Raw genomic sequence first — 57,671 nt, forward strand, 5'->3', positions numbered from 1 at the left:
TGCAATGCCTAATCCGGGAAATGAAAAAGCTGTTTCTCAAATGGTTGATTTACTATCTCGTACAGGTGCTAACGTTATTTATGGAAAAAATAAGAAAATTCATGTTTCTGGTCATGCCAATCAAGAAGAATTAAAAATGATGCTTAATCTCGTTAAACCTCAGCATTTTATCCCAATAAGTGGTGAATTTCGGATGCAATATGCTCACAGGCACTTAGCGCGATCTGTTGGTATGGATGATAGTCGTATTTTTCTCTTAGAAAAAGGAGAGTTAGTTGAATTTACGAAAAGAAAAGGAAAACGGGGCAATAAAATTCCTTCAGGACATGTGTTAATAGACGGGCTAGGCGTTGGAGATGTAGGGAATATTGTGTTAAGAGATAGACGCCTCCTTTCCAAAGACGGTATACTTGTTGTGGTTGTAACGCTCAATAAAAAACATAGTGCTATATTATCAGGCCCTGACATTATTTCCAGAGGGTTTGTGTACGTGAGGGAGTCAGAGGCCCTTATTAATCAAGCAGAAAAACTTGTAACTGAAACGCTTCAACATGCCATGGAACAAAATCAGACAGAGTGGTCGCAATTGAAAACACAGGTTCGTGATCAATTAAGTCGCTTTTTATACGAAAAAACGAAGCGCCGCCCGATGATTATGCCTATTATAATGGAAGCTTAAACAGTTAGAACCGCTATGGTCTTATTATAAGATTATAGCGGTTTTTTGTGAGGAGCTTCGTTTTATAGATTAAGTATGAAAGAAGCCGTCTCCTTCCATACTAAGCAAAAAAGGGAGGAGATTATGAATTATGAGCAATCAGCAGGATCAACCACAACGTGAACAAGAAAGTCCAGGAACCGAAAAGGCGAGCGGGATTGTTGATAAAATTCAACAACTAGGTCAAACAAATATTCCTCAAATGGAAGCAAGCAATATCCATGTCTTGACGATAATCGGTCAAATTGAAGGTCATATGCAGTTGCCACCACAAAATAAAACGACTAAGTATGAGCACGTTATTCCTCAACTAGTAGCAGCAGAACAAAACCAAAAAATTGAGGGGCTTTTGCTCATTTTAAATACAGTTGGAGGAGATGTAGAGGCAGGTTTAGCATTGGCAGAAATGATTGCCTCCATGTCTAAACCAACCGTGACACTCGTGCTCGGTGGTGGTCATAGTATTGGGGTGCCGATTGCTGTGGCAGGAAAACACTCCTTTATAGCTGAAAGTGCTACGATGACCATTCATCCAGTACGACTTACTGGGCTTGTTATCGGTGTTCCACAATCATTTGAATATCTAGATAAGATGCAAGACAGAGTGATTCGCTTCGTAACGAATCATTCGTCCATCTCGGAAGAAGATTTTAAAGACCTTATGTTATCTAAAGGAAATCTAACGAGAGATATTGGAACAAATGTAATCGGAAATGATGCCGTAAAATACGGATTGATTCATGAAGTAGGCGGTTTAGGAGAAGCAATAAAAAAACTAAATGAACTTATTGAAGCTAATAGACCACTAGATGATTCGAAGGAAGTGATCCAATGATACTGTATACATACCAGCAACTAGATATGGTTTTTCCGCCTGCTCAAAACAGCTATACATCCTATAAAATGGTACAAATCCCTGGAGGACATCTCATTTTAGAAAAAGAAGATGAAGGAGAAGGGTACAGGATTAGCCGCCTAATAGCAACTGATCCTAATATGTACCTAAACCCGCACTATACTCCTGGTCGCTCTATTAATTCAAATTAGTGGATGATACCTGTAGTCACACTTCTGTTCTCTATGATATAATAGTTGAAACAAACGTTCGTTAATCCGGGAAAAGCAGCCGACAGAATCTCGGCTGCTTCTTCAATTTGTAAAAGTGATATGGGGTGGTTGTAATGGCACGAAAACGGAAGAAAAGGACGCCTAAATGGCGAAAACAACTAACATTTGAGTTGACGGGATTATTTCTATTCATCGTGTCTATTGTCACATTTGCAAGGCTTGGTATTGTTGGTGAAGGCTTAATAGAACTGTTTCGTTTCTTTTTAGGCAGCTGGCACATTTTATTAACGATTAGCTTATTCCTCTTCTCCATTTACATCATGTTGAAACGGGAGCTTCCTGTTATGTGGAATCGTCGTTTTATTGGCTGTTATCTATTTGTCTTTTCGTTAACACTTTTAAGTCACGTCCAATTATTTAGGGAGATGAGTGAGAAAGTAGAATTTCTTGACCACTCTGTGATACGAAATACGTGGGACCTATATTGGCAGCAGCTGCAAGGAACTGCGCCTGTAGATAACCTAGGTGGTGGGATGATAGGAGCAATTGCTTTTTCAGTTAGTCACGTTTTATTTTCTTCAGGAGGGACGATTGTATTTGCTATTGGTCTTATGATTGCAGCACTCGTTTTAGTAACGGGAAAGTCGTTTATCGACGTGATTAAAAAAAATGGACGAGGACCTGCAGGACTAGTTATAGCTGCTAAAAATAAAATAAGTACGTCCTTTCAATCTTTAGTAACAGCGATAAAAGAAAGAATTTCAGCGAAATCAAAACAGCGAGAAGTTAACAAAGAAGCTTCAGAGCAATTTGCTCCAGACGTTGACACTTATCATGTGAAAGAGGGAGAAACCGAGGAACCAATTATTTATGATTTCACAAAAACAGCGTATGACGATTCGTCTCACAATGAACCAGAATATCTTGACGTTATACCGATTGAAAATACGGAGAGAGACAAGACTAATGATGGCATAACAACTGAGACAACTGGTCTTACCTATCGCCCTAAGCAAAACGAGAGAACAAAAGAGACAGATCATCCTGTCTCTACTTCCCTTGTCGTCTCAGAAGCTGAGAACGCATCTTACGAATTACCGTCGTTTGATTTATTGCAAAACCCTGCTAAAGCCAGTCAAGCAAAAGAACATTCAATGCTCTCAAAAAACGCCCGAAAGCTCGAACGAACATTAGAGAGCTTTGGTGTAAGTGCAAAAGTAACAAAAGTGCATTTAGGTCCGTCTGTCACAAAGTATGAAGTGTACCCAAGCACTGGCGTTAAAGTGAGTAAGATTGTGAATTTAACAGATGACTTAGCTTTAGCTTTGGCGGCTAAAGATATTCGGATGGAAGCGCCTATCCCTGGAAAGTCAGCCATCGGCATTGAAGTTCCTAATCAGGAAGTATCGCTCGTAACGTTAAGAGAAGTGCTTGATTCATCGGTAATGAAGGAAAAGAGTAACCACTTGGCAATTGCACTTGGGCGAGATATTTCAGGTGAAGCTGTTATTGCAGAATTAAACAAAATGCCACATTTACTTGTAGCAGGAGCTACTGGTAGTGGTAAAAGTGTGTGTATTAACGGCATTATTATCAGCTTATTAATTCGCAGTAAACCTCATGAAGTAAAGCTGATGATGATTGATCCAAAAATGGTTGAACTTAATGTCTATAATGGAATTCCTCACCTTTTATCACCGGTGGTCACCGAACCTAAAAAAGCGGCACAAGCGTTGAAGAAAGTCGTAAACGAAATGGAGCGACGATATGAACTATTTGCTGCATCCGGTACGCGGAATATTGAAGGTTATAATTCGTACATAGAAAAAGAGAATAAGAAAAGAGATACAGAAGATGCCTATTCACCTTTACCGTTTATTGTAGTAATTGTGGACGAGCTAGCAGACTTAATGATGGTTGCTTCCTCAGAAGTGGAAGATGCTATTACACGTTTAGCGCAAATGGCAAGAGCTGCAGGTATTCATCTAATTATTGCGACGCAACGACCTTCAGTCGATGTGATTACTGGGGTAATAAAAGCTAATATACCTTCTCGAATTGCTTTTGGGGTTTCAAGTTCTACGGATTCACGTACAATTTTAGATGGTAACGGGGCTGAGAAGTTGTTAGGAAAAGGAGATATGCTATTTTTGCCGGTAGGGGCGTCAAAAGCGACACGTATACAAGGTGCCTTTTTATCGGATGATGAGGTTGAAAGAGTTGTTAGACATTGCATTGAACAACAAAAAGCCCAATACTCAGAGGAAATGATGCCTAAAGAAGGAGAGCAGGAAGAAATAAGCGAGGAAGTGACAGACGAGCTCTATTATGATGCAGTACAACTTATTCTTGATATGCAAACGGCTTCCGTCTCTATGCTTCAACGACGCTTTAGAATTGGATATGCTAGAGCTGCTCGTTTAATTGATGAAATGGAAGTGAGAGGTGTCGTGGGTCCTTATGAAGGGAGTAAGCCGAGAGAAGTCCTAATAGGAAAAGATGATGATAATATCGTCTCACGTGATTCCTTGTAGGATCATGATATGGTGAGCATAAAAATGATAGTCCAAACTGGGAATTCGTGTTACATTTACTATATAGAAATTCGCAACGACTTGGTCAGCAGGAGGAGTATAAAAGATGATAAAATCGGATCAGCGCCCGTTATACTTGCAAGTCATTGATAGAATTAAACAAGATATTGAAGATGGAGCTTACGAGACAGGTGAACGCCTGCCGTCGGAATTCCAACTGTCAAAGCAATTAGGTGTAAGCAGGGCTACATTACGTGAAGCATTACGAATGTTAGAAGATGAGAGTATCATTATAAGACGCCATGGTGTTGGGACTTTTATTAACTCTAAACCGTTATTTTCATCAGGGATAGAAGAGCTCTTTAGTGTCACAGATATGATTAAACGTGGGAACAAAGAGCCTGGTACAAACTTTTTGTCCTCCTCCATTGAAAAGCCATCAGAGGATGATCAACGACGCTTTTATGACGAGCAGATAGATGACATGATTGTGCTAGAACGGGTTAGGACAGCAGATGGGGAGCCTGTCGTCTACTGTTTAGATAAAATTCCAAAACATCATTTACCTGATTATGTCTCCCATGAAGAACAATCGATGTTTGATCAGTTGGAGAAAAACGGTAACACGATTACCTATGCTATGACACAGATTGAACCGCTTGGTTATCATGAAAGAGTATCGGAAATACTAGCCTGTGATCCAGAAACAGCGCTTCTCGTACTGAAGCAAATGCATTATAACGAGCAAGAGGAGCCTGTTCTTTACTCTTTAAATTACTTCAGAGCTGATAAGTTTAAATTCCATGTATTACGAAAAAGAGTGTATTAGAATTTCTTCAAGAGCTCTTCTTGAGGAAATTTTTATTGTGCTTTTTCAGTTGATTGCCAGAGCATTTTATGAACATGAAAATAATTCTTCTGTTAAAATCAGTACTAAGTAGAAATTAACAATAGATTAACGACATATTCATTCGGATTTAAGGTATATTATGACTAATAAGAGGAGGGAATAATATGGAACCAGATCGCATGATTCAGTTTCAGTCTGGATCACTTAACGTACACATCATTCCATCAAAAACATTTAAAACAACCACATTTAACATTCAATTAAATGCGCCCTTAACAAAAGAAACAGCAACAAAACGGGCGCTGCTATCACATATTTTGCAAAACAGTACTGCCGATTATCCATCACGACAGCAATTGAGAAGTGCTCTTGAAGAACTCTATGGAGCGTCTTTAACATCTGATGTGACAAAGAAAGGCGAGCATCATATTGTGTCTATTAGAATGGATATAGCAAATGAGAAATTTCTAAAAGATCAAACACCACTCATGGAGGAAGGGATTAAACTCTTATCCTCAGTGTTGTTAAATCCAAATGAAGAGAATGGAAAATTCAACGATAAAGTCGTCGAAGAAGAAAAACGTACCCTTGCTCAAAAAATATCGTCCGTATACGATGACAAAATGCGATATGCTAATAAACGGCTAACTGAAGAGATGTGTCAAGATGAACCATTCGGGGTGCATGTTCTCGGATATGAAGAAGATTTGCAAGCCATTACAAGTCACGCTTTATATGACTACTATCACGAGGTATTAAAGAAAGACAAAATAGATTTATACATCATGGGTGATGTAGAGGAAAAAGAAATAAGATCTTTCATTACGCGCTATTTCCCTACCGATCAAACCGATAAAGGAGAGAATCATCAGTTAATTGAGAGATCACCTATCAAGTTAAAAGATACTCCGAATGAGGTAGTGGAAGAACAGTCAGTCCAGCAAGGAAAACTCCATATAGGTTATCGAACAGATGTGTTATATGGGGACGATGATTATTTTGCCATGCAGCTGTTTAACGGTATCTTTGGTGGCTTCTCACATTCAAAATTATTTATTAATGTCCGAGAAAAGGCGAGTTTAGCCTATTACGCAGCATCAAGAGTTGAAAGCTTTAAAGGCTTGTTAATTGTTATGTCAGGCATTCAATCGAGTCATTATAAAAAAGCCTCAGACATTATTTTTAAGCAAATGGAAGAAATGAAACACGGGAATTTTACTGAAGAAGATATTGTACAAACAAAAGCCGTCTATAAGAATCAAATCCTAGAAACAATGGATGTACCTAGAGGCCGAATTGAATTAGAATATCAAAATGAGTTAACAGAGAATCCTATCCCTCTTAATGAGTGGATTGAACGTACAGATAGTGTGACGAAAGAGGATATCGTGAATGTAGCTAAAAAAATCACGTTGGACACCGTCTATTTCCTTAAAGGGAAGGAGGAAGTAACAAAATGACGAAACAGACATTTGATCAACTTCAAGAGACATTACATTTTGATAAATTACCGAATGGTTTACACGTCTATGTCTTACCTAAAAAAGGGTTTAATAAAACGTTTGCTACGTTCACAACGAAATATGGGTCTATAGACAATCATTTTGTTCCCCTTGGAGAAGAGGAACCATTACGGGTGCCTGATGGGATCGCTCATTTCCTCGAACATAAGCTTTTTGAAGATGAAGAAGGCGATGTTTTTCAAGAGTTTAGTAAGAAGGGGGCTTCCGCGAATGCTTTTACAAGCTTTAACAGAACAGCATATTTATTTTCAAGCACAATGAATATTGAAGACAATTTAGAAACCTTAATGAATTTTGTGCAGAAGCCCTATTTCACAGATGAGTCAGTTGACAAGGAGAAGGGGATTATTGAACAAGAAATTAAGATGTATGAAGATAATCCAGATTGGCAAAATTTCTTTGGTCTTTTAAAAGCGATGTTTAAAGAGCATCCGGTGGGTATTGATATAGCTGGGACGGTAGAATCCATCAATCAAACAACAAAAGACTTACTTTATACGTGTTACAAAACATTTTACCATCCAGGGAATATGGTGCTTTTCATCGTCGGGAATGTTGAGCCTGAAAAAATTCTCCAACAAGTGAGACAAAACCAAGAAAATAAAACGTTTCCAGAGCCAGAGGATATTCAACGTGTGACGGTGAAAGAACCAACAGAAGTCGATGAGAAAAAAGTTGTTATTCCGATGGCTGTGAATACAGGTAAATGCTTAGTAGGTATAAAAGAACACCGTCATGACAAGCAAGGGGAGGACTTACTAAAGCAAGAATTATCTATACAACTTTTATTAGAAATGATGTTTGGTCAAAGCTCTGAAAATTACCAAGCATTGTATGAGCAAGGGTTGATAGATGATACGTTCAGTTTTGATTATACAGGTGAATATGGTTTTGGCTTTTCTGTTATTGGCGGAGACTCAAAAAATCCAGAAGCCTTAGGAAATACGATAAAAACAATGATTTCTGACTTTTTACAACAGCCGATAAATAAGGACGTAGTGGAGCGTATACGTAAAAAGAAAATTGGTTACTTCCTCAAAGCGATGAATTCTCCAGAATTTATTGCGAATCAGTTTACGCGATATCGGTTTAATGATATGGATTTATTTCATGTCATACCTATGTTGGAAGCATTAACAACAGAAAGTTTACAGGAAACCCTCAATGATCATTTTAATGTTGACACACAAATGAGCCAATGTTTAATCGTACCAGACGGTGAAGCGCAGCGTGGATAAGAGGCGCCCACTTGCACTAGTCACTGGCGCTTCAGGAGAGATTGGCCGCGCAATCAGTTTAAAACTGGCAGCCAGCGGCCACGACCTCATCCTTCACTATTGTCAAAATAAAGTAAGGGCAGAAGAGCTGAAAATGTTAGTTGAATCTACTTTTGATTGCAAATGTTCTCTCCTCCAAGTTGATTTTAGTGACTATGAGCATACAAAGGAAAAGATCGGTACGTTAAAAGATGTAGTGATAGATGTTATCATCCATAATGCAGGGGAGCCATCTATCGGCTTGTATCAAGAGGAAACCGAAGAGGACATGAAAAGACAATTGGCAATTAGTCTTATGGCTCCTTCGTTCATTACAAAAACTTTTTTGCCTAAGATGATAGCTCAGAAAAAAGGCAAAATTGTTGTTATAACGTCAATTTGGGGTTTAAGTGGTGCTGCATGCGAAGTGACCTATTCAATGGTTAAAGGCGGTCAAAATGCTTACGTAAAAGCGTTAGCTAAAGAAGTAGCACCAAGCGGGATTAATGTGAATGGGGTGGCGCCCGGTGCGATTCAAACACGTATGCTCTCAGAGTATTCCGAAGAAGAAAAAAAGGCTTTATGTGAGGAGATTCCGGCTGGCCGACTAGGTGAGTCGGAAGAAGTTGCAGAACTGGTCACTTTTTTAGTATCAGAAAAAGCCAACTACATAAATGGCCAAATCATGTCTGTTAATGGTGCATGGCATTGTTAATACCGATGTTTACATGCATATTATTCCTTGATTGTGAAAAGCTAGAGAAGAAAGATATCACAAGGAGGAATGACTTATGTCAGTTCTTGATAACTGGGAGCAGTGGAAAAATTTTTTAGGCGACAAACTTGATCAAGGCCAACATGAAGGTATGGATCAAAAGACTGTGTCAGAAGTAGCTTACCAAGTAGGGGAATATTTATCTGAAGAAGTTACCCCAAAGAATGAGCAAGAAAAAGTGTTAGCAGACCTTTGGCATGTAGCAAGTGAGGAAGAGCAGCATGCCATTGCTAATATGATGGTCAAACTCGTTCAGCAAAGGTAATGCTAAAAAGTATCGTCGTTAAGACGATGCTTTTTATCTTTCTTATTAATTGCACTTATTTTATCTATGTTAAAACTCAGTATTTTTGTGATTTTATATACGACTTTGATAGAAAAATAACGAAAATTGTAGTGTTTTGAATAATAATGATATAAATCTCTTTTAATGAAGAGAAAAATCCATTATGATGTTATCAGGAAGGCGATTGTACATTCAACATAAGAATACATAAATAAGCGACAATGGGACGTTTGTGGAGCGGCTATTTTAGGGAAATAACGTAAAAGATGAAGTATAAACATGAATGAATGTCATATTATTCAAAACAAGACGTCAAAATGCTAATAATGGCTGTGACCTTCACTTCAGACGGACTAATGTCCTGATTGAAGGTTCGTTTTATCATCTGCATATTAAATGAAATTTATTGAATATTAGTCGTGCTATTGCTTTAAAAACATCATTATGAAGTTGGCTCACATATAAATGATAAACGAGGCAGATGATGACTTTTTAATGAGAACATATAAGACATCATTTTATTACTATCGGCATCCTTATAATTTCATAGGTCATTTGTTCTCCATAAAGTTTGATACTTTCACATTAAGTCGTTACTCAAAGGGAAGAAAGGAGTTGTCAAGTGAAACAAAAAGAGTGGTATATGGAATATCAAATTAATGAGAATCGCCCAGGATTATTGGGTGAAATATCATCACTCCTAGGTATGCTACGAATTAATATCTTAACCATCAACGGTGTGGAGCATAGACGGCGAGGGATGCTGATTAAAAGTGTCAGTGATGAAGCGATTATGCGACTTCGTTATATCATGGAAACGATGGATGTGATAACATTAAGGAAAATCCGAGAACCGAAGCTACGAGATAGACTGGCAGTAAGACACGGACGCTATATCGAACGAGATGAAGATGAAAAGAAAACGTTTCGCTTTGTACGTGATGAGTTAGGTCTTCTCGTTGACTTTATGGCAGAGCTGTTTATGAAGAGCGGACATCGACTTATCGGTATTCGTGGTATGCCAAGGGTAGGAAAAACAGAATCTGTTGTTGCGGCAAGTGTTTGTGCCAATAAACGCTGGTCGTTTCTCTCTTCCACGTTATTGAGACAGACGATAAGGAGTCAGTTGGCTGACGATGAAATGTCAGAAGACCATATTTACATTATTGATGGTATCGTGTCAACGATGAGAGCGTCAGAGCGACATCAGGCACTTATTTCAAAAATGATGCGACTTCCAGCTACTAAAGTCGTGGAGCATCCTGATATTTTTGTAAGAGAGACAGAATATTCTTTAGATGATTTTGATTATATCATTGAGCTTCGAAGTGATGAGAGTGAAGAAATTACATATGATTCTATTGAATCAGGATTCTCATCCTTTGATATCAGTTAGGTGGTAGGTGTTGAGTGTGTCTGAATTAGGAATTAGATTAAAAAATGCAAGAGAAGAAAAAGGGTATTCTCTAGATGAACTTCAACGAGTAACTAAAATACAAAAACGGTATTTAATTGCTATTGAAGACGGGGATTTTTCTAAAATGCCTGGCGATTTTTATGGCAGAGCATTTGTAAAAAGCTATGCAGAAGCCGTTGAGTTAGACCCAGACATGATTTTTGAGGAACATAAAAATGAGCTCCCTCAAACCAAAAAAGAGCCTGTCGATCTTCCGCCAAGAGTGAATAGGTCCAAACCAAAGACCGTTAGGAAAAAATCTAAAATTGCTTCACTTCTTCCTACGTTAGTTGTGATTCTATTTATACTAGCCATAGGACTAGCTTTTTGGATATTCCGACAAGGAGATACAGATGATTCTGGGGGTGTCCCACGAGACAATCAAGAAGCCCCTTCTATCGAAATAACCGATAATGATGTGGAAGAAGATAATAACGTAGAGAATAACAATGAAGGTGCCAATGACAATAACGCTAGTAACAATGAAGAAAATGAAGAGAATGAGGAAGAACAGGAACAATCCCTTTCCTTTGAAGAAAGTGAAGGAAATCGCTATACGTATACGTTAACTGGAATAGATGATCTCGATGTCAGTCTCTCGTTTTCTGGAGACAGCTGGCTGCAGATTTTAGATTCGAATGGTGACGAAGTTCATCAAAGTAGTCATGGTGATGGCGACGAAATTGATTTTGACTTGTCAGGAGAATCTGAGATTACATTTAATATGGGTAATATAAGAACAGCTGATATTTACATTAATGATGAATTGCTGGATTATGAGAGTGACGATCACCGCCAGTATGTCATTATTCGAGTAGAAGACTGACAAAATAGTTATTCTTTCTTTCACAACAGCTCCCCTTCTTAGAGGAGCTGTTGTTCTTTTCCTTAATAGGCTTAATTATAGATATGCTAGTGCTATGGCGCTACTAATTATACATACTTTTAGTCGGTACAATTAGCAATATAGTTGCCTTTTTGATAAAATTGAAGAGGCTTCATCAATACGGTATGAGTGTAGACAAAAGACAGGAGGATCATTCGTGAATATTCCAAACCAGATTACCATTTCCAGAATAGTATTAATTCCATTATTTATGGTATTTCTTCTCGTGCCATTTAATTGGGGCGAATTAGCTCTTCTTGGTGCCACTATTCCGGTTCATCATTTTGTGGCAGCCATTATTTTTATTTTCGCAGCATCGACCGATTGGCTAGATGGTTACTATGCTAGAAAATATAACCTTGTCACAAACATGGGGAAGTTCCTAGATCCCTTGGCGGATAAATTATTGATTACTGCGGCGTTTGTGTCTTTGACAGGGCTTGATATGTTTCCTGCATGGGCAGCTGTGGTCATTTTAAGCCGAGAATTTGCTGTTACAGGCTTAAGGCTCGTAGCTTCCGGTGAAGGGGATGTGATTGCAGCAAGTATTTGGGGTAAATGGAAAACAGTCAGTCAAATTGTGGCGGCTTCATCCGTTTTATTACATAATATTATTTTTGAAATGTTCGCCATACCATTTCACACCATTATGATTTATGTAGCTGTCATATTGACTATTTTCTCAGGTGTTGATTATTTTGTGAAAAATAAACATGTGCTTAATAAATCCATGTAGGTTTTTGGAAGGGTGTCTTGTTCATGAATGCTGAAATTATTGCTGTTGGTTCTGAGCTCTTATTAGGCCAAATACAAAACTCAAATGCGACTTATTTATCTAGAGAGTTATCAAAAGTGGGTATTGATGTCTATCATCATACAGTTGTAGGTGATAACCAAGAACGATTAATGGACGTGGTTAAGAAAGCTCTTGAACGGGCTGATGTGTTAATTTTCACAGGAGGATTAGGACCAACTAAAGATGACCTTACAAAAGAGACTGTTGGAGAAGTAACTGGGACGCCGCTGGACTATGATCCAGAGACGGAAGCGCGAATAAGGGATTTTTTTGCTACTCGTAAACGTAACATGACTGAGAATAATCGTAAACAAGCGCTTGTGTTAAAAGGAGCACACATTTTTCCAAATGACCATGGGCTTGCCTGTGGGATGGCATTAGAAATAGCAAGTAAACAGCTCATTTTACTTCCTGGCCCTCCAAGCGAATTGATTCCAATGTTTGAGACATATGCGTTGCCTTTTTTATTAAAGAATGTTCATCAAAAAGAAGAAATTCAATCAAAGGTTCTCCGTTTTTTTAATATTGGTGAATCTCAGCTTGTAGAAAAAATAGATGACTTAATTGAACAACAGTCAAACCCTACTATTGCACCTCTTGCTTCTGATGGAGAAGTCACGCTGCGACTCACTGTTAAGGGCTCGGATGATAAGGAGAATGAACGCCTACTAAATCATGTGAAACAGCAAGTATTGGGGCGGGTAGGAGACTTCTTCTACGGTGAAGGGGAGGAAAACTTAGCAACATTATTAGTAAAAGAACTGTCAGAGAGGAGCCTGACGTTAGGGGCTGCCGAAAGTCTCACAGGTGGTCAGTTTTCTGCTGCCCTTACAGAAGTTCCTGCAGTTTCAAATGTGTTTAATGGGGCTATAGTATGTTATAGTAATGCAGTAAAGGAAACGATTCTGTCTGTCTCACCTCGGCTTTTAAGTGAGGAGGGAGCAGTTAGTGCTGCTTGTGCTAAACAGTTAGCCGAAAATGTTAAAAAAGCGTTACATAGTGATGTAGGTGTGAGTTTTACAGGAGTAGCTGGCCCCGGTGAACTTGAAGGACATGCTCCTGGGATCGTATATATCGGTATTGCTACACAACATACCACAGAAGCTTATAAGTTACATTTGGCGGGGAGCAGAGAAAATATCCGTGACCGCTCAGTTAAATATGGACTTTATTATTTATTGAAAGATTTACGTTAAGAAAAGGTGGATGAATAGACATGATGAAATTTGAAGATTTCCAAATCTCTGATGACCTGAAAAGGGCGATTAAAGATATGGGGTTTGAAGCCCCCTCTCCAATTCAAGAAAAGGTCATTCCAGAAATTTTAAAAAAGCAAGATGTGATTGGCCAAGCACAAACTGGTACAGGTAAAACGGCCGCTTTTGGTATTCCACTCCTAGAGCATATTTCAGCAAGCAACCATATTCAATCTCTTATTTTAACACCTACTAGGGAATTGGCTATTCAAGTAGCTGGTGAGCTTCAAAAGCTGTCAAAATTCAAAAAAGTGACGACATTACCTGTTTACGGTGGTCAGTCAATTGGTCAACAAATTAAATCGTTAAAGCGAGGTGTGGATGTTGTCGTTGGGACACCAGGTAGAATCCTTGACCACCTCAATCGAAAAACACTTAAATTGCAACACGTACACACCCTTATTTTAGATGAAGCTGATGAAATGCTTGATATGGGTTTCATTGAAGATATTGAAAAAATCTTGCAACAAGTGAATCGTGAACGGCAAACTTTGCTTTTTTCTGCTACGATGCCCCCGCCGATTCGCAAGCTCTCTAATAAATACATGAAGCAGCCTAAACAAGTGACGATCAGTAAAGGGGAAGTAACGGCCCCATCCATCAATCAAGTTTATTATAAAGTACTAGAAAGAAATAAACTTGATTCTCTCTGTCGCGTTATAGACAGCGAAACGATCGATTTAGGCATCATCTTTTGTAGAACGAAAAAAGGGGTTGCTGAGTTAACGGAGGCACTCCAAGCGAGAGGCTATCAAGCAGATGGTTTGCATGGGGATTTAACACAATCTCAGCGAGATATGGTTATGAAGAAGTTCCGTGACTCTTCTATTGAGTTTCTCATCGCCACTGATGTTGCGGCACGTGGTATAGACGTTCAAAATGTTAGTCATGTCATAAATTATGATATCCCGCAAGATCCAGAAAGCTACGTGCACCGAATTGGTCGAACGGGTCGTGCTGGACGAGATGGTATAGCATTAACACTTGTTACGCCAAGGGAAATGAAGCATCTTCGCTCGATAGAAGCCGAAATTAAAATGACGATCCCATCTCAAAACCTTCCTTCAGTTGAAGAAGTTGTGGAGAAACAGCAGCATGTATGGAAAGGACAAATCATCGACTTAATTGAAAACGATGATGAGGGAGCCAATTTGTACGATGCCCTCGTAACGGATTTACTTGATCGGTATCCAGCAGAAAAAGTCGTCACATCACTTATGAAGCTGGCATTTTACAGCCGTGATAATTTAAATGATGATGGCTATGATTTTGGGGAAACTGGTGCACAAAAAGGCATGACCCGCTTTTTCATTAATGTAGGGAGAAATGTCGACTTAACTCCGAAAAAACTCGTAGATGAAGTTGCAAGACTCATTGGAATTAACCCTAAATCAGTAGGGAAAGTCGATATATTTGAAAATTTCACCTTTATGGAAGTACCTGAAGAAGTGGCGCCGTTTGTCTATGAAGGGTTAAAATACGCCCGAGTGAGTGGCGCAAGGATTAACCTAGAACCGGCAAAACCTCGCCCGAAACGAAAGTAATGCTATACATCCGTCTTAGCAGCTAAAAGTGCCTTTTATCAATACATCGGTGATGGTCTTACCTTAAGCGATGTTCTCTGTCATTAAAAGGTTATCACTTTTCTTTGACAAGGCGGATGTTTCCGTTTATAATAAAAAGCGAACGGATGTTTGTAGTTTTTAAATAAAGAAGATAATAAATGAGATATCGTCCTGTGCGAGATCATTTAATGTATAAAGGAGAGTTGAGAATGTCAGATCGAAAGCAAGCATTAGATATGGCTTTGAAACAAATTGAGAAACAATTCGGAAAAGGTTCTATTATGAAATTAGGTGAGCAAGCAGAGCGTCGTGTGTCCACGATATCAAGTGGTGCCTTAGCACTTGATATTGCCTTAGGAGTAGGTGGATATCCCCGAGGAAGAGTAATTGAGATTTATGGACCTGAATCATCTGGTAAGACAACTGTTGCTCTTCATGCTATTGCTGAAGTTCAGCGCAATGGTGGTCAAGCAGCTTTTATAGACGCTGAGCATGCTTTGGATCCTGTTTATGCACAAAATTTAGGTGTTAATATTGATGAATTATTATTATCTCAACCAGATACAGGAGAGCAAGCTTTAGAAATTGCTGAAGCTCTTGTACGAAGTGGCGCTGTTGATATTCTCATTATTGACTCTGTGGCTGCGCTCGTTCCAAAAGCGGAAATAGAAGGGGAGATGGGCGATAGCCATGTAGGTTTGCAGGCTCGTCTTATGTCTCAAGCACTTCGGAAACTGTCAGGAGCTGTTAGTAAATCCAATACAATTGCCGTTTTCATCAACCAAATTCGTGAAAAAGTGGGCGTCATGTTCGGAAATCCGGAAACGACCCCTGGTGGGCGTGCACTTAAATTCTATTCCTCTGTACGACTGGAAGTTCGGCGTGCAGAAACATTGAAACAAGGAAACGATATGATTGGAAATAAAACAAAATTAAAAGTTGTTAAGAATAAAGTAGCCCCTCCATTTAGAACGGCGGAAGTTGATATTATGTATGGGGAAGGGATTTCACGTGAAGGATCTATTTTGGATATTGCATCAGATCTAGACATCGTCCAGAAAAGCGGGGCGTGGTACTCATACAATAATGATCGTATGGGTCAAGGACGAGAAAACGCTAAACAATTCCTTAAGGAAAATGAGGACGTGACGAAAGAAATAGAGAATCGCATTAGGGAATACCATGGATTGCTTGGAACACAAGAAGTACCTGCAGAAGAGTCTTCTGACGAAGGAGAAGACCTCAGTTTAGATTTGAAGTAAACGTGTATTAGTCTCGTATAAAATCGTTTATTTAAGATTCCGATTATCGTCAGATGATCGGAATCTTTTTCGTAGTTACTTTTAAAAAAACTTCTATGTCTATGTGACTTCCTAAGTTCACCGCCGTGGCATGAATCTATATTTTAATATTCTTATCGTTTCTCCTCATAATCTTTTCATCTCCATTAACAGCATTCACTACACTAGATCATTGACGTTATATAGCTTTTCTCTTTGAAAGAAGCTTAATAACAAGCAACTGACAAGGTTCTATTGGATCATAACAATTACAGAATTACTAAGTAGTATCTGTTTTTAAATCTTTTATATAGTCGTCTAGCTTTTTGACAGACTTTGAATCGCTTTTTGCTTGAAAGACATCTTTTGAAAGTTGAAAAAAATGATGGGCCTCATCAAGGTTATTTTGCTTTATATGAGCAACGGCACTCTGAAAATAGAGTTCACCTAATAAATAAAACGATTCAATTTCTAATGAGAAAGACACGCCTTTATTGCAATAGAAAAGTGACTCCTTATTGTCATCCAGTTCGTAGAGTGATTTTGCTAAATTGTAGTAGACTCGAACAATAATCCGAGGATTTATTTCCATGAAAGATTGATCTTTTATCTTTAAAATATTTTTGAAGATTGCTATGCCGCCATCTAGTTTGTTTGCCTCGCAGTAAATGATGGCTTTACTGTTTAAGATTTCGATATCTTGAGGTGTTAAGTGATTGGTAGGGCTCATAGCTAATGAGGTATCCAGATGGAGAATGGCATGTTCAAAATGATCATTTAGGTAGTAGTGCAGTATACCTTCGTGCCACTTGATAAATTGTTGCTCATGGACATGTTTAAAGCTAGGATGGTTCTTCAGTTTGTTTACTAGCCGTCTCACTTCTTTATAGTTTTTTTGACGAATTTCTTTACGAATGGCTTTTCTACTCTCTTGAATAAATGCATATTGTGGCTTTATAAGAATGTCTATTAGAAATCCTGGTTCGACACCTAGCTTTAAAGCCATTTGTACTAATGTATGAACATAAGGGCTGATTTCACCATTTTCAATTTTACTAATTTGAGACTGACTACAAATATCTTTGGCAAATTCTTTTTGGGTATAACCTAATGATTGCCTTAACTCTTTAATCGTCTTTCCTAAATGATTTAACATAGCTTTTCTCCTTATAAATATTCCTAAAAGAATACTGATTGGAAAAAATTAAGGGATATGCCTCGTTTTTTTGACGCTACCTTCTCATATCGTTAATTATTGTAAAATCATTCACTGTTAATTTCTATTATACTCATATTAGTTAAGTGTTTAAATATTAAATCTATTTAAAAGTGAGGGCGAGAAGTGATTAAACTATTCACTAGTATTCTATTAGCTTCGTCATTATTGTTTAGTTCTTCTACTGAAGTAGTTAGTTCTTCATATGAGATATCACCTAAGATTTTTGACTATGAACATTAATTTTACAAGGAGGTGATTCATATGAAAAAACAAGAATGGTTAGTTGTTAAAGCAGAATGGTTAGTGGTTTAATTACGACAGAAAAAGTGTGAAGGGCTATCCTCACACTTTTTCTCATTAAAAAACGAGGTGATGAGATGAAACAGATTCCTTATAATGAAATTCCTCAGTTATGGAACTTTTTTTATCCGATTGCAGGTGCTGTTAATCAATCACAAGAAATCGCTGAAAATATAACTAAAATGCAGCTCTCACGCACCGCGGATAATAATGACGGGTTAAATAGCCTTTACTTACACATTCCGTTTTGTGATACTATCTGTACATTTTGCCCATTTATAAAAACGACAAACTATGCTGATACGCTAGAGCCGTATTTAGATGCATTAATTGAAGAAATCAAGATGGTTTCATCGATGCCTAGAATAAAAAGTAAAAAGATTGATGCGATTTATATCGGGGGAGGGACCCCATCAGTTTTAAAGCCTGATCAAATTAAACGACTAGGTGAAGCGATAACACATTCCTTTGTATTAGCAAATGATTATGAGTGGACATTTGAATGTGCGGCACTTACAGCCACTGAAGATCGTATAAAAGCAATGGCTGAGATCGGTGTAAATCGTGGTAGCTTTGGTGTACAAACCTTTAATCAAAAGTATAAAAAAATGTTCAACTTACAGTGGACGATGGACCACATTCAGTCCGCAAGAGATTTAATGATGAGCTACTTTAACGCCTGTAACATGGATTTACTTTATCATCTTCCTGGTCAAACACATGAAGAATTAATGGAAGACGTCGATCACGCCATCGCTTTAGGAACATCAAGTATTGATGTGTATCCATTAGAATATTTAGCAACCTCCAATTCTTTTCTAAGAAAGATAATAAATAAACAGTTAGAAAATCCTCCTACTCCTATTGAAAAAATCAAACAAAATAAACTAATCTATAACAAATTAAACGACTCAGGTTATTTTCAAAATTATGTTTACACGTTCACAAAAAAAGAGGCTAAATATAAACGCTTTAAATTTAGTGAAACAATATATGGAACTTATGAGGATGAATTTATTGCTCTAGGGGTTGGAGGGAGATCAACGATAAAAGGCTTAGCTTACGATAATATAGCTGATATCAAAACATATATTGCAACTGTTAATCAAGGGAAGCAACCTGTTGCAAGGGCAATAGACTATCATGCATACGAGCGAGGCTTAATCTTCTTTCCTAAAAAAATGCGGATTTCTCGTCAAGACCTTCGTAAATATGGACTCGACAAGACATATAAGCAAAAATTTGAGGAATTAGAAGAGAAACAACTTATTATACAAGATGAGGATCAAATAGTGTTAACAGATGAAGGGAAAATATGGTTTGCAAATATTATGGTTGATCTTTTTCCAGAAGATCAAAGAAAAAAATTGAATCAAGTCATAGGAAATATTCAAGAGGCAAAGGAATGGTACGAAGAATCAAAAGTACTCGAAACGACAAATTAATCATAACAAGGTTTAATGGGGGAGGTTTTGTGAACTCCCTCTTAACAATTAAGGGGGACATAGACATTGTCGATTTGGAAAAATAAAAATTTTAATTACTTATATTTTGGCCAATTGTTTTCCGTTTTCGGTGATTGGATCAAGACGGTTACACTCATTACCTTTATTTATTATTTGACGGGTGATGCGAAAATGACCGGTGTTTTATTTATATTAGCTATTCTTCCTCAAATAGTTGTCTCATTCTTCTCAGGTCCAATTATAGATAAAAATAATAAAAAGAAACTCATTATCTTCTTAGATATTGTTCGGTTTCTGTTAGGTATTGTGCTTGTTTATGCAGCTTATATCGAAAGTTTGGGGCTGTTACTAAGTGTCATTTTTATTACGAATATTTTCTCGGCTATTTTTGTACCAACTCGTTCGTCCTTTATCCCTCAAATTATTAAAAAGGAGCAGATTGTCAGTGCAACTAGTGCCATTTTGATTAGTTTTAATGTGATGATGGTTGTGGCCACCGCTATGGGTGGCATTTTATCAGAATGGCTAGGTGTGATTCCAATCTTGATAATAGCTGCGGGGACGTATTTAATTGCTGGATTATGTATTCTCCCTATTACCTATGAGCATAAAAAAGATAGTGATAGTGAACGTGACAGTTCTAGTTATTGGAATGATTTAAAGGTTGGATATGAAGCAACAATTTCTTCACCACAACTTAGAAGTACATTTATATTAAATGGGACGAGGGATTTCGTTTTAGGTGCGGTTAATGTCATGTTTAATGCGATTATATTAAGTACATTCCTTGCTGGAGAGACAGGTATTGGATTTGGCTATACAGCTACAGCTTTAGCGTACATTGTTGTTGGCTTTTACGTAAAAAAACAAATAAAAGTGAAAACAATGGAAAATGTTCGACTATTTTCTAAAATGTCGCTGTTCTTAACGATTGCCTACGGTATATTGTTGGCAGTTGGTTTTTCTACGAATTCCTTATATTTATTCCTTATATTTGTATTTTTAATGAATATACCTCAAGGAACGATGAATATATTATTTGAATCCAGTGTTATGTACAATGCTAAGGATGATCAGAAAGGAAGGATTTTTTCTCTACTAATAACGTTTACGAGATTAGGCTATTTGTTTGGGCTACTTTTCTATATGGCACTAGGAGATTATTTGTCTTTGATAAGCGTTGGCTGGATATTATGTTTATTGTTAAGTGTAGTTGGCTTAACAAATTACATGGTTTATCGTACACATGGTCACTCAGTCACAAATGAAAAACAAATTGTAAGTTAGGAGAGATATTATGGAAATAGAAACGTTTATAGGTAGTTGGGAAAATGCTAGAAAGCGTACAATGAGATATGTAGAGAATTTTCCTTCTGATTTAATAAACTTTCAGCCAAGTAAGGAGACATTTAGTTTCTGTAAGCAGATTTTGCATATTATTAGTTGGGAACAAATTATGTTTTCTCGATTATTAGATGAGATACCTGTTGAAGATGAATTTCGGGAGGATGAAGTAAAAGATAAATCAGAGTTACAGAATTTATTAGTCATGGTAACTAATGAAACACAAGAAAAAATACAACAAATGAAAAAAAGTGAATGGAAAAAAACGATTCCGATCGATGGAAATATGATCCCTTTTAAAGATGTATTTTTAGACCTGATTGAGCATGAAGCCCACCATAGAGGCCAATTAGCTGTTTACTACCGGCTGTCAGGTCTCCAACCACCAAGTTATTTAGAGGAAGAATTTGATATTAATAAGACACATTTATTAACACGACCACATGTTGAGGTGTTTATATCAAGTATGATTATATAGGAAATGAGTGTTGTCTGTCCCCACTGCCTAGGAGAGTAGATGGGGTCTTTTTCTGCTAAAAAATGTGTTTGTTGGTAGAGAATAGTGAGGAGTGTGTTATATATTTTTTCTAGTCAAATGGTTTACAGCGATCAATTGATCAACGTAAACTACCATGGCTACCGTAAAAGGCTCTTAATTTTGATGTCACCATGTCAGACAGATACTATAATATATGTGCAAACTAATGGCTCTGAAAAAGCGACTATTGAAGTGGTCATCTGTAGCGGGAAGTATTAATTATTATCCATTTATATAGTTTGAGTTAACTCATAGATGATAATCGAAATTAAGAAGGATTTTTCCAGTTTGAGCATCCCATGAAATGGTCTTTTTTGCGAGCTCTAATTTTATCGCAAATAACCGTCCTAAAGAGAGCAAAGATAAATCTATAGAGGCGAGAGACAATGGACGCTAATGTCTTGATTTACTCAACGCCAATCAGTAGGAGAAGAACGAAAACGTCCAGTGATTGAAGGTTCGTTTTATAAAAATGACATTATTCATGTATCATTAGGGGAAAACACTCATTTCATTCAGAAAACGGTCTTTTTTAAACGACATGTTCTTACTTAAAAAACATATTGTTTGAGTCCTTGCCAAAGCTTGACATTATACGTTATGAAGCATACAATTAGTGAGAATACTGCATTAAACGACTGTTTATTATTAGTCGTACTGGATGAATAGTTTGCATTATTTTTACAAAAAGATGAACTTGAAAAATGGACATGTTTGACCACAAAGAAATAGCATGAGGAGGTGAATCAGTATTGGATAATCTGATCATACAAATCCTCATTTTGCTATTCACTGTAGCAATCGGTATCTTGATTGGATACTTCGTTCGTAAATCAATCGCCGAAGCAAAGATTTCAAGCGCGGAGGCTTTGGCCCGACAAACAATTGAAGATGCTAAGCGGGAAGCGGACTCTAGTAAGCGTGAAGCCATCCTTGAGGCAAAGGACGAGGCACATAAAATGCGTATGGAGGCAGAGCAGGAAGTTCGCGATCGTCGAAACGATATTCAGAAACAAGAGAACCGGTTGGTTCAAAAGGAAGAAATATTGGATCGAAAAAGTGAAACGTTGGACAAAAAGGAAGAGACTCTTGAAAAACGAGAAGAGCAATTGTCAAAACGTCAACATGAAATCGACGAGATGAATAGCAAAGTCGAGGAGTTATTTAATCAACAGCAGCAAGAATTAGCAAGAATTTCTGGGTTCTCTAAAGAAGATGCCAAAGAAATCATTATGAAAACGGTAGAAAATGAGCTAACCCATGAAAAAGCTGTTCTCGTCAAAGAGGCTATTACACAAGCTAAGGAAGAAGCTGATAAAAAAGCGAAAGAAATTCTTTCTTTATCTTTACAGCGATGTGCAGCTGATCATGTGGCTGAGACGACCGTTTCTGTCGTAAACTTACCGAATGATGAAATGAAAGGTCGAATTATCGGACGGGAAGGTCGAAACATACGAGCTTTAGAAACGTTAACTGGCATTGACCTCATTATTGATGATACGCCGGAAGCTGTTATCTTATCTGGTTTTGATCCGATAAGAAGAGAAATCGCTAAAACAGCGCTTGAAAAACTTGTTCAGGATGGACGAATTCACCCTGCCCGAATTGAAGAAACAGTGGATAAAGCTAGACGTGAAGTTGACGAATTAATTCGTGAGTATGGAGAACAAACAACGTTTGAAATGGGAATTCACAATCTACATCCTGATTTAATCAAAATAATGGGACGTCTAAAATTCCGAACAAGCTATGGACAGAATGTCTTAAAACACTCTATGGAAGTTGCTCATCTAAGTGGAATCATGGCTGCCGAGTTGGGAGAAGATGTTCAACTTGCCAGACGTGCAGGCCTCTTACATGATATTGGTAAAGCAATTGACCATGAGGTTGAAGGAAGTCATGTTGAGATCGGTGTGGAGCTTGGTAATAAGTATAAAGAACATCCAGTTGTCATAAACAGTATTGCATCACACCATGGTGATACAGAAGCGACCTCTGTTATTGCCACGTTAGTTGCTGCTGCGGATGCATTATCTGCTGCGCGACCTGGTGCACGTCGGGAGACATTGGAGACGTACATTAAGCGACTTGAAAAGCTTGAGGAGATTTCTGAATCCTTTGAAGGCGTTGAGAAAACATATGCCATTCAAGCTGGACGTGAAGTGCGTATTATGGTGAAGCCTGACTACATTACGGATGAAGATTCGTATAGATTAGCTAGAGATATTACAAAGAAAATTGAAGATGAGCTTGACTATCCGGGACATATTAAAGTAACGGTCATTCGTGAAACACGGGCAGTTGAGTATGCAAAATAAAGTGGTGATTTATTGCCACTTTATTTTTTTGGCGAAGGGATATGCTATATTAATACGTGGAAATCTTTAAGTGAAGAAGAGTCTTACACTTTTCCCTTAAGTATATTCTAATGTTACATAGTAAGGTGAATGTATACTTGATGTTCGATACGAATATGCGAAATTATATATAATGAATGTTTTAATGTCATGCTATGCTCAACATAAGGAATAATATGGGTATTTATAATAAAACGTTCGTAATAGAAATGAAAAATAGTGACTCTGTGGAAGGGAGCGAAGTCTGAAAATCCATTTTGACTGAGCTTTGTAAAGGCAGAATTAGTTGAAGACGTACCAATGGAAAGGGTTCATCTGTAGTGAAAATAGTCATCACGTTCGGAAATAACGATACCTTTATGAGTTATGAAATCGTTCTGATATAATCATTTTTTAAGATGGAATGCCGTGAAAGCCGGTCACTCCCTAAAGATCAACAACATTTGAAATCCAATGATTTGAAAGGGTATATTGAGTCATTAACTGAAGATGGCATATAGGCACCGTTCGTTTGTGGCGGAAGGTACTGACTGTATGAATCGTTTTTTACAGATTTATTTTGTATGATGAAATTGGTTTAGTAGCATGGGAATAAAAGCTTATTATAAGGAGCAAAAGGAGAAGGTAACAATGAAAATTTTATTTATTGGCGATGTGGTTGGATCGCTGGGACGTGATGCTTTAAAAGATTATTTACCGAAATTGAAAGCGAAATACATGCCTGATGTAACGATTGTTAACGGTGAAAATGCTGCAGGAGGTAAAGGCCTTACTCGTAAAATCTATCATGAAATCTCTGAGACAGGTGCGGACGTCATCACGATGGGGAACCACACATGGGATAAAAAAGAAATCTTTGAATTTATAGAAAATGCTCCTAACCTCATTCGTCCTGTAAATTTTCCAGAAGGAAATCCGGGAAAAGGTTACGTTATTCATAAAGTAGGAAAGCGAAAGATAGCAATTATAAATGCGCAAGGACGTACTTTCTTGCCACCGATTGACTGTCCTTTTAAAGCGCTAGATGAGCTTGTAACGATTATTAAAAAAGAAACACCGTTCATTTTTGTAGACTTTCATGCTGAAGCAACAAGTGAAAAATTAGCGATGGGATGGTATTTAGACGGGCGTGTTTCAGCTGTTGTAGGTACGCATACTCATGTACAAACAGCAGATGAACGTATTTTACCAGAAGGTACAGCATATATTACTGATGTAGGCATGACAGGCCCTTATGATGGCATTCTTGGAATGGATAAAGATATTATCATCCAAAGGTTTTTAACAAATTTACCTGCAAGGTTTGAAGTGGCAAATGGCAGGGAACAATGTAACGGAGTCTTTATAAACGTGGATGATCACTCAGGGAAGGCGACCGCCGTTAAAAGGATCCATGTTAGTGAGGAACATCCATTGTTTGACTAATGGACAAAAAGGACGGTGGAGCTAGTTTAAAGACATGCACCAATTGATCTGATTTAGGATAAAATGACATATATTCGTCTAGGGATTTTTCCTAATTCGTAAAAAAAGTATATATTTATACGTTTTGAATATATACAAAAAGAGGTATTGTTCTATATAGTTAATTCAACCCTCTAGACTTTTCTCTTTAAAGCTGGTTAAATAATGGGAATACCGCATTATTGACTTGATGGTTGAGCATTCCACTTTTTAATTCACAATCCTAAGGAGGTACCAAAATGGAAGTATTAAAAGTTTCAGCAAAATCCAACCCAAATTCTGTAGCTGGTGCATTAGCAGGAGTGATTCGCGAAAGAGGATCTGCAGAAATCCAGGCAATAGGAGCTGGTGCATTGAATCAATCAATTAAAGCAGTCGCAATTGCGAGAGGATTTGTGGCCCCAAGCGGTATTGATCTTATTTGTATTCCGGCCTTTACTGATATTCAGATTGATGGAGATGAGAGAACGGCTATTAAACTTATCATCGAACCGAGATAAGGCTTTTACTGATTGGCAAGTGGGGGAAATCAGAGGTAAAGAAATAGCCTCAAGTGAGCCATCTGGATGAACGGAACAAGCTATCTATATTTAAATAGGCTTGATAAAACCTGACAGCATGCTGTCAGGTTTTATAGGTTTGTAGTCTCTCCTATGAAAGAATAAAAAGGAGTCTCATCAATTTCATGAAAAAATATTTTTGGAAATGAACAAATGATTGAGGTAAGAGGTAATGACACTTTAGATTAACGCGATAAAGTGAAGAGGAACGGAAAACGCCCACTGATTGAAGGTTCATTTATAACATTTACATCGCCTAAATGTCAAGTTTATCTTTAAGTAAATATGAAAGTTATGTTACAATATATATAGAAAAGCAAAAATAGTTTGTAAACGCTTACATGCCTTTGATGATTTGAAAATAGCGTTTTTGCAACTATTTAGCAAATTTGGCAGAAGTGAATGCCTTGAAAGTAGAGGTGTTGGATGCACTTTTAAATGTAATGCTAGTATACTAGCATTACATAATTATAATCCGTTAAATGAATGTCTTCACATGCACATGTAAAGGGTATCTAACTTAGGAAACATAATGGAGAGGTCTTGTCATATCAAAAAGGGGTGTAGGACACATGATTAATCAACTTTCATGGAAAGTTGGCGGTCAGCAGGGTGAAGGAATTGAAAGTACAGGGGAAATTTTTTCGATGGCTTTAAATCGCCAAGGTTATTATTTATACGGCTACAGACACTTTTCTTCTCGAATTAAGGGTGGCCATACTAATAATAAAATTAGAGTTAGCACGTTTGAAACGAATTCCATATCTGATGATCTAGATATATTAGTGGCTTTTGACCAAGAAACAATTGATGTCAATCATCATGAATTATCACAAGGAGGCGTGGTCATTGCCGATAGCAAATTTGGGCCCGCCATTCCTGAAGGATCTCATGCTACTTTATTTTCAGTACCATTTACGGAAATAGCAACTGAATTAGGAACATCACTTATGAAAAACATGGTAGCAGTAGGGGCTTCTGCCTCGCTCCTTGGCTTAAAAGCTGATATTTTTCAATCAGTCGTAGAACACATTTTTGCTAAAAAGGGTGAAGCTGTTGTAGCGAAAAATATGAAAGCTATTCAAGAAGGGATGGCTCACTTTGAGAATGTGGCAACAGATAGTATAGGGGACTATATATTGGATGAAGCAGATGGAATGAATCGCATGTTTATGATAGGAAATGATGCCATTGCTTTAGGTGCTTTAGCAGGTGGAGCACGATTTATGCCTGCTTATCCAATTACGCCAGCCTCTGAAATTATGGAGTATTTAATTAAAAAACTACCTGAATATGGTGGGACTGTTATTCAGACTGAAGATGAGATTGCGGCCTGTACGATGGCTATTGGCGCAAATTATGCCGGCGTTCGCTCTTTAACAGCCTCAGCGGGTCCTGGGTTATCTCTCATGATGGAAGCTATTGGTTTAAGCGGTATGACAGAGACACCTCTCGTGATTGTAGATACGCAGCGTGGTGGGCCAAGTACTGGTTTACCAACGAAGCAAGAGCAGTCAGATATATTTGCCATGATTTATGGTACTCATGGTGAAATTCCTAAAGTTGTAATGGCACCCTCTAGTGTAGAGGAAGCATTTTATGATACTGTTGAAGCCTTTAACATTGCGGAAGAATATCAGGTTCCTGTTATTCTAATGACAGATTTGGCCCTTTCTTTAGGTAAGCAAACGGTTAACCCACTGGATTTTTCAAAGATTCATATTAATCGTGGGAAACTAGATAATGGTGAAGTATTGCCGGAACTCGATAAAGGCACTTATTTTAAACGCTATGAGGTAACAGAAGATGGTATTTCAAAACGGGTGCTTCCAGGAATGAAACATGGCTTACATCATGTGACTGGCGTTGAACACAATGAACAAGGGAAGCCTTCTGAAAGCCCAGAGAATAGAAAGGCGCAGATGGATAAGCGTATGAAAAAATTAGACCACCTTGCTAAAAAATTCCCTAATCCTGTTCTAAAAAATGAAGCACACGACAAAGCTGATATGCTCATTCTAGGTGTTAACTCTACAAGAGGGACCATAGAGGAAATTATCCCTCGTCTCGAAAAAGATGGACTCAAAGTAAACCATGGTCAGCTAAGGATGTTACACCCGTTTCCGACAGAAGAGGTTCAAGACATGATAAATAAAGCAAGAAAAGTCGTTGTAGTGGAAAACAATGCCACAGCTCAACTTGCACAATTATTGAAAATGAACACGGAAGTAAGTGGTATTGAATCTATTTTAAAATATGACGGAAATCCGTTCCTCCCAGCGGAAATTTATCATCAATGCAAGGAGCTGTTTGCATATGGCAACGTTTAAAGACTTTCGAAATAATGTCAAACCCAATTGGTGTCCAGGGTGTGGAGACTTTTCTGTGCAAGCGGCTATTCAAAGGGCAGCAGCTAACTCAGGAGTGGTGCCAGAGGAATTGGCTGTTGTGTCTGGTATCGGCTGTTCAGGTCGAATCTCTGGCTATATAAATTCATATGGTTTTCATGGGATTCATGGTCGCTCTTTGCCGATCGCTCAAGGGGTAAAAATGGCTAACCGGGAATTGACTGTTATTGCCTCTGGTGGGGATGGAGATGGCTTTGCCATCGGAATGGGACATACGGTTCACGCCATTCGCCGAAATATTGATATTACGTATATTGTCATGGATAACCAAATATATGGTTTGACTAAAGGACAAACGTCACCACGGAGTGAGATGGGATTTAAAACTAAAAGTACCCCTGGTGGCTCCATTGAATCATCCCTTAACGTGATGGAGATGGCTTTAACAGCAGGAGCTACCTTTGTTGCGCAAAGCTTTTCAAGTGATTTGAAAGAGCTAACAGCACTTATTGAGAAAGGCATCGCCCATAAAGGGTTCTCATTAATTAATGTCTTTAGTCCTTGTGTCACGTTTAATAAAGTAAACACGTATGATTGGTTTAAGCAAAATTTGACTTCATTGGCTGATGTGGAGGATTATGATCCCCATAACCGTGTAACAGCAATGAACACGCTTATGGAACACGAGGGCCTTGTCACTGGATTAATTTATCAGAATGAAAACCAGCCTTCCTATGAAAACCTTGTTCAAGGATTCGGAGAGAAAAGTCTGTCATCACAAGAGTTACCTCTTAAACAAGAAGACTTTGATAAATTAACAGCTGAATTTATGTAAAATCACAATGGAATAGGTGTATTTTTACATGTGTGTTGGGTGATGAAGTAAGTTCGCTTAGGTACATGACTAAATGGTCATGTACCTTTTCTTTGACTATCCCTGAGTGGATGAAGAATACAGGGGCTAGTTAAAATGTTTTTACTTTATCACAGGTAATCGTCCGTAAAACACCAGCTTCAAAATAGAGAGGGAGGTAACGGAAGCTCAACGGCCAATCAGTGGGAGAAGAACGAAAGTGTTCACTGAATTGAAGGTCCCTTTTATATCAGTCAACCATCATCCGTAATGTTTATTACCTTAAATGTCATATAAGCTGTTGTGTTTTTACGAATTCTAAGGCTTTGATCTTTTGTATACTTGGGTTGTGTAACCTAGTATCAGCCTTTATAATAGGAGGTTGTGGGTTATTTTAAAAGTAAGTGTCTATAATGAAAAAAGATTGTGATTTTTTCATAAAGAACTTGCTTTAAAGGAGTAGGATAATATATGAACGAAGAACAGCGTAAACAGCAAACGAAAGTAATGGAGGAGACTTCTTCTGCGGACAAAAAATCCGTTAAGGAAAAGGATTACTCCCAATATTTCCAAACGACTTTTGTGCCACCTGATCTAAAACAGGCGAAGAAACGTGGCAAGGAAGATATTTCTGTGCACTATGATTTTGATATACCAGAAGATATGAAGGGAATTGGAAAAGGGAAAAAATTCCTTATCAGAACTTATGGATGTCAGATGAACGAACATGATTCAGAGAACATGGCTGGTATCCTCTTATCTATGGGCTTTGAATCAACAACTTTAACGGAAGATGCGGATGTGATTTTATTAAACACCTGTGCGATCCGTGAAAACGCTGAGAATAAAGTTTTTGGTGAGATTGGTAACCTGAAGCCGATGAAACGTGATAACCCTGGCCTTATTGTAGGTGTTTGTGGCTGTATGTCTCAAGAAGAATCTGTGGTTAACAAAATTTTACAGAAGCATCAACACGTCGATCTTATTTTTGGAACACATAACATTCACCGTTTACCAGAGCTACTTAAAAATGCTATTTTTAATAAAGAAATGGTTGTAGAAGTGTGGTCTAAAGAAGGCGACATCATTGAAAATATGCCACGGGCACGTAAAGGAAAGTTTCAAGGCTGGGTTAATATCATGTATGGCTGTGATAAATTTTGTACGTATTGTATTGTCCCTTATACACGTGGTAAAGAACGAAGCAGGCGCCCAGAAGATATTATTGAAGAAGTACGTCATTTAGCACGAAACGGGTATAAAGAAATTACGTTACTTGGTCAAAATGTTAACGCATATGGGAAAGACTTAGAGGACATGGATTACGGGTTAGGCGACTTAATGGATGAAATACGAAAAATTGATATCCCGCGCGTACGTTTTACGACAAGTCATCCTCGAGATTTTGATGATCATCTCATTGAAGTACTCGCGAAAGGCGGGAACTTAGTCGAACACATTCATTTACCTGTTCAAAGTGGTAATAGTGATGTCTTAAAATTGATGGCCCGTAAATATACACGTGATCATTATGTAACATTGGCGAAAAAGATCAAAAAAGCTATCCCTCACGCGTCGTTCACAACCGATATTATTGTTGGCTTCCCGAATGAAACAGAGGAGCAATTTCAAGATACGCTATCTTTAATGGAAGAAATGGATTACGATAGTGCTTACACGTACATTTATTCACCGCGAGAAGGCACCCCAGCTGCTAAAATGGTAGATAATGTACCAATGGAAGTGAAAAAAGATAGACTTCAGCGATTAAATGCCTTAGTGAACGAAATGTCAGCGCGTAAAAATAAAGCGTATGAAGGTACGGTAGTGGAAGTTCTTGTAGAAGGGGAAAGTAAGAAAAATCCTGATGTTTTAATGGGAAGAACGCGTACCAACCGATTAGTTAACTTCAGAGGTCCAAAGTCAGCCATAGGTGAACTGATTCATGTTAAAATCACTGAAGCTAAAACATGGTCTCTTAACGGTGAAGTGACAGAAATAGTAGAGGTGAAATAAATGGGGCAAATGTATTCAAAAAAAGACATTACTGAAAAAGCACGAGAGTTGGCGGCAATGATCGCTGAAACGGAAGAAGTGGATTTCTTTAAGCGAGCTGAAGCGCAAATTAACGAACATTTGCGTGTCCAAGAACTCATTGCACAAATAAAGTCCTTGCAAAAAGAAGCTGTAAATTTGAAGCATTATCAAAAAACCGAGGCATTAAAAGCAATAGAAGATAAAATTGATGCTTTACAAGATGAGTTAGATGAAATCCCTCTTGTCAGAGAATTTAAGCAATCCCAAACAGAAGTCAACCAGCTGTTACAGATGGTTAGTCATGCCATATCTAATACAGTGACAACTAGGATTATTGAATCGACAGGGGGAGATCTATTGAAAGGTACGACGACAAAAAGTCCTTTCCAATCTAATTCCTGTCAGTAGGATAAAGAGCCGCTTTCATTCGAAAGCGGTTTTTAATGTTTATTCGGCTGATTCTCTTCGAGTTATTTTCCTATCTCAAGATATCACGATTAATTTAGTAGTGACACTTTATCGTTCTTTAAGCGAAGTGGCATTTTTTAGGTATTAATAAATGTTTTCTTAAATTTTCCTCATTTTTTTAAAAATGCGCACATATACATAATTGAACTCATGATACGAGTATAGGCCTTATTCGGCTGTGTGGAAATAATAGTGGCACATTAGACATTTGTCATGCATACGATGAAAAAGAAATGTTTTTGTTACTGATGGTGCAACAACACAAATGGTTCATTAATGTGTGAGGAGGGAAATTGATGTCAGAGAAAGAAGTACAGTTTAGAGAGATTGTAACGAAGGCTGTCTGCGGAAAAGGCCGTAAATTTTCCGAAACAAAGCATACGATTACACCGGAAGATCAGCCGGCGAGTATTTTAGGCTGCTGGATCATTAACCACAAATATACGTCAGCAAAAAAGGGAGATGCTGTGGAGATCTCAGGGAATTACGATATTAACATTTGGTATTCCTATTCTGGCAACACTAAAACAAATGTCGCTACAGAAACAGTGGCTTATTCAGATGTCATTCCACTAGTGATGCAAGAAAGTGATATTCTTTCCGAAGACCTGGAAGTAATCGCCCGGGCTATTCAGCAGCCTAATACATTGGAGGCCTTAATTGCATCAAATGGAAGGGACGTTGACGTTCAAGTAGAAAGGGAATTCCTTGTAGAAGTGATAGGAGAAACAAAGATGGCTGTTCAAGTTAACCCAGAAGGTACATCAGATGAATGGGACGAAGAACTTTGGGAAAAAACGATAGAAGATGAAGAATTCGAAGATCTTGATCCGAATTTTCTCACTGGGGAAATTGAAGAATAATAGCTCTTAGTTAGCAACACTTGCCATCTTAAGCAGGTGTTGCTTTTATTATGTGAAAATAGTTTTATGAGATATGACAGGCAAGTTTTAAAAGTAAACTGGTATAATAACCTTCTGTACATTAGTGAAGATATTTCTAGTGTATAATATTTGTTTAGTAATCTTTATGTCCTAAGTTGAGGAAAAGGTGATAAGAGACTTTATTCTATTTAAGCGCAGAAACATTAAAACAAAGCGTCCTGTATGTTATAATGAATCCGTATAAAAAGCAGAAAACTTGATGATGTGAAAGTGGATGATAATGATGGCTGCAACAACGCCGATGATGGAGCAATATTTAAGAATTAAGGCGGATTACGAAGATGCCTTTTTATTTTTTCGCTTAGGTGATTTTTATGAAATGTTTTATGATGATGCAAAAAAAGCTGCAAAAGAATTAGAAATTACGTTAACAGCTCGGGGAAAAGGGGAAGACCGTATCCCAATGTGTGGTGTTCCCTACCATTCAGCCGAGCATTACATAGCTCAGTTGATTGAAAAAGGCTACAAAGTGGCCATTTGTGAACAAACAGAAGACCCAGCAATGGCAAAAGGTGTGGTTAGACGAGAAGTGGTTCAAATTATTACACCGGGCACTGTTATGGAAGGACAAGCCATTCATGATAATGAGAACAATTATCTTCTTTCAATAACGCCATTTGAAGGAGAAGAGATAGGCTTAGCAGCGGTTGATATGACGACAGGTGAATTTAAGGTGACAATTCTAACCGATTTTGAGGAACTGATCAATGAAATGACCGGGTACCGCCCAAAGGAAGTGATTATTCCTAGTAGCTTAGACGTGGAAAAGCAACAAACCTTTGAGGCGAGATTGAAGGTGACGCTCTCTTATGAAGATCATACTGAACCGGTTACTGAAGCTGTTGCTCTAGTAGAGACGCTATCAGAGGGGAAAATTAAAGAAACGTGTTATCAGCTCATTCGTTATTTACAGCGAACGACAAAGCGTTCACTCGAGCATTTACAACAAGCTGTCTATTATTTGCCGCAAGAATACATGTCTATGGATGCTCATTCAAAGCGAAATCTTGAGCTCGTGGAAACGTTAATTGACAAAAAGAAGCAAGGGTCGTTGTTATGGGTGTTAGATCAAACAGAAACGGCTATGGGTGCCCGTATGCTCAAGCAATGGATTGAACGCCCCCTGCTAAATAAGCAAACGATAGAAAATAGGCATGAGCTCGTGGATAAGTTAATTCAGCATTTTTTTCAGCGGGAATCCTTACAAGAGCAGTTGCAAGGAGTCTACGATTTGGAGCGACTGTCAGGCCGTGTGGCATTTGGAAATGTGAATGGAAGGGATCTTATTCAACTAAAAAAATCCCTTGAAAAAATACCAGAGATCTTTAACACTTTGCATGAACTAAACAGCTCTTATGCCAACTCGCTAATGCAGAACATCAGTGATTGTAGTGAGTTACGAGACCTTCTTGAAACGAGTATAGAAGAAAATTGTCCTGTGAGTATAACAGAGGGTGGTATCATTAAAGATCGCTATTCTGATCAACTTGATGATTACAGAGATGCGATGAGGAACGGTAAAGCGTGGATAGCAGCCCTTGAAAAGCAAGAGAAAGAAATTACTGGCATCAGGTCACTAAAAGTAGGATTTAACAAAGTGTTTGGTTATTATATAGAAGTCACAAAGGCTAATCTATCACAATTGCCTGAAGGTCGCTATGAGCGGAAACAAACATTAACGAATGCAGAACGTTTTATTACGGAGGATTTAAAAGAAAAAGAAGCTCTTATTTTAGAAGCCGAAGAAAAGAGCGGTAAATTAGAGTATGAATTATTTATGGCTATTCGTGAACAAGTCAAAGCGTTTATTCGCCCGTTGCAACAGCTGGCAAATGTCATTAGTATTTTTGACGTTCTACAGAGTTTTGCAGAAGTTGCAGAGAGGCACCGATACGTGAAACCAGAATTAAAGCCTGCTGGAAATGTGGACATCCGTGAAGGGAGGCATCCAGTTGTAGAAAAAATGATTGATGAAGGGGACTATGTGGCAAACGATATCGTGCTAGGAGACGACCGGGAGTTACTTTTAATTACCGGACCTAACATGGCTGGTAAAAGTACGTATATGCGCCAATTAGCGTTAATCTCTGTCATGGCTCAAACAGGTTGCTATGTACCGGCTACGCATGCAGAGTTACCTATCTTTGATCAAATTTTTACGAGAATCGGTGCGGCAGATGACCTTGCTCACGGGCAAAGCACCTTCATGGTGGAAATGCTGGAAACAAAACATGCTGTTTCAAAGTCTACGAGAAATAGTTTAATTTTGTTAGATGAAATTGGACGGGGAACATCGACGTATGATGGCATGTCTCTGGCTCAGGCAATTATTGAATACATTCATGATGAGATCGGAGCAAAGACGTTATTTTCTACCCACTACCATGAACTGACACATTTGGAGAATGATTTACCGAAACTTAAAAATGTGCACGTATCAGCAAAAGAGGAAAACGGGACTGTCGTCTTTTTACATAAAGTTGTCGACGGTGCGGCTGATCGAAGTTACGGTATTTATGTAGCTGAACTAGCGGAGCTCCCCGATAAGTTGATTAACCGTGCTAAAGTTATTTTAGCTGAGTTTGAAAAAGAACAGTCAGATATACAAGCTCATCGGTTGAAGGTATCACATGAGGACAAAGAGAGCAGAACGTCTTTCTTTCAGACAGAAGCGACTAATCAGCCTACTCAATTAAGCTTGTTTCCAACCGATAGTGAAAAAACATCGGCTAAAAAAGACGCCTTAACAAAGACACAGAAAAAAGTGCTTGATGATTTAACAACCTTGAATTTACTTCATGTAAGTCCTATTGAAGCGATTCAACTACTTGATAAATTACAACGTAAACTCGGTCATTAAAGTAAGGAGGTGAGAACGTGGCTAAAATATTTCAATTGAATGATCATTTGTCCAACAAAATAGCAGCGGGGGAAGTGGTTGAACGCCCAGCTTCAGTCGTAAAAGAACTTGTGGAAAATGCGATAGATGCCAATAGTCGTGTGATTCGTGTGGATGTGGAAGAAGGGGGCCTTACATCGATACGGGTTCTTGATGATGGGGATGGCATTGAAAGTGATGATTTAGAAACAGCTTTTGACAGGCATGCTACAAGTAAAATTAAATACGATCAAGATTTGTTCCGTATCAAAACACTCGGCTTTCGAGGAGAAGCGCTCCCTAGTATCGCCTCTGTGTCTAAACTTCTGATCAAGACGAGTACAGGCCATCAAGAAGGTTATGAAATGGCGCTTGAAGGGGGACGTATCACACATCGGAACTCAACAGCTCCCCGTAAAGGCACAGAGGTTGTTGTCTCGGATTTATTTTTTAATACGCCAGCTCGGTTAAAATATTTAAAAACCATCCATACAGAACTTGGACACATATCAGATGTATTAAATCGTATGGCCCTTTCTCACCCTGATGTGTCATTTATTTTAACTCATAATGAAAAAATGTTACTTCAAACAATGGGGAATGGGGATCTAAAGCGCGTAATAGCTGCCATATACGGCTCGTCTGTAGCTAAAAAGCTCATCGAAGTCTCCGCTGAATCACTTGATTTTACAGTGAAAGGCTTTATTGCAAAGCCCGAAATTACGCGATCTAACAGATCGTACATGTCCACAATCTTGAATGGACGCTATGTGAGAAATTATCCGCTTATGAAATCAATTCAACAAGGTTATCATACACTTTTGCCTATTGGCAAATTCCCTTTAGCAGTGTTACACATTGATATGAATCCAATTCTATTGGATGTGAATGTTCATCCTTCTAAGCTTGAAGTGCGAATTAGTAAAGAGGCGCAGCTGCAAGAGTTGGTAGCCACGATGATTCAAGATGCTTTTAAACAGGTACAGCTCATTCCAGATATGTCGAAGCCAGCGCGAGTATCCCACCCAAAAACTGAACAAGTACCGTTCGTTTTTGAGCATGATATAAAAGGTCAAGAGGTAATGCCTGCTGAAGAAAAAATAGAGGGACGTTCCTTAATAGATGACGACCAAACTGACATGGACACTGCAATGACCATTCATGAAACACCTGCATCACGACATGATACAGGGATAACAGATACACGATATATTATTCCTGATGAAAGCGTTGAAGAAAAGCAGGCGGGGCATCTTACTGACAATGAAGAAGGAAATGAGGAAAAGTCTTCCGAGTCTCTGTTATCTCCTGTGAATGAGGCAACAGATAACACGTCTGCTGCTGATGTGCCGGTCCTTTATCCGATCGGTCAATTGCATGGTACGTATATTCTCGCGCAAAATGATCAAGGCTTATATATGATCGATCAACACGCCGCGCAAGAACGAATTAAATACGAGTATTTTCGCGATAAACTTACTGATGCAGATACTAGGGTGCAAGACTTACTGGTACCATTGACGTTTGAAATGACGGCGGCCGAAGAAGCGTTAATTAATGAGCACCATCATGTATTAGAACAAGTCGGTCTTTTCTTAGAACCTTTTGGAACGAAAACGTATATCGTTAGATCCTGTCCTGTTTGGTTTCCTGAAGGACAGGAAGAGGAAATAATAGCTGATATGCTAGAACAGTTAAAAAATGAGCGGACGATTCAAATTGGGAAATTAAGAGAGGAAGCGGCTATTTTGATGTCGTGTAAAGCAGCTATAAAAGCAAATCGACATTTAACAAAGGATGAGATGTTTCAACTCCTTGAAACCTTACGTACGTGTCATGAACCGTACACGTGCCCGCATGGCCGCCCAATTATTATACACTACTCCACTTATGAAATCGAACGACTGTTTAAACGAATTATGTAATTAAATGTGAAAGGTACAATTATGACTCTAAAAGGTATTGTAACAACATCGGGGCGAACATCTCACAAAGTTATGGTAAAAGCGGAAAGAATTGCGAATGAGTGGGGGCTTCCGTTCGAAAGACGTCATAAACGGTCCATTAACTTATTAAAAACGACCTTTAACACGACGATTTATGTCGTTTCAAATGAGCGTATAGAAGCTTACCACCCACATGCTGATGACCCATTGTTTTTTCATCCGAATAATGCCATGTTTAGGGCTAAACATTGGATGAAACATGGAAGCGATCCTTTAATTGATGCTTGTCACCTTCAAAAAGGTGATCATGTTGTTGATGCTACGTTGGGATTGGGGGCTGACGCCCAACTGGCCAGCATGGCCGTTGGTGCATCTGGTAAAGTGATAGCACTGGAGGCGTCACAGGTGATTTCTCTTATTGTGAAAGAGGGGTTCTCGTCATATATGTCATCTTTTATGCCCCTGAATGATGCGATGAGACGGATTACGGTTTTACACTGCTCCCATTTAGAGTGGTTACTCAAGCAACCTGATGATAGTGTAGACGTGGTATATTTTGACCCCATGTTTGAGTACAAAGTAAATGATGCAGCCGGTATTAGCCCTTTACGCACGTATGCTAATTATGATTCATTAACGCATACTGTTATACGGGAAGCCGTGAGGGTTGCGCGAAAAAGAGTCATCTTAAAGGATCACTTTCGAAGCGAGCGGTTTGAAGCGTTCGGGTTCAATGTGCAGAAGCGACCATCTGCCACGTATCAATTTGGAAGTATTGAATGTCAAAAGAGAGTAGAGTGAAAGACATGACAAATCACAAGCCACTAGTTGTCATTGTAGGCCCAACTGCTGTAGGAAAGACAGCCCTAAGTATTCGATTAGCAAAAAAATTTCATGGCGAAATCGTCAGTGGTGACTCTATGCAAGTTTATCGAGGAATGGATATTGGAACAGCTAAAATAATGCAGCAAGAAAGGGAGGGCATCCCACACCATATGATTGATATCGTTAATCCGGATGATTCCTTCTCAGTAGCTGATTTTCAAGCGGAAGCTAAACAGGTGATCAGTTCGCTTCATGCACAAAATAAACTGCCCCTTCTCGTAGGTGGGACAGGCCTCTATGTCAATGCTGTTATGTATAATTATCACTTTACTGAAGCGCAGGGAGACCCTGTTTTCAGAGAAGAGATGGAGATGTATGCACAGCAATATGGTAAAGAGGCTTTACATAATAAACTTCAAAAGATAGACCCTGCTAGTTATCAAGAGTTACATCCAAATAATGTAAGGCGAGTGATAAGAGCTCTCGAAGTTTATCATCTAACAGGAAAGCCGCTCAGAGGAGATGAACAGACACCTTTGTCAAGTTCATATATACCCATCGTTTTAGGCTTAACTATGGAACGAGAATTACTCTACGCTCGCATCAATGAACGCGTGGATATGATGGTTGAGAACGGTTTATTTAAAGAGGTAGAACAACTTTATAAGATGGGCTATCGTCATTATCAATCAATGCAAGCCATAGGCTATAAAGAAATTATGTCATATTTCACAGGTGAGTTAACTAAAGAGGCTGCTATCGATCTGTTAAAACGAAATTCTCGTCGTTTTGCTAAACGTCAATTAACATGGTTTAGAAATAAAATGTCGATTCATTGGTTTAATATGACAGATGATAGGGAAAAAAGGGAAAAGGAAATTGAAGATTTTTTAGCAGGAAAGTTGTTATAAAGAGCGAATATAGTTATTAATGCGAGAAGAGGAGGCACATAACAATGAAACAACAATCTGTCAATATTCAAGATCAATTCTTAAACCAATTAAGGAAAGAAAACATTCCTGTGACTGTTTTCCTTTTGAATGGTTTTCAGCTTAGAGGACAGGTGAAAAGCTTTGATAATTTCACAGTCATTCTCGATACGGATGGCAAACAACAGCTTGTCTATAAACATGCAATCTCTACATTTTCACCACAACGTAATGTTCAATTAAACCAAGACAATAAGTCATAGAAAGTCCGGCCATGTGCCGGACTTTCTTACCCTTTCATCCTCTCTTTTCAACTAAACATTTTAAAGACTAAAGTGATAATGTATCGTATCTTAATGAAACACAAACTATTTTAAAGAACCATCTTGCTTGTTATTTTCCAAAGTGGATTGAATAGAGGCGTATAAAACCTGTATTTTACGTCTTTCTAGGCATTTGTCACACCTTTTTCACTGGTTGCGTATAGTAGTTGTGACAGGATGGTATCCACTATATTATAAGAGGTGGTGACTTCATTGGTTCAGTCTGCCAGATTAAATAAAAGAGGACAAATCAATGTGGTAATTAAATCAGAGAATAAGATAGCAACTGAAGGTCTTGTACAGCAGAGTGATCCCCCTGCTTTTAAAGGCCATAAGGAATACCACGCCATTATGAAAGAGTTTGATCGTTATGTAGGGTTAGATATGATGAAATCCTTTGTTCGTGAAATGTATGCGTGGCTTTATTTAAACACGATTAGAGAAGAGAAAGGATTAAAGACGAGTCGCCAAGCACTCCACATGGTTTTTAAAGGGAACCCTGGTACTGGGAAAACGACGGTAGCTAGGTTAATTGCTAAGCTTCTTAAAGATATGAATGTCCTTGAAAAAGGCCATCTCCTTGAAGTGGAGCGTGCGGATCTTGTTGGGGAGTATATTGGTCATACGGCCCAAAAAACTCGGGAGTTAGTTGAAAAAGCTATGGGAGGGATATTATTTGTTGATGAAGCCTATTCCCTTGCTCGTGGCGGTGAAAAAGATTTTGGCAAAGAAGCAATTGATACACTCGTGAAAGTCATGGAAGATCGTCAGCATAATTTTGTGCTAATTCTTGCCGGTTATCCAAAAGAGATGGATCATTTTTTACAACTAAACCCAGGCTTGCCGTCCAGATTCCCAATGGTAGTGACATTTCCGAATTATACATCAGCTGAACTTTTAGAGATGTTACATCAGATGGCAAAAGAGAGAGACTATCACATTAGTCCAGGCGCTGTTGACTATATTCAAGAATTACTCATGATCTCTAAAGACTATGAACGAAAGCATTTTAGTAACGGACGTTTTATAAGAAATCTGTTGGAAAAAGCCATTCGTATGCAGGCAGTAAGATTGATGCATCAAGACAGTTATAATCAGGAAAGCTTATTAACACTTATGAAAGTAGATTTTACGAAGGCTTTTCAAAAAATAATGATAGAGTGATCGTGAAAGGAAGGTTTCCGTGAAAGAAAATCGTTTAAACGTAGGAGAAGAATCTGTTGTTCTCGCTGGCGTGAGATTAAAATCTACAAATGAAGAGGATTTTCTATATCGTATGGAAGAGCTGGAAGCCTTGACAAAAACGGCAGGCGGATATGTAAAAGCTCAGCTGTTTCAAAGCTTAGAACATCCTCATACAGCTACCTATTTAGGAAAAGGGAAGGTAGAAGAACTGAAAGCACTCGTTGAAGAAAAAGAAGCTGACCTTGTTATTTTTAACGATGAGTTGTCCCCTTCTCAATTACGGAATTTATCAACACAAATTGATAGTCCTGTTATTGACCGAACACAACTTATTTTGGATATTTTTGCTAAAAGAGCTAGATCTAAAGAAGGGAAGCTTCAAGTAGAATTAGCTCAGTTAACGTATATTTTACCGAGACTAAGAGGGCAGGGGCATATATTGTCCCGCCTAGGGGGCGGGATTGGAACGAGGGGACCAGGGGAAACACAACTCGAAATAGATCAACGTCATATAAGAACACGTATGGATGAATTAAGAGCCCAATTAGCCCAAATTGTCTCTCATCGTGAACGATATCGTGAACGCAGAAAGAAAAATCAAGCATTTCAAATTTCCCTTGTAGGGTACACAAATGCGGGAAAGTCAACGTTACTTCATAAATTGTCCGATACCGATATTTATGTGGAAGATCAATTATTTGCTACGCTTGATCCTACTACGAAAAAGCTTAAGCTTCCAGCTGGAATTGATATTCTTATGACAGATACAGTGGGGTTTATTCAAAAACTTCCAACAACGCTGATCGCTGCCTTTCGTTCAACCCTTGAGGAACTAAAAGAGGCGGATTTAATTTTACATGTGGTAGACAGTTCTCATGATGATTTTGTTAATCATGAGAAAACCGTTTATCAATTAATAGATGACATGGATGCCAATCACATACCAGTTCTAACGGTATATAATAAAAGAGACCTTATTACCGATGACTTTATTGCAACTGGGCAAGGTCCTTCTATATTAATTAGTGCTCACAATAAATCAGATTTGGACAAGCTTAAACTTAAAATTCAAAGCGTGATGGAAGAACAATTCGTTCCTTATATGGTTTATTTAAATGCAGACGAAGGAAAGTGGCTTCACCGGTTGCAGAGTGAAACAATTTTAGTGAAACAAACATTTAACGAGGAACGTGAACTCTATATCGTAGAAGGTTACGCGTCCTCTGAATCAGCTATTTACCATGAATTAGAAAAACGACATAACGACTAATTTTAAAAAGGTGAGGTTTCAATACGTCATGACAGAACAAACATTAAGAGAACAAGCTGATAAAGCAGTGCTTGCTTTACAGGATAAATTTTTAGAACGTAATAAAATAAGTGAGACAAACCAAGCGAAAGTCCTTAGGGCATTTAGAGATCATGCTGTTTCAGATTTCCACTTTCACGCATCTACTGGATATGGTTATGATGATACGGGCCGTGACACATTAGAACGCGTCTATGCCCACGTGTTTGGTGCAGAAGCGGCGCTCGTACGCCCACAAATCGTGTCAGGAACACACGCCATAAGTACCGCTCTCTTCGGTGTTTTACGACCAGGGGAGGAATTGCTGTACGTGACGGGCAAACCGTATGATACGCTTGAAGAAGTGATCGGTGTAAGAGGGGAAGCTGGTTCAGGCTCATTAAAGGATTTCGGTATTATGTACAAGGACATCCCATTGAAAAATGGTGAAGTGGATTTAGTAGAAGTGGAAAAAGCCATCACTAACAAAACAAAGGTGATTGGTATTCAACGGTCGAAGGGCTATGCTGACCGCCCCTCGCTATCGGTTGCAAAAATTCGTGAAGTTATAAATGTCGTGAAAAAAATAAAAGAAGACGTAATTGTTTTTGTGGATAACTGTTACGGTGAATTTGTAGAGACAGTGGAGCCGCCAGAAGTTGGTGCTGATCTGACTGCTGGGTCTCTAATAAAAAATCCAGGGGGTGGATTGGCAAAATCAGGTGGTTACATAGTGGGGGGAAAAGCTTTAATAGACTTGTGTGGAAATAGACTGACGGCTCCTGGAATTGGATTAGAAGGTGGTGCAAACTTAAACACGTTGCGTGATATGTATCAAGGTTTCTTCCTTGCACCTCATGTTGTGAACGAAGCATTAAAAGGGGCGATGTTTACCTCGTACTTTCTAAATGGTCTTGGCATGACAACTGAGCCCCGGTGGGATGCTTTACGAACCGATCTAATTCAGTCTGTCTCTTTTCCAAATAAAGAGGCCATGATTGCATTTTGTCAGGCGATTCAAAGTGCGTCACCTGTGGATGCCCATGTAGCTCCACAGCCGAGCTATATGCCAGGCTATGAGGATGATGTGATTATGGCTGCTGGTACCTTTATACAAGGATCCAGTATTGAATTATCGGCGGATGGGCCGCTTCGTCCACCTTATACAGCTTATGTTCAAGGGGGTTTAACATTTGAGCATGTTAAGCTTGCTGTAACAGAAGCTGCAAATGTATTAGTTAAAAGACATCTCGTTTAACTTCTCAAGATCATGAGTAACAATGTAAGAAAAAGGGTAAAGTGACATTAGTCTTTTAAGAAATCTTTGTCAGAAAATTTCCCTGTCAGATAATCTGACAAGATTGAACATGAGGACTTTAATCTCCGTTATCATGTGACTATCGTTAATTAAAGAAGAATTTGAATGTTTGTTCTATTCTGAATGGACACAATTCTTCTAAATTGGAGGAGTTTCTGGGGGCTTTACTTTTCATAGGTTTAGCTGATGCTCCAATTCTAAGTAGCCCATATTTTGAAGGAGGAGAAGAAAAGAATGAGTAAGTATTCTAGAGAAGACATTTTACGCATGGCAGATGAAGAAAACGTAAGATTTATCCGACTGCAATTTACAGATTTACTAGGTATTATCAAAAATGTTGAAATTCCTGTTGATCAGTTAACTAAAGCGTTAGACAATTTAATGATGTTTGATGGATCTTCAATTGAAGGATTTGTCCGTATTGAAGAGTCGGATATGTATCTTTACCCTGATCTTGATACATGGGTCATCTTCCCGTGGACTCCTGAAAAAGGGAAAGTAGCACGATTAATTTGTGATGTATACAGCCCGGATGGGACACCATTTGAAGGGGACCCTCGTGGTGTGTTGAAAAAGGTTCTTCAAGAAGCGAAAGATCTTGGCTTTACGGATTTCAATATTGGACCTGAGCCAGAATTCTTCTTATTCAAAAATGATGAGCGCGGTGAACCAACACTTGAGCTGAATGATAAAGGTGGTTACTTTGACCTTGCTCCAACGGACTTAGGGGAAAACTGCCGTCGTGATATCGTATTAGAGCTAGAAGACATGGGCTTTGAAATTGAAGCATCTCACCATGAAGTAGCTCCTGGTCAGCACGAGATTGATTTTAAATATGCTGATGCTGTTACAACGTGTGACAACATTCAAACGTTTAAACTCGTAGTTAAAACTATTGCACGTAAACATGGCTTGCATGCAACGTTCATGCCAAAACCGCTGTTTGGAGTAAACGGAAGCGGGATGCATGCCAATATGTCTTTATTTAAAGACGGAGAGAATGCATTCTTCGATCCTAATACTGACAATCAGTTAAGTGAAACGGCTATGCAGTTCTTAGGTGGTATCCTTAAACATGCCGATGCCTTTACGGCGATCACTAACCCGACTGTTAACTCTTATAAGCGTTTAGTGCCTGGGTATGAGGCACCTTGCTACATTGCTTGGTCATTACGTAACCGTTCACCACTCGTGCGTATTCCATCTTCTCGCGGTTTGAGCACGCGTATTGAAGTACGTAGTCCAGACCCAGCTGCAAACCCATACTTAGCAATGGCTGCAATGCTGGCTGCTGGTCTAGATGGCGTGAAGAAAAAGCTTTCTCCGCCACCTGAAACTGATCGCAATATCTATGCAATGGACCTTGAAGAGCGCCAAGCTGAAGGTATTGAAGCGCTACCAGCTACGCTCAAAGAGGCAATTGATGCACTTGGTAAGAACGAAACAATCACGAACTCCCTCGGTAAACATGCTCTTGAGCACTTTATCGAAGCGAAGGAAATTGAGTGGGACATGTTCCGCACACAAGTTCACCCTTGGGAGCGCGACCAGTACCTACAAACCTATTAATAAGACAAACCCCCTGTTGCCGAAAGGCTTCAGGGGGTTACTTGTTAAGGGCAAATGGCTTTTTGCAGTGGTATATTAAGTGGTGACCTAAATTTGACCTAAAATTTTTATAAAGAATTAATCGAGGATGTTTTTCGTATAGTCCTCGAACTTCTTCATTTTATCTTTTTGTATCTTCTTACTTATGTGTGAATAAACATCTGCGGTGATTTGGATACTGCCGTGCCCCAAACGTTCTTGGATATATTTCAGATCCATACCTGCTTCTAAAAGTAAAACAGCATGTGTATGTCTAAGAGAGTGGATAGGCAAGGGGGCTAGGTCGGATTTCTTAAGTATCCTGCTGAAAGCATTGAACAAAGTGGACTTAGGAATATAGCTGCCGTTTTTTCTTGCATTGATCATGACAAAAATTTTTATTGATCCAGGAGCTGTAGATGGTGTCTTTGAATCCAAAACAAGAAGTGCTGTTCTTACTTTCCAACGACAGAACAACTTACAAGTGGAGGGGGTTGGGGGACATCAGACGTTTCAGATATTGTTTAAGTGATAAAAATAGCAGTGGTTGGTTTATTGGCCCCTGCTTTTAGCTACTTATGTACTGCCTAGTTTTAAAATAAAGCGTGTGAATAGCGTTTCCACACCCACATAGAGGGGAGATTGTTTCATACATTTCGCGAGAGTGTTAAAGAACTAAAAAGCGATTGCCATATACAATCGCCTATTTATTAAATTATCTGGTAGGCAGGATCTAAATAAAATCTACACGTAGGTTTCCTATAAATGAAACCTTACTGTTAACTTCCAAGAAATCAACGTCATTTTCAAGCTCCACGACAACTGTTCCTAAACTCTTACTAAAAAATTCAAATGAGTCTAAGTCTATTATTTTTGAAACAGTAACATTGCATGCTGTGTGAGATGAGCCTAGTTTATCTTGTACAATTTCGTCATAATCAAAGCTAACTACCTTGATTTTGTTAACCCACTCTATTGAAAAATCACATTCCTTTTCAACTATTTCTTCCATAATTTCAAATCCACTCTCAACATAATTACCATGTTCTAAACCATACGCCCATACTTTATTATTCGATTCTGTCAACTCCAATAAATAGAGTCTCTCATATCCATCAAATTTCATTTCTTTAATCCTAGCTCTAGGCATAATTACCTCCCTATACTCTTATTATTGTAGTTTTAAGAAGTCTTTTGGTGAAGTTGGCATCATTGTTTGAATCTTTCCATTCTGAACAATTACTGCAACACCCTTTTTAGCTTTTTCTGCACCTTCGACAAAATATATAGTTTTATCACCAACTGTTCTCATTGAAGTATAATTAGTCATTACATTTTTAGCAGAGTTGGTGAAATTCTCAAATCCTTGAACTGTATTTGCAAAGTCATTAGGGTCCACACCTAAACGCTTAGCTAATGAGGGGATTCGTTCAGGGTATAACTCCCAATAATTATTGAAGTGCTTAACACCTTGGTTAGTTCCATCAGCGAGAGTTCCCCATGATTTAGCAGAATTGGATTTAAGCATCGACTCTGCAAGGTTACCCGTACCCTTAGGAACACTTGCAACATCACTAACATTATCACTCTGTCTAGTAACATCTGAAACGTTATCGGCATTATTAACCAACTTACCACCACGCTTGGCGCCCTTAAGTAATGGTCCACCGATAACTGAAGCGCCAGCTAATACACGTTCCCAAGTCTCTAATTCACGTCCAGTGATCGGATCAACGCCCCATACTGTTTCATAGCCTGCCTTCAAATTACTAACCACAGGCGTAAAATCCGCGCCCATAGATATCCCTTCTGCTGGATTATCTTTAAAGAAATCAACTGTGCCTGTAGTAAAAGTCTTAAAACTAATAAAAGTATTCAATGCTGTTTTATCCAACCAATTTTTCTCTTCTTTAATTGTGGCATTAGACAAAAGAATGCGACTGGAAATCATACCAAAGTCTTTAAGATATTGTTTCCCCTTTTGAAGAGCACCTGGTCCATTTTTAGTCACATCAGTGTATATCTTTTTGAGTTTTTCTCGGTGTTCTTGCATCTTTCTTATTTTTCTAATGCGTGCGAGAGCATCTAAAGAAGTCCTATCAAGTACGTTGAGACGTTGCTTTGGATAGCTCCCCGTTAATTCGGCCACTTGTGATGCTCGATTTTCCAACACGTCTGTCAGCGTACCATGTGACGGTAAATGCTGCAATTGGTCGACTGAAAAGCCTTTAACACTTAGATGACCACTATCCATGGCCCCGTGCATCTCCATTACGTACTTACTTAATGTTCGCAAGGACTCCTTGATAGACTGCAACGAGGCTGTGCCCGAGTGGTCAAATTGCAACACTTTGTCAACAACCGCGTTGGATTCTCTTTTGGCCACATGAATGGCCTGTTGGACATCGCTGTCATCAATAAGTGGGATAGAGATAATGTCTTGAATACTTCTTAGTGTATCATTCACCGAATCTGTTAATGCCATCGTCGTTTTACTGACGCGGTCGAGCCCATCATGGACATCATTTTCAATGAAGGCTTGATCAATGAAGCCACCTGATGCCGGTTCCACTATGTCTAAAGATTGTTTGATCTGCTGGAGCGTGTGCTCGTAATCATGCATGAACAGTCTAAAGAACTGAATGAATGGGATATGGCAGGTGGCATAGAAATTGCGAATAGCTTGACCGCCTGGGCCTCTAAACGCATCTTCTAAGTTAATGAAATTGTTAAGCGCCACTTCTACGTCACGTATTTGCTTTTCTTTCTCGTGCAGCGCCTGAATGGTGATATCAATCGCTTCATGAACTTTATCTACATCTAATTGCTTCATACTCATTGAATAGACGCTCACTTCCTATTTAATTATAATTGAAAAAGCGTGATAGACACGCTTCTATACATAATAATGGAAATGAATTTAAGGTTAAATAAGGAAATAGACGTATTTTTCAGAAGTTATAGGATGCGACTGTAAGTGAAAAATTAGAAGATTTAGGTCCTTAGTCATTTATCTATGGACAAAATAAAAGACTAGCACATCACTAGGCTAGTCATGATAGTCTCTTGGTAGGCTTAAAGTCACTATTTCTCTCTCAACGCCACATCTTTACTTTTATCCTTATCCCACCAAATGAGTTTCTTATCTACAAGGGTAGCGAGTGTTTTATCCAAGTCTTTGGGTGTTTTACCTGTAAATTTAAGCAAATTGTTATATTTAGTGTGCTGGCCTTTGACATGGTTATGATTAAATATGATACGGTACACTTTACGTTCTGCGTCTGTCATGTTGTCACCTCGTTAACACCTAAAATACAAACAAACGTTCTCTTTGTCAAATGGTTATTGTTACCTATATAGGAAGCGTGTAGAATAGGAGGGTCAGAAAAATGGAAAGTAGTATTGGTAGATTAATGTTTTTATCAGGTATAGCTATTATAATTATTGGGGCAATTTTAGCTCTTATTATTGGCTTTAGATTTTATATCATTCCACCGGAAGTTGGTGTTACAGGTAAAGTGTATGACGAAGGAGAACTCCACCCACAGCGATGGTGGTTAGCTTTTGGAGCCTTTTTATCTACAACAATTTCTGGGTTAATTCTTATGGGGATCTCAGGTATTATTCAAGCAATTGAAGTAGGGAAATTAGAATTGAAACAGGGGAAAGAAGAGTCAGTTGGAGACAGCGATCCGGATTATAACCCGGCATTAGATAGGTAATAAGAGGTATGCCCATCGTTTGCCCACTAAAGATAAGTTTATTGTATGTTTTTTGTGTATGGAAGGTAGCCGTTCTGGAGATTAGGTCAACCTATTTATTAAATCTGTGTTGACCTAATATTGCCTAAAATAAAATCAATCATTCTTAATTGGTTTTAAAATCAATTTTTAAAAAGTTGTTATATCAGTGTTTTGATAATGGTTTTTAGTCGTTTTTATACAGGAAACACGATCCGTACACAAATTCACCCTTGGGAGACCAGTACCTACAAACCTATTAATAATACAAACCCCCTGTTGCCGAAAGGCTTCAGGGGGTTTGATATTTTGGCCGTTCGATTCTTAAAAGTGCTATATTTAGTTACGACCAAAAAAATTATAAAAAATAAACTTTATTTTCTAATGGTATTCATAAGTTTTTTATACTTATATCGCAATTATTATTACTTTTATTTGGATTTTTATCTACCTATTAAAAAAATCTCTTAAGAAACGATGAAAATAATTACGATTCTTACATTTTTATCTTGATTTCTAATTCAAGGAGATATATTATATTCTAATTGACAGTTGCAGAGTCCTGTGAAAATTCTTGAGGACTGTTTTTTTGCATTGGAGAGCATTGTTTGGTGTTCGCATTATTTGTAGCAAATATCATTTTAGGAGATAAAATATTATGAAGAGAATGATTTTGATAGTGTTTGTAGTGAGCTTTTCGTTTCCATCAAGCATAAGTACTTCTAAGTCTCATGAAGGCTTAGGAATCGATGAAGATTATATAAAGATAGTGGAAGAGCCTTCTCTTAATGGATTTATTATTGAGGAAGAAAATAATTTAAGTAAGATTGATTTGCAACTAAAGAAATTAAAGACAGATATAGAAAAAATGAGTACTTTAAATGATTTTGAACAAGATGTTTATGAATATCTAAAAGATATTGACTTTCATGAAATAATTGAAGAGGAGGAACAAATTTTAGAAGAGCAACTGGCAATTAAAAGAGATTTAATTAATCCCATTGATGAAAATTATGATTTGACAATAGAAGATTTAGAATTCCCATCTATTAGTGATAAGTATGATACAACAGAATTAATTGATGTGGAAGTATCGGTATATGTTGTAGACTTAGAAAGCGAAAGTGAAGAATATGATGTTTATGAATTATCTGATTATGTAGAAAAGATAGATTAAATTAGAAGGTAGGTGATAAAATTGCTTCTCAAAAATACGCTTAATTCATTGAAAAGGCAACTTAATAAAGAATCTAAATTAACCATTTTATGTGAAGATGGAACAACTACTCAGGTTCAGTTTACATTTAACGAGCCAGCGACAGAAAAAGAACTGAAGAAATTACCGTGTGATCTTCCCACTGAATACAAGGAGTTTTTACTTTTACATAATGGCGCTCGATTGTATGTAGATCTAGAGGAGAGAAGTAGTTTTGAACTGTTTAGTGTCGATGAAATCCTCTTACATTATAGTTATGATGATGATTGGCCAGAAGGTTGGTTACCTATTGGCGCAGGGTTTGACGAGTCATTGGTACTAGCTCCTAACAAAGATAAACGAGGATATATTTTCTGGATGCAAACAGGTGTCTCATTCGATGAGCCCGAATATATTGGGAATTTAAAATTTGATGAGTGGTTTAATTATTTCTGTGTTGCACAAGGGGCAAAATTTTGGGAGTGGGATAGAGGTTGGTAGGGGGCTGTTAGTTTGTTAAGCTCGTTAAAGAAAAAAACAAGATATTCCTAAAAGAAATAATAAAAAAGAACAGGAAGTCCAACGTAAAAAATACCGGCCACATGACTGATGGGCGGTATTTTAGTATGTTTGATTAGTATTTTATCGGAAAATTTCAAATAAAGTATAGCATTCATATTTTCTAGATACCTTTTTATAGAAATTATGAAACGTTTTCATTATTAAAAGAAAAAGTTTAATAAAGTAAATTTTTGTGAACTTTACTTGAAATGACACTTATAAAATGATTTTTTTGTTATTATATTACCAATGGTAATTACCGTTGGTAATGAAGGAGTTGATCATGTGAAAAGGGCTAAGAATGATGTGAGTAAAGAACTAATAATTGAGACTGCATTACGGTTGATTGAGCAAAATAAAGGTTTGAAAAATGTAAATCTAAGGGGGATTGCTAAGGAGATCGGATGTGCCCATACAAATCTATACAATTATTTTAATAGTTTTGATGAAATAATTTGGGAGACACTGGAGCAAATATTACTTAAAATGATTGATCATGTAGAGGTAAATGTTGTCTCTACAACTAATGATGAAGAGAAGTTTTATGCTGCACTGGAAGCTATACTAGAATTTTCATTAATGCATCCAGAATGGTATAGGATAGTCTGGTTTGAATCAATAGATGGAACTCCAACCGCTTCAACTGCTGAAATATTAGTTAGACCTATGGAAGGGTTTAATAATTTGCTTATAAAAGCCAGTGGTGGAATGCTTACAGAAGAAAAAGCAAATACAGTTGCTAATATACTGCATAGCTACTTGCACGGTGAAGTTTGTAAAATGATTAGCGATCGTAGTCCTACAAGCTGCAAGGAAGAGACATGTGTAAGGATATTATCAAATCTCAAACAGTTGTATAAATTGCTAATAAAAGAGGAGGATCAATAATGAAAATTGTATATGAGGTTTGGTGGAAAATGATTGTGATTATTATTGTAAGTATCCTATTGAATATTATTTTACATACAATTTCTCCCATAGAATCAGCCAATATCTCATTAGGAGAACCAAGTATCTTTGTAAAAAACGATATGCTTATCCCTGCACTTTTAGTTTGGGAGGTGTTAACATTTAGCGTGTTTTCCCTCGTTTTTCTATTCGTCCAAAAAAGACTTCCCGGTAAGAAACTGAAGAAAGGTTTTTTATATGGTCTTTCCATAGGTGGACTGTACTTTATTGGAATGTTTGAATCGGCGCTATTATTTGATACGACTGTCTTTACCGAATTGTTGATGGGGTTGCCGGATTTTGTTTCCTTTGTAATTTCTGGTACTTTGCTAGGAATGGCTGTGGGAACTGATCGAGTCCAGAAAAGTAGCAATCATAATGTGTTAGTTGTTTTTATTATAGCCCTATTGTATGTTAGTGGCAGATACTTGGCTTACACTTTACTGAATATAAGCTCTGTGTACGATATAAAGCCGGCGGGGACATTTTTCTGGACACTGGGTCTTGGATTGTGGGTGGGAACGACCTATTATCTTATGCAACCAGAAAACAGGGAGAAGTCTATAGCGTTTCAAGGGTTATTTTTTGGAGCTATTATTTTCGGATTAAATTGGTCGATGAATCATGTTTTTTTGTTTACAATAATTGAATTTGACTTCGATTTACTCATTCGCGTAGGTACGGACATACTTTTCACAATTTTCGGTGTTTGTACTTATATGAAGTTGTTTAACAGAAGGGCAAACCCTAGGTCAAAGTATCATCCCTACAAGCTTGGATCCTAAGAAAGAAGCTCTGTAAACTCTTTACATTCCAAAATAAATACATCACCCAATTGACAAAATAGGGTGATGTATTTATTATTTATATTGTTAACTATATTTGTTTTAGGTTAACAATTAATTATTCTGACATTTTATAACGAATCTACAATCAGTGGACATTTTCGTTCTTTTTCTCGTGATCGATCGTTGCTTGAATCAAGACGTTAGCCTTCGTTAGCTCCTGCCTAAATAGTGTGACGTTTACTGATATTCATCCATAAATGACTTAGGAAAACGATATTGATGTAAAAATGGAGGGAACAACATGGATCAATGGATAAAGCTTGCCAATAAGGCGTTAGAGGGTGAAAGTATTGCAAATAACGAGGCACTTTCTATTTTGGAATGTCCTGATGAAGATATTTTATTGCTGATGCATGCTTCCTTTCAAATTCGTAAGCGGTACTACGGCAAAAAAGTAAAGCTAAATATAATTGTGAATGCAAAATCAGGCCTCTGTCCAGAGAATTGTGGCTACTGTTCTCAGTCCTCTATTTCAAATGCGCCTATTGATACATATAAAATGGTAGATAAAGAGACTCTCCTAAAGGGAGCAAAACGTGCCAATGACTTAAATGTTGGAACATATTGTATTGTGGCAAGTGGACGTGGCCCTTCAAATAAGGAAATTGATCATGTAGTGACTGCTGTAAAAGAAATAAAAGCAACTTATGGCATGAAAATATGTGCTTGTCTTGGATTATTAAAGCCGGAACAAGCGTTACGGTTAAAGGAAGCAGGAGTTGATAGATATAATCATAATATCAATACATCGGAAAAAAATCATTCTAATATAACCACATCGCACACCTATGATGACCGAGTAAATACAGTAGAAATGGTGAAAAATGCTGGGATGTCTCCTTGTTCAGGTGTCATTGTTGGGATGAAAGAATCGAAGCAAGACATCGTGGACATGGCAAACAGCTTAAAATTGTTAGATGCAGATTCCATTCCAGTGAACTTTTTACATGCCATTGATGGTACACCTTTAGAAGGCGTAAATGAATTAAATCCAATGTATTGTTTAAAGGTATTAGCGCTTTTCCGTTTTGTTAATCCAACAAAGGAAATTCGCATTTCTGGCGGAAGGGAAGTAAATCTCCGCTCTTTACAACCTTTTGGACTATATGCAGCAAACGCTATTTTTGTTGGAGATTACTTAACCACGTCAGGTCAAGAAGACACTGAGGATCATAAGATGTTAGTAGACCTAGGGTTTGAGGTAGAGTGTGTGGAAGAAGTGAAAGCTAACATAGCTGCAGGAAAATAGCAAAGTAACATTTCTACTTAATATACAACATGTTTTTGTATTGTTGAACTTGTCAAAACAACAAAAAGAAAGCGTTCAACTGTCTCATTTTACAATGAAAGAGCAATCGACCAATTGTTGATAGATAATTTTTTTGGTCCTGTTTATCCAAGTTCAGCGTGTCAGGAGCAAAAGAGTGTAGAAGATGATAACGGGTGATGAAGTTATTGAACGCCAATTCTGTATGTTGCGTAGAATAAATGTCTGATAGTGTCTGCTGAATGGATTGACACCACACACTGATCCGAGATTCACCGTCTTTTTTTACAAGCGATTTAATTTCACTATAAAATTGTCTACTAAATCCATATATTCATTATAGTCTTCTTCACACATGAAATCGTCAATTTCTATAGTTTGTTTTACTTTTTGCAATATTTTTTGCAGTGAATTGGTATGCTCTTTTATTTCCTTATAATCAATAGAGTAAAGTAATTCTATTAATTGTCCATCATAAACGTCACCTTCTAGAGGATTAGTCCTAAGAACCTCTGTGGCTTTATTTACTGCTAAGTCTATTAAAATGTTTTGTCTAATCATTTTACATAGATCAAATACGTCTATTTCGTTAACATCTTTATTTATTAAAGTATTATACCATTCATCTAGTGGGGAATTATCTTGTTCACGTCTCTTTTTAAAATAGTAGTTATCCTGTATTTTCATAAATTATTCCTCCAAAAGCTTAAATAAATCTTCCGATTGCAGGGGTTCGAATGTTTCAGATGTTGAAAAAGATGAGGCGAGGGACATTAAGCCTTTGTTTTCTATTAGGTAAATAATCCATAGTAACCCTCTCTCTTCAGGCAAGTTAGGCTTATTCTTCATTTTAATATTATTCATCATCTTTTACATAGTTTCAAAATTTAATCAGAGGACAGCTATATCCTTAAAAAATGAGGCAGCACCCCAGGAGTTGAGAGGGGGAACAGGAGCCCATTCCACCTAGCTTTCAGCATCTTCATATAGCATATTTAAAAAGGCGTCAATATCACTTGCTAAAAAAAACATATCATCTGGAGTTTCAGACTCTTGTTCATGATCCCAAAAGTAAATATGATCATAAATCAGTTAAAAAAGCATACATCTTACGTTTTTTCTCAAACTAAGGTGAGGATCGAGCACTATTTTAGTTTACCAAAGGAGGAAAAACACATTGGGGTTATTTGGCGGGAAAGAAGAAAAACCAAAAGATGTAAAGAAGCTAGAGAAATTTATGAAGCGGTATCAATTAGAGGAGCTGGATGATAAGGATTTAATTGTTCTACAACGTATTGCTGAAGACCTTATTGGAAATAAATTATTCAAAATGGGGATGGCATTTAGCTTTGCAAAAGCTGAAGAACAGGCTAAAGTAACGTACTTATCAGCATTAGTCGAGCAGAATTGGATGATCATTAGACAATTGAGTCGAATGAATAAACAATTAGAATCGTTAAACGATAAGTGAATCGTAACCGAAAGATCTCATAAGAAAAAATCAAAGATAACCGTCGTTCATTGAGTGACGGTTTTTTGACGTTAATGCACGTTTAAGGCATCTTTGTGACAATGTAGTCCTCTCAATCGTCACTAGATGTGTTAATAAAGTGATTTTTTTCGTTAAAATCCCTGTAATTAAAGGAACAACACGTTTTACTCCTTAGTTAACCATATATGGCAAGGTGTGATTTTTATCACAGTGGATTATCATTTCTCTTGGTATCCTTTAACTATACTTATTAAAGCAATATGTTTATAAAAGTGAATACTTTCACAATTTGATGTTTTTATTTTTTATTTAGTTATGTGAACTAGTGAACATTAATAGAAAGGACGTTTTAATATGAAAAAGCTTGTAATGATAGGGAATGGCATGGCTGGTGTTCGAAGCTTAGAAGAACTGCTGAAAAGAGATAATTCAAGCTATGACATAACGATTATTGGGGAGGAACCGCACCCGAACTACAATCGGATTATGTTATCTAACGTTTTACAAGGTAAAACAGAACTAGACGACATTATTATTAACGAGTGGGAGTGGTATAAAGAAAACAATATCAAGCTTATAACTGGGGAAAAAGTAACTGGGATAGATCGAGATAGACAGGCAGTGTCAACGGATAAAGGGAGTGACATTTCTTATGATGATCTCATTATCGCCACAGGGTCCAGTGCATTTATTCTTCCCGTCCCTGGGAGTGACTTAGATGGCGTTATTGGCTTTAGAACGATAGAAGACACAGAGAAAATGATAACCATTGCTGAAACGAAAAAGAAAGCGGTGGTGATCGGAGGGGGATTGTTAGGTCTTGAAGCGGCAAGGGGTCTGATCGATCGTGGAATGGAAGTTTATGTCGTTCACCTATTACCTACTCTGATGGAACAACAATTGGACGCACCAGCTGCCAGAATGTTGAAAAAAGATTTAGAAAAACAAGGTATGATATTTAAAATGGAGAAGCAAACCGCAGAAATTGTTGGTGAGACAGTTGTGGAAGGTGTGCGCTTTAACGACGGGGAAGAGCTTGCATGTGATTTAGTTGTTATGGCCGTAGGCATTCGTCCAAATGTGGCACTTGCAAAAGACTGCGGATTAGAAGTGAATCGTGGTATTGTTGTGGATGACTATATGCGTACAGCAGACCCATCCATTTATGCTGTCGGAGAATGTGCAGAGCATCGAGGCGTTGCTTATGGATTAGTTGCGCCTTTGTATGAACAAGGTCAAGTCTTAGCTGATACGTTAACAGGTAAAGAAGGACCTGGCTATGAAGGAAGTATTCTATCTACTCAACTTAAAGTAGCAGGGTGTGATTTATTTTCCGGTGGGAAAATAAATGAAGACGATGAGACTGAGGCGATCGTCGTGCAAGACGCCGTTGCTGGTGTGTATAAAAAAATATTAGTAGAAGACAACAAAATAACTGGCATTGTCCTCTACGGGGATGCTAGTGACGGTAATCGGTTGTTCTCAATGCTGAAGAAAGGAACCGATATATCTGAATATACAACAGCTGCCGTCTTTCAAAAAGCGGGTGAGGCAGAGGATGAAGCTACTCTACTGGCTGAGATGCCTGCCGACGAAACGGTTTGTGGCTGTAACGGTGTGACTAAAGGAACAATTGTTCAGTCTATCCTTGAAGAAGATTTAACAACGTTTGACGATGTGAAGAAATGCACAAAAGCAGGAGGCTCCTGTGGTAAATGCCGACCGATGGTTGAAGGGATTCTTTCTCTTACACTGGGAGATAACTTTGATGCAGCAGCTCAAACGAACGGGATGTGTGAATGTACGGATAAGTCTCGCGATGAAGTTGTAGCGGAAATTAAAGAAAAGGGTCTTCAATCTCCAATGGAAGTCCGATATGTTCTTGGATTTAAACATCCAGAAGGCTGTTCAAAGTGCCGGCCAGCATTGAATTATTATATGAGAATGATTCGCCCTGCTGATTATGAAGACGACAAATCCTCTCGTTTTGTTAATGAACGAATGGAAGGGAATATCCAGAAGGATGGCACGTTTTCTGTTATTCCTCGTATGTACGGGGGCACAACAACCGCTGATGAACTCATTCGAATGGGCGAAGTAGCGAAAAAATATGATGTCCCTCTCGTGAAAATTACGGGCGCCAGTAGAATTGGCCTTTACGGTGTGAAAAAAGAAGATCTGCCACACGTGTGGGAAGACTTAGAAATGCGTTCTGGCTACGCTTATTCCAAATCATTACGTAACGTTAAATCATGTGTAGGCTCCTTATTCTGCCGTTTTGGTACCCAAGATTCATTAGGGCTTGGTATTAAATTAGAAAAGGAATTAGAAATGGTTGATACCCCACATAAAATGAAAATGGGTGTGACTGGCTGTCCAAGAAACTGTGCGGAAGTGCTAACAAAAGATTTTGGCGTCGTCTGTGTGGAAAATGGCTACCAACTTTATATTGGTGGAAATGGCGGTACTGAAGTAAGGGAATGTGATTATCTCAAAATTGTTGCTACTGAAGAAGAAGTGATTATGTATGCGAAAGCTTATATGCAATATTACCGTGAAACAGGGATTTATGGTGAAAGAACCGCCCCATGGGTTGAACGATTAGGTATTGATACGATTAAAACCGTTTTAATGGATAACGAGCAGCGTGATTACTATGTTGACCGTTTTACTTTAGCTCGTGACACTTACCATGAAGCTTGGAGTGCTATGCTTAAGAAAAACGACGAAAAGAAGCTTTATGACGTCATTAAAATTTAACATGAAAAGCTTATGATAGTATTAAAATATGTAGATTTTTATAGCACAAGGAGGGGAAAAGCATGAGTATCACGAAAGAACACGTATACGTTATGCAGCTTGATCAGTTACCTATTTTAATTGGAAAAGAAGTTCATATAAAAAATGAATCAATTGCTTTATTTCGATTAAGCAATGGAGAGGTACGAGCGATTGGAAGTCGCTGTCCTCATACAAATGGACCACTTGCAGAAGGGATCGTGTCAGGTGAGTTTGTCTATTGTCCGTTGCAAGATTGGAAAGTTTCATTAGTAACAGGTCACGTACAGCCGCCGGATGAAGGGACTGTACCAACCTACGACGTGATTTTAAAAAACGGGGAGATTTACGTATCCTTGTAGGTGGTGAAAGGTTATGGGAGGGTTTGTATCATTTGTTGGAGCAGGTCCAGGGGA

The 57,671-nt window shown here is 38.1% G+C and carries 51 protein-coding genes and 1 pseudogene (2 of these 52 only partly in view); 46 read left to right on the plus strand and 6 right to left on the minus strand.

What is annotated here, in order from left to right:
- From BK581_RS01410 to recA, 15 genes are all read left to right on the plus strand, one after another.
- On the plus strand, window positions 1-679 hold the final stretch of the coding sequence (locus tag BK581_RS01410; RefSeq protein WP_078576425.1) for a ribonuclease J. Its footprint begins 992 nt before the window's first position; only the last 679 of its 1,671 coding nucleotides appear in the window; the start codon falls outside the window, past its left edge; the stop codon is at window positions 677-679.
- 130 nt (window positions 680-809) lie between these two features.
- Window positions 810-1,553: a ClpP family protease gene (locus tag BK581_RS01415; protein ID WP_078576427.1), complete on the plus strand. Its 744-nt coding sequence runs from the start codon at window positions 810-812 to the stop codon at window positions 1,551-1,553.
- Window positions 1,550-1,765, plus strand: coding sequence for a YlzJ-like family protein (locus tag BK581_RS01420; protein ID WP_078576429.1), 216 nt, complete (start codon window positions 1,550-1,552; stop codon window positions 1,763-1,765). Before BK581_RS01415 ends, BK581_RS01420 begins: the two co-directional genes overlap by 4 nt.
- Window positions 1,766-1,899: 134 nt before the next feature.
- Window positions 1,900-4,320, plus strand: coding sequence for a DNA translocase FtsK (locus BK581_RS01425; protein WP_078576431.1), 2,421 nt, complete (start codon window positions 1,900-1,902; stop codon window positions 4,318-4,320).
- 106 nt (window positions 4,321-4,426) lie between these two features.
- Complete coding sequence (locus tag BK581_RS01430) at window positions 4,427-5,149, plus strand: GntR family transcriptional regulator (protein WP_078576433.1); 723 nt, start codon at window positions 4,427-4,429, stop codon at window positions 5,147-5,149.
- A 185-nt stretch (window positions 5,150-5,334) separates the two neighbouring features.
- Window positions 5,335-6,630, plus strand: coding sequence for an EF-P 5-aminopentanol modification-associated protein YfmF (yfmF, locus tag BK581_RS01435; RefSeq protein WP_078576435.1), 1,296 nt, complete (start codon window positions 5,335-5,337; stop codon window positions 6,628-6,630).
- Window positions 6,627-7,931 (plus strand): EF-P 5-aminopentanol modification-associated protein YfmH, encoded by a 1,305-nt coding sequence (gene yfmH, locus BK581_RS01440; protein ID WP_078576436.1) that lies wholly within the window; start codon window positions 6,627-6,629, stop codon window positions 7,929-7,931. Before yfmF ends, yfmH begins: the two co-directional genes overlap by 4 nt.
- Window positions 7,924-8,664: an elongation factor P 5-aminopentanone reductase gene (gene ymfI, locus BK581_RS01445; RefSeq protein ID WP_078576438.1), complete on the plus strand. Its 741-nt coding sequence runs from the start codon at window positions 7,924-7,926 to the stop codon at window positions 8,662-8,664. Before yfmH ends, ymfI begins: the two co-directional genes overlap by 8 nt.
- Before the next feature lie 76 nt (window positions 8,665-8,740).
- On the plus strand, window positions 8,741-8,989 hold the full coding sequence (locus BK581_RS01450; protein WP_078576439.1) for a DUF3243 domain-containing protein: 249 nt from the start codon (window positions 8,741-8,743) through the stop codon (window positions 8,987-8,989).
- Between the two features lie 643 nt (window positions 8,990-9,632).
- Window positions 9,633-10,406: a YmfK family protein gene (locus BK581_RS01455; protein ID WP_078576440.1), complete on the plus strand. Its 774-nt coding sequence runs from the start codon at window positions 9,633-9,635 to the stop codon at window positions 10,404-10,406.
- Window positions 10,407-10,413: 7 nt separating this feature from the next.
- Entirely contained in the window at window positions 10,414-11,292 is an 879-nt protein-coding gene (locus tag BK581_RS01460; protein WP_078576442.1) for a helix-turn-helix domain-containing protein, read from the plus strand.
- Window positions 11,293-11,509: 217 nt separating this feature from the next.
- Window positions 11,510-12,088, plus strand: a complete 579-nt coding sequence (pgsA, locus tag BK581_RS01465; protein ID WP_078576444.1) for a CDP-diacylglycerol--glycerol-3-phosphate 3-phosphatidyltransferase — start codon at window positions 11,510-11,512, stop codon at window positions 12,086-12,088.
- 23 nt (window positions 12,089-12,111) lie between these two features.
- Window positions 12,112-13,344, plus strand: a complete 1,233-nt coding sequence (locus BK581_RS01470; RefSeq protein WP_078576446.1) for a competence/damage-inducible protein A — start codon at window positions 12,112-12,114, stop codon at window positions 13,342-13,344.
- A 20-nt stretch (window positions 13,345-13,364) separates the two neighbouring features.
- Window positions 13,365-14,948, plus strand: a complete 1,584-nt coding sequence (locus tag BK581_RS01475; protein WP_078576448.1) for a DEAD/DEAH box helicase — start codon at window positions 13,365-13,367, stop codon at window positions 14,946-14,948.
- A 230-nt stretch (window positions 14,949-15,178) separates the two neighbouring features.
- Window positions 15,179-16,231 carry a recombinase RecA gene (recA, locus tag BK581_RS01480; RefSeq protein WP_078576451.1) on the plus strand — a complete coding sequence of 351 codons (1,053 nt, stop codon included), beginning with the start codon at window positions 15,179-15,181 and terminating at the stop codon, window positions 16,229-16,231.
- Window positions 16,232-16,529: 298 nt separating this feature from the next.
- Here recA and BK581_RS01485 read toward each other — a convergent pair whose 3' ends face one another.
- Window positions 16,530-17,405, minus strand: coding sequence for a helix-turn-helix domain-containing protein (locus BK581_RS01485; protein ID WP_078576453.1), 876 nt, complete (start codon window positions 17,403-17,405; stop codon window positions 16,530-16,532).
- 440 nt (window positions 17,406-17,845) lie between these two features.
- On the opposite strand from BK581_RS01485, the gene BK581_RS01490 reads away from it, so the two are divergent.
- The 20 genes from BK581_RS01490 (at window position 17,846) to glnA (ending at window position 44,408) form a co-directional block, all read left to right on the plus strand.
- Window positions 17,846-19,213: a coproporphyrinogen-III oxidase family protein gene (locus BK581_RS01490; RefSeq protein ID WP_078576456.1), complete on the plus strand. Its 1,368-nt coding sequence runs from the start codon at window positions 17,846-17,848 to the stop codon at window positions 19,211-19,213.
- 66 nt (window positions 19,214-19,279) lie between these two features.
- On the plus strand, window positions 19,280-20,521 hold the full coding sequence (locus BK581_RS01495) for an MFS transporter (protein WP_078576459.1): 1,242 nt from the start codon (window positions 19,280-19,282) through the stop codon (window positions 20,519-20,521).
- A gap of 10 nt (window positions 20,522-20,531) precedes the next feature.
- Window positions 20,532-21,056 carry a DinB family protein gene (locus BK581_RS01500; protein ID WP_078576463.1) on the plus strand — a complete coding sequence of 175 codons (525 nt, stop codon included), beginning with the start codon at window positions 20,532-20,534 and terminating at the stop codon, window positions 21,054-21,056.
- Between the two features lie 812 nt (window positions 21,057-21,868).
- The gene (rny, locus tag BK581_RS01505) at window positions 21,869-23,434 is read left to right on the plus strand and encodes a ribonuclease Y (protein ID WP_078576466.1); all 1,566 of its coding nucleotides are present in this window, start codon (window positions 21,869-21,871) and stop codon (window positions 23,432-23,434) included.
- A 669-nt stretch (window positions 23,435-24,103) separates the two neighbouring features.
- A complete protein-coding gene (locus tag BK581_RS01510; protein ID WP_078576468.1) occupies window positions 24,104-24,898 on the plus strand; it encodes a TIGR00282 family metallophosphoesterase in 795 nt (264 codons plus the stop codon).
- Between the two features lie 278 nt (window positions 24,899-25,176).
- Window positions 25,177-25,437 carry a stage V sporulation protein S gene (locus tag BK581_RS01515; RefSeq protein WP_078576472.1) on the plus strand — a complete coding sequence of 87 codons (261 nt, stop codon included), beginning with the start codon at window positions 25,177-25,179 and terminating at the stop codon, window positions 25,435-25,437.
- A gap of 632 nt (window positions 25,438-26,069) precedes the next feature.
- The gene (locus BK581_RS01520; protein WP_078576474.1) at window positions 26,070-27,827 is read left to right on the plus strand and encodes a 2-oxoacid:acceptor oxidoreductase subunit alpha; all 1,758 of its coding nucleotides are present in this window, start codon (window positions 26,070-26,072) and stop codon (window positions 27,825-27,827) included.
- The gene (locus tag BK581_RS01525; protein WP_078576476.1) at window positions 27,814-28,680 is read left to right on the plus strand and encodes a 2-oxoacid:ferredoxin oxidoreductase subunit beta; all 867 of its coding nucleotides are present in this window, start codon (window positions 27,814-27,816) and stop codon (window positions 28,678-28,680) included. The genes BK581_RS01520 and BK581_RS01525 overlap by 14 nt, the downstream gene beginning before the upstream one ends.
- Window positions 28,681-29,169: 489 nt before the next feature.
- Window positions 29,170-30,714 carry a tRNA (N6-isopentenyl adenosine(37)-C2)-methylthiotransferase MiaB gene (gene miaB / locus BK581_RS01530; RefSeq protein WP_078576478.1) on the plus strand — a complete coding sequence of 515 codons (1,545 nt, stop codon included), beginning with the start codon at window positions 29,170-29,172 and terminating at the stop codon, window positions 30,712-30,714.
- Window positions 30,715-31,143: a YlbF/YmcA family competence regulator gene (locus BK581_RS01535; protein WP_078576480.1), complete on the plus strand. Its 429-nt coding sequence runs from the start codon at window positions 30,715-30,717 to the stop codon at window positions 31,141-31,143.
- A 356-nt stretch (window positions 31,144-31,499) separates the two neighbouring features.
- Window positions 31,500-32,066 carry an outer spore coat protein CotE gene (locus BK581_RS01540; RefSeq protein ID WP_078576482.1) on the plus strand — a complete coding sequence of 189 codons (567 nt, stop codon included), beginning with the start codon at window positions 31,500-31,502 and terminating at the stop codon, window positions 32,064-32,066.
- Window positions 32,067-32,370: 304 nt separating this feature from the next.
- A complete protein-coding gene (mutS, locus tag BK581_RS01545) occupies window positions 32,371-35,007 on the plus strand; it encodes a DNA mismatch repair protein MutS (protein ID WP_078579817.1) in 2,637 nt (878 codons plus the stop codon).
- A 17-nt stretch (window positions 35,008-35,024) separates the two neighbouring features.
- Window positions 35,025-36,950 carry a DNA mismatch repair endonuclease MutL gene (gene mutL / locus BK581_RS01550; RefSeq protein WP_078576484.1) on the plus strand — a complete coding sequence of 642 codons (1,926 nt, stop codon included), beginning with the start codon at window positions 35,025-35,027 and terminating at the stop codon, window positions 36,948-36,950.
- 21 nt (window positions 36,951-36,971) lie between these two features.
- Window positions 36,972-37,772 carry a class I SAM-dependent methyltransferase gene (locus BK581_RS01555; RefSeq protein ID WP_078576486.1) on the plus strand — a complete coding sequence of 267 codons (801 nt, stop codon included), beginning with the start codon at window positions 36,972-36,974 and terminating at the stop codon, window positions 37,770-37,772.
- 5 nt (window positions 37,773-37,777) lie between these two features.
- Window positions 37,778-38,707, plus strand: coding sequence for a tRNA (adenosine(37)-N6)-dimethylallyltransferase MiaA (gene miaA / locus BK581_RS01560; protein WP_078579818.1), 930 nt, complete (start codon window positions 37,778-37,780; stop codon window positions 38,705-38,707).
- A gap of 44 nt (window positions 38,708-38,751) precedes the next feature.
- Window positions 38,752-38,988, plus strand: a complete 237-nt coding sequence (gene hfq / locus BK581_RS01565) for an RNA chaperone Hfq (protein ID WP_078576487.1) — start codon at window positions 38,752-38,754, stop codon at window positions 38,986-38,988.
- A 273-nt stretch (window positions 38,989-39,261) separates the two neighbouring features.
- Window positions 39,262-40,212: an AAA family ATPase gene (locus BK581_RS01570; RefSeq protein ID WP_078576489.1), complete on the plus strand. Its 951-nt coding sequence runs from the start codon at window positions 39,262-39,264 to the stop codon at window positions 40,210-40,212.
- A gap of 19 nt (window positions 40,213-40,231) precedes the next feature.
- Complete coding sequence (gene hflX, locus BK581_RS01575; RefSeq protein ID WP_078576490.1) at window positions 40,232-41,503, plus strand: GTPase HflX; 1,272 nt, start codon at window positions 40,232-40,234, stop codon at window positions 41,501-41,503.
- A gap of 28 nt (window positions 41,504-41,531) precedes the next feature.
- Window positions 41,532-42,779, plus strand: a complete 1,248-nt coding sequence (locus tag BK581_RS01580) for a methionine gamma-lyase family protein (RefSeq protein ID WP_078576492.1) — start codon at window positions 41,532-41,534, stop codon at window positions 42,777-42,779.
- Between the two features lie 294 nt (window positions 42,780-43,073).
- Window positions 43,074-44,408, plus strand: coding sequence for a type I glutamate--ammonia ligase (gene glnA, locus BK581_RS01585; protein WP_078576494.1), 1,335 nt, complete (start codon window positions 43,074-43,076; stop codon window positions 44,406-44,408).
- Between the two features lie 117 nt (window positions 44,409-44,525).
- Here glnA and BK581_RS01590 read toward each other — a convergent pair.
- Window positions 44,526-44,813, minus strand: a pseudogene (locus BK581_RS01590) (tyrosine-type recombinase/integrase); the annotation flags it as partial.
- On the opposite strand from BK581_RS01590, the gene BK581_RS20540 reads away from it, so the two are divergent.
- On the plus strand, window positions 44,812-44,958 hold the full coding sequence (locus BK581_RS20540) for a peptidoglycan-binding domain-containing protein (protein ID WP_078576497.1): 147 nt from the start codon (window positions 44,812-44,814) through the stop codon (window positions 44,956-44,958). The pseudogene BK581_RS01590 and the gene BK581_RS20540 sit on opposite strands and share 2 nt — an antisense overlap.
- 201 nt (window positions 44,959-45,159) lie before the next feature.
- On the opposite strand, the gene BK581_RS01600 is transcribed toward BK581_RS20540, so the two are convergent.
- The 3 genes from BK581_RS01600 to BK581_RS01610 all read right to left on the minus strand — a co-directional run bounded on the left by BK581_RS01600 (window position 45,160) and on the right by BK581_RS01610 (window position 47,714).
- Window positions 45,160-45,576, minus strand: coding sequence for a hypothetical protein (locus tag BK581_RS01600; RefSeq protein ID WP_078576498.1), 417 nt, complete (start codon window positions 45,574-45,576; stop codon window positions 45,160-45,162).
- A gap of 21 nt (window positions 45,577-45,597) precedes the next feature.
- A complete protein-coding gene (locus tag BK581_RS01605; RefSeq protein WP_078576500.1) occupies window positions 45,598-47,265 on the minus strand; it encodes a T7SS effector LXG polymorphic toxin in 1,668 nt (555 codons plus the stop codon).
- 245 nt (window positions 47,266-47,510) lie between these two features.
- Window positions 47,511-47,714, minus strand: a complete 204-nt coding sequence (locus tag BK581_RS01610) for a hypothetical protein (RefSeq protein WP_078576502.1) — start codon at window positions 47,712-47,714, stop codon at window positions 47,511-47,513.
- Between the two features lie 101 nt (window positions 47,715-47,815).
- On the opposite strand from BK581_RS01610, the gene BK581_RS01615 reads away from it, so the two are divergent.
- The 6 genes from BK581_RS01615 (at window position 47,816) to bioB (ending at window position 52,967) form a co-directional block, all read left to right on the plus strand.
- Window positions 47,816-48,148, plus strand: coding sequence for a hypothetical protein (locus BK581_RS01615; RefSeq protein ID WP_078576503.1), 333 nt, complete (start codon window positions 47,816-47,818; stop codon window positions 48,146-48,148).
- 676 nt (window positions 48,149-48,824) lie between these two features.
- Window positions 48,825-49,343: a hypothetical protein gene (locus tag BK581_RS01620; RefSeq protein WP_078576505.1), complete on the plus strand. Its 519-nt coding sequence runs from the start codon at window positions 48,825-48,827 to the stop codon at window positions 49,341-49,343.
- A 12-nt stretch (window positions 49,344-49,355) separates the two neighbouring features.
- Window positions 49,356-49,862 (plus strand): SMI1/KNR4 family protein, encoded by a 507-nt coding sequence (locus BK581_RS01625; RefSeq protein WP_078576507.1) that lies wholly within the window; start codon window positions 49,356-49,358, stop codon window positions 49,860-49,862.
- A 345-nt stretch (window positions 49,863-50,207) separates the two neighbouring features.
- Window positions 50,208-50,810, plus strand: coding sequence for a TetR/AcrR family transcriptional regulator (locus BK581_RS01630; RefSeq protein ID WP_095995515.1), 603 nt, complete (start codon window positions 50,208-50,210; stop codon window positions 50,808-50,810).
- Window positions 50,810-51,655 (plus strand): hypothetical protein, encoded by an 846-nt coding sequence (locus BK581_RS01635; protein WP_078576510.1) that lies wholly within the window; start codon window positions 50,810-50,812, stop codon window positions 51,653-51,655. The genes BK581_RS01630 and BK581_RS01635 overlap by 1 nt, the downstream gene beginning before the upstream one ends.
- A gap of 304 nt (window positions 51,656-51,959) precedes the next feature.
- On the plus strand, window positions 51,960-52,967 hold the full coding sequence (gene bioB, locus BK581_RS01640; RefSeq protein WP_078576511.1) for a biotin synthase BioB: 1,008 nt from the start codon (window positions 51,960-51,962) through the stop codon (window positions 52,965-52,967).
- Window positions 52,968-53,270: 303 nt separating this feature from the next.
- Here bioB and BK581_RS01645 read toward each other — a convergent pair whose 3' ends face one another.
- The gene (locus tag BK581_RS01645; RefSeq protein WP_078576513.1) at window positions 53,271-53,672 is read right to left on the minus strand and encodes a contact-dependent growth inhibition system immunity protein; all 402 of its coding nucleotides are present in this window, start codon (window positions 53,670-53,672) and stop codon (window positions 53,271-53,273) included.
- 490 nt (window positions 53,673-54,162) lie between these two features.
- On the opposite strand from BK581_RS01645, the gene BK581_RS01655 reads away from it, so the two are divergent.
- From BK581_RS01655 to cobA, 4 genes are all read left to right on the plus strand, one after another.
- A complete protein-coding gene (locus BK581_RS01655) occupies window positions 54,163-54,456 on the plus strand; it encodes a hypothetical protein (RefSeq protein WP_078576514.1) in 294 nt (97 codons plus the stop codon).
- Window positions 54,457-54,831: 375 nt separating this feature from the next.
- Complete coding sequence (gene nirB / locus BK581_RS01660) at window positions 54,832-57,237, plus strand: nitrite reductase large subunit NirB (protein WP_078576516.1); 2,406 nt, start codon at window positions 54,832-54,834, stop codon at window positions 57,235-57,237.
- A gap of 62 nt (window positions 57,238-57,299) precedes the next feature.
- A complete protein-coding gene (locus tag BK581_RS01665) occupies window positions 57,300-57,617 on the plus strand; it encodes a nitrite reductase (NAD(P)H) small subunit (protein ID WP_078576517.1) in 318 nt (105 codons plus the stop codon).
- A 13-nt stretch (window positions 57,618-57,630) separates the two neighbouring features.
- Window positions 57,631-57,671, plus strand: the beginning of a protein-coding gene (gene cobA / locus BK581_RS01670) for a uroporphyrinogen-III C-methyltransferase (RefSeq protein ID WP_078576519.1). The gene runs 1,369 nt beyond the window's last position; the window shows 41 of its 1,410 coding nt (coding positions 1-41); it begins with the start codon at window positions 57,631-57,633; the stop codon falls past the right edge of the window.

Origin of the sequence: Salipaludibacillus agaradhaerens (genome assembly GCF_002019735.1) — a bacterium.
In the GTDB taxonomy this organism is placed as follows: domain Bacteria; phylum Bacillota; class Bacilli; order Bacillales; family Salisediminibacteriaceae; genus Salipaludibacillus; species Salipaludibacillus agaradhaerens.

Excerpts from the sequence above, each read along its gene's own strand:
- BK581_RS01425 (WP_078576431.1), top strand. The coding sequence starts at position 1,900 with ATGGCACGAAAACGGAAGAAAAGGACGCCTAAATGGCGAAAACAACTA.
- BK581_RS01520 (WP_078576474.1), top strand. The coding sequence starts at position 26,070 with ATGATTAATCAACTTTCATGGAAAGTTGGCGGTCAGCAGGGTGAAGGA.
- BK581_RS01515 (WP_078576472.1), top strand. The coding sequence starts at position 25,177 with ATGGAAGTATTAAAAGTTTCAGCAAAATCCAACCCAAATTCTGTAGCT.
- miaB (WP_078576478.1), top strand. The coding sequence starts at position 29,170 with ATGAACGAAGAACAGCGTAAACAGCAAACGAAAGTAATGGAGGAGACT.
- BK581_RS01615 (WP_078576503.1), top strand. The coding sequence starts at position 47,816 with ATGGAAAGTAGTATTGGTAGATTAATGTTTTTATCAGGTATAGCTATT.
- BK581_RS01620 (WP_078576505.1), top strand. The coding sequence starts at position 48,825 with ATGAAGAGAATGATTTTGATAGTGTTTGTAGTGAGCTTTTCGTTTCCA.
- nirB (WP_078576516.1), top strand. The coding sequence starts at position 54,832 with ATGAAAAAGCTTGTAATGATAGGGAATGGCATGGCTGGTGTTCGAAGC.
- BK581_RS01475 (WP_078576448.1), top strand. The coding sequence starts at position 13,365 with ATGATGAAATTTGAAGATTTCCAAATCTCTGATGACCTGAAAAGGGCG.
- BK581_RS01420 (WP_078576429.1), top strand. The coding sequence starts at position 1,550 with ATGATACTGTATACATACCAGCAACTAGATATGGTTTTTCCGCCTGCT.
- BK581_RS01610 (WP_078576502.1), bottom strand. The coding sequence starts at position 47,714 with ATGACAGACGCAGAACGTAAAGTGTACCGTATCATATTTAATCATAAC.
- BK581_RS01525 (WP_078576476.1), top strand. The coding sequence starts at position 27,814 with ATGGCAACGTTTAAAGACTTTCGAAATAATGTCAAACCCAATTGGTGT.
- miaA (WP_078579818.1), top strand. The coding sequence starts at position 37,778 with ATGACAAATCACAAGCCACTAGTTGTCATTGTAGGCCCAACTGCTGTA.
- mutS (WP_078579817.1), top strand. The coding sequence starts at position 32,371 with ATGGCTGCAACAACGCCGATGATGGAGCAATATTTAAGAATTAAGGCG.
- BK581_RS01540 (WP_078576482.1), top strand. The coding sequence starts at position 31,500 with ATGTCAGAGAAAGAAGTACAGTTTAGAGAGATTGTAACGAAGGCTGTC.
- glnA (WP_078576494.1), top strand. The coding sequence starts at position 43,074 with ATGAGTAAGTATTCTAGAGAAGACATTTTACGCATGGCAGATGAAGAA.
- BK581_RS01600 (WP_078576498.1), bottom strand. The coding sequence starts at position 45,576 with ATGCCTAGAGCTAGGATTAAAGAAATGAAATTTGATGGATATGAGAGA.
- yfmH (WP_078576436.1), top strand. The coding sequence starts at position 6,627 with ATGACGAAACAGACATTTGATCAACTTCAAGAGACATTACATTTTGAT.
- BK581_RS01430 (WP_078576433.1), top strand. The coding sequence starts at position 4,427 with ATGATAAAATCGGATCAGCGCCCGTTATACTTGCAAGTCATTGATAGA.
- BK581_RS01415 (WP_078576427.1), top strand. The coding sequence starts at position 810 with ATGAGCAATCAGCAGGATCAACCACAACGTGAACAAGAAAGTCCAGGA.
- BK581_RS01485 (WP_078576453.1), bottom strand. The coding sequence starts at position 17,405 with ATGTTAAATCATTTAGGAAAGACGATTAAAGAGTTAAGGCAATCATTA.
- BK581_RS01500 (WP_078576463.1), top strand. The coding sequence starts at position 20,532 with ATGGAAATAGAAACGTTTATAGGTAGTTGGGAAAATGCTAGAAAGCGT.
- bioB (WP_078576511.1), top strand. The coding sequence starts at position 51,960 with ATGGATCAATGGATAAAGCTTGCCAATAAGGCGTTAGAGGGTGAAAGT.
- BK581_RS01635 (WP_078576510.1), top strand. The coding sequence starts at position 50,810 with ATGAAAATTGTATATGAGGTTTGGTGGAAAATGATTGTGATTATTATT.
- BK581_RS01510 (WP_078576468.1), top strand. The coding sequence starts at position 24,104 with ATGAAAATTTTATTTATTGGCGATGTGGTTGGATCGCTGGGACGTGAT.
- BK581_RS01470 (WP_078576446.1), top strand. The coding sequence starts at position 12,112 with ATGAATGCTGAAATTATTGCTGTTGGTTCTGAGCTCTTATTAGGCCAA.
- BK581_RS20540 (WP_078576497.1), top strand. The coding sequence starts at position 44,812 with ATGACAAAAATTTTTATTGATCCAGGAGCTGTAGATGGTGTCTTTGAA.
- BK581_RS01490 (WP_078576456.1), top strand. The coding sequence starts at position 17,846 with ATGAAACAGATTCCTTATAATGAAATTCCTCAGTTATGGAACTTTTTT.
- BK581_RS01535 (WP_078576480.1), top strand. The coding sequence starts at position 30,715 with ATGGGGCAAATGTATTCAAAAAAAGACATTACTGAAAAAGCACGAGAG.
- yfmF (WP_078576435.1), top strand. The coding sequence starts at position 5,335 with ATGGAACCAGATCGCATGATTCAGTTTCAGTCTGGATCACTTAACGTA.
- BK581_RS01665 (WP_078576517.1), top strand. The coding sequence starts at position 57,300 with ATGAGTATCACGAAAGAACACGTATACGTTATGCAGCTTGATCAGTTA.
- BK581_RS01645 (WP_078576513.1), bottom strand. The coding sequence starts at position 53,672 with ATGAAAATACAGGATAACTACTATTTTAAAAAGAGACGTGAACAAGAT.
- BK581_RS01580 (WP_078576492.1), top strand. The coding sequence starts at position 41,532 with ATGACAGAACAAACATTAAGAGAACAAGCTGATAAAGCAGTGCTTGCT.
- BK581_RS01555 (WP_078576486.1), top strand. The coding sequence starts at position 36,972 with ATGACTCTAAAAGGTATTGTAACAACATCGGGGCGAACATCTCACAAA.
- BK581_RS01450 (WP_078576439.1), top strand. The coding sequence starts at position 8,741 with ATGTCAGTTCTTGATAACTGGGAGCAGTGGAAAAATTTTTTAGGCGAC.
- hfq (WP_078576487.1), top strand. The coding sequence starts at position 38,752 with ATGAAACAACAATCTGTCAATATTCAAGATCAATTCTTAAACCAATTA.
- BK581_RS01605 (WP_078576500.1), bottom strand. The coding sequence starts at position 47,265 with ATGAGTATGAAGCAATTAGATGTAGATAAAGTTCATGAAGCGATTGAT.
- recA (WP_078576451.1), top strand. The coding sequence starts at position 15,179 with ATGTCAGATCGAAAGCAAGCATTAGATATGGCTTTGAAACAAATTGAG.